This window comes from Neisseria weixii (assembly GCF_002327085.1).
Classification (GTDB): domain Bacteria; phylum Pseudomonadota; class Gammaproteobacteria; order Burkholderiales; family Neisseriaceae; genus Neisseria; species Neisseria weixii.
The window spans coordinates 1782130-1839213 of record NZ_CP023429.1 but is presented as its reverse complement, the minus strand read 5'-3'; the positions used below and the strand labels follow the sequence as shown (position 1 = coordinate 1839213).

The window sequence follows — 57084 nt, the reverse complement described above, 5'->3', positions numbered from 1 at the left end:
TGATTTTGGGCATGAGTTTGGGCGGTTTGCTGTTTGCTTTGGGTGTGATTCCGGCTCTGCTCGACATCATCCGTAATTTCTTGACCAATGCCAGCCGCGCGACTTTCAGCGTGGCCGCCACTTCTTTGGGTGTCAACATTCTGATCGGCGAACAATATTTGAGTATTTTACTCGCCGGCGAAACCTTTAAGCCGGTGTACGACAAACTGGGCTTGCACCAGCGCAATCTGTCGCGCACGTTGGAAGACGCAGGCACGGTGATTAATCCTTTGGTACCTTGGAGCGTATGCGGTGTGTTTATCAGTCAGACCTTGAATGTTCCGGTGTGGGAATATCTGCCGTTTGCTTTCTTCTGTTATTTGAGTCTGATTTTGACGTTGGTTTTCGGCTGGTCAGGTTTGACGCTGACTAAAAAATAACTGGCGCAACAAGGCCGTCTGAAATGAACTGCACCCCAAAAGTTGGGCACCATCCCCAACTTTTGGGTTGCAGTTCATTTCAGACGGCCTTTTGATTGAAAAGAACCCGCAATGCAACCCAGTTTGGATGTCATTATTCCTTGTTACAACGCCGCTACTACCTTAGAAACAGCGGTGAAAATCGCATTGCTGCAAGCCGAAGTGCAAAATGTGTGGCTGGTCGATGATGCTTCTACCGACAATACGCGCGATGTGATGGCGGTTTTGGCGGCGCAATATCCGCAAGTGCGCACTGAATATTTGGCGCAAAACGGCGGGGCGGCTAAGGCGCGAAGCTGGGGGGCATGGCAAAGCCAAGCGGATTTGATTGCTTTTGTTAGATGCGGATGACGAATACGAACCGCAGATGTTAACCGCTGCCTACATGGCCTTGGCGCAATTTTCCTATCTCGGTATGGTGCGTCTGAAATGCCGCCCGATCAGTTTTCCTCCTCATTATCTGCAACACGCCGATTTTGCCCAAGCATGGCAGCGGCTTGAAATGACAGTGGGCGGCAATATGGTTTGCCGCCGCCGCATTTTTTGGCGGCCGGCGGTTTTCCGCAAGAAGCCTTGTTTCGTCAGTTTGGCGGCGAAGATGCTGCGGTGCGGCATATTTACCGGCAAGGCATTTATGCGGAAAGATTGCTGGATTCGGCGCTCTACGGCAAAAGCATTGAGGGTTTAACCGAAGCGAACCGCCAACAGGCCGAAGCCGTGACCGACAGTATTTGCCGCCGGTTGGCTGAAGTGAAGGCGCACGGTGCATTTGAACAAAGCGGCATCATGGCGTTCGCCACAACTTATCAAAATCAATGATGAAAGGCCGTCTGAAAGATATTTTTTCAGACGGCCTTTTATTATTTATTCCACCCAACCTTGCAAATTCTTTTTCACCAATTCAGCCAGCGCACTCACCCACACCGGACTATCGTTCAAACACGGAATAAACTGATATTGTTTGCCGCCGGCTTCATAGAATTGTTCGCGCCCCATCAGGGCGATTTCTTCCATGGTTTCTAAGCAGTCGGCCAAAAGCCCGGGCAGAATACGTCTAATTTGGTCACGCCTTGTTTCGGTAATTCATCGAATAAATCCTGCGTGCTTGGTTTTACCCATTTGGCTTTACCGAATTGGCTTTGGAAAGAGACGATGTATTCGCTTTCGTCCAAGCTCAAGGCTTCGGCCAGCAGTTTGGCGGTGTGGTGGCATTCTTTCGGGTAAGGATCGCCATCATCATGATTTTTTTGCGGAATGCCGTGGAAACTGAGCATCAGTTTTTCGCCACGGCCATGTTCCGCCCAATAGGCTTGGATATGCTGTTTCATCGCCTCAATATAGCCGGCATCATCATAAAAACGCGATAGGGTGCGCACACTCATTTGGTTGCGCTGTTGCAGCAATTCGGCAAACACCTTATCCAAGGCCGCGCCGGTACTCGAAGCGGCATATTGCGGATACAGCGGAATCACCAACACATTGCCCACGCCTTGATTTTTTAAATCTTGCAACACTTCCGGCACGCCCGGATTGCCGTAAGTCATGGCATGGCGCACGATGACGTTGGGCAGCGCCGCCGCCAATGCCTTGGCTTGATGCTCGGTATAAACCGCCAAAGGCGAGCCTTCTTTAAACCAGATTTTTTCATAGCCATGCGCGCTTTTTTTCGGGCGTAAAGTCAACACCAACCCGTGCAGAATCGGCTGCCAAACCAGTTTCGGCAATTCCACCACACGCTGGTCGGATAAAAAATCTTTCAAATACGGGCGTACGGCTTGCGCGGTCGGTGCAGCAGGAGTACCCAAATTCATCAAGACCACGGCGGTTTTGTTTTGCTGCTCGTAAGCAAGGGTAGGTTCGGTTAAGAAATGCGGCATGGCTGGCCTTCACGGAAAACAAGAAATGAGAAATTATAGCAATAAAAAAGCCGTCTGAAAGCGGAATTGGGTGTTCAGACCGCCTTTTTAGGTTTGGCTATCATGTTGTTTGTCGATGGAGTAATAATGAGTCGGATAAATATGGCGGATTAACTTAATTTTCGTTACGGCGTTGCTGCGCCTTGCCGTACTACTTGTATTGTCTTCGGCTTCTCTGGTATCGAAAATTAATTAAATCCGCTATAAATCAATAATTAAGGCTGTCTGAAAAACAACGCTTTCAGACGGCCTTACTGTTATATTCAATCATTTAAAACTGATTAATCCACACCCCGCACACGGTTCTCATGGAATTGTGCTTGCCAGTCGCTGAACCTGCCTTGCTCGATGACTTCGCGCATTTCAGCCATGATGACTTGGTAGAAATGCAGATTGTGGATGGTGTTCAGCTGCGCGCCTAAGATTTCGCCGACTTTGTGCAGGTGATGCAGGTATGAACGGCTGAAGTTTTGGCAGGCATAGCAGGTGCAGGATTCGTCGATCGGACGGTTGTCGAGGCGGTGTTTGGCGTTTTTGATTTTCAAATCGCCAAAGCGGGTAAACAGCCAGCCGTTGCGGGCATTGCGGGTCGGCATCACGCAGTCGAACATGTCCACGCCGTGCGCCACGCCGTACACCAAGTCTTCCGGCGTGCCGACACCCATCAGATAATGCGGTTTGTGTTCGGGCAGAGCCGGGCCCACGGCACGCAGCATGCGGTACATTTCGGGCTTGGGTTCGCCCACGGATAAGCCGCCGATGGCCAAGCCGGAGAAGTCGAATTGTTCCAAGCCACGCAGTGATTCTTCGCGCAAGCCTTCATACATCGCGCCTTGCACAATGCCGAAGAGGGCGTTGGGGTTGTTTAAGTCTTCAAACGCTTTTTTGCTGCGCTCTGCCCAGCGCAGGCTCATTTGCAGCGATTTTCGCGCCTGCTCGTGGCTGGCTTCACCGGGGGTACATTCGTCAAGCTGCATCACAATGTCGGAATTCAACACCGTTTGAATTTTCATGGAGATTTCAGGCGAGAGGAATAATTTGTCGCCGTTAATCGGGCTTTTGAAGGTGCAACCTTCTTCGGTGAGTTTGCGCATATCGGAAAGGGAAAACACTTGGAATCCGCCCGAATCGGTGAGAATCGGTTTGTCCCAGCCGATAAATTGGTGCAGGCCGCCGAATTGTTCAATCACTTCCAAGCCGGGGCGCAGCCATAAGTGGTAAGTGTTGCCCAAGATGATTTGAGCGTTGATATCATGCAGGTTTTGCGGTGTCATGGCTTTAACCGAGCCGTAAGTGCCGACCGGCATGAATACGGGGGTTTCGATTTTGCCGTGGTTCAGCTCAAGAGTACCGCGGCGGGCTAGGCCGTCTTTTTTGTGCAGGGTAAATTTCAGCATGGGTGAAGCGTGTTCGGATAAATAAATAATTATAACCTGATAAGCGTTTGTTAGGGGGGCTTAAATAGCCTATCGGGAATAGAAGGTGCGGAAAGTCAGGTTAATGCGCGGCTCGGTGATGTTGATGCTTTTCATCACGGCGTGACGCCAATGTTGCTGGGTTTTCCCGCGCATCACGATTAATTGGCCGTGTTGCAGCATGAGTTCGCACTTTTTGGCGGTGTATTTGTGTTTGAAAGCGAATTTCGGGTAGCGCCCAAACTGAGCGAGGCAATGATGGGCTCATTGCCTAATTCTTTCTCGTCATCACTGTGCCAGCCCATGCCTTCAATGCCGTCTGAATATAAATTCAATAAACAGGAATTAAACACTGTCGGGCTGATGGATTGAAGGTGTTGCTTGATGGTGTGTTTGAGTGAAAGTAAAATCGGATGCCAAGGTAGGGCAGTGCGGCGGATACGGGAATAGGTGTAGTCAAAAGCATGGTCGCCATACCAAGCTACTTGGCGGGCGGTGGTAATGTGTTTGCCGTAAATGATGGCTTCATCGTGTTGCCAAGGAATATTGTGCAATAATTCTTCAAACAAATTATCAGCTTCTTGAGATTTTAGGATGAGGCCGAAATCGTTGACAATGCCGTTATAAGGCAGCAGATTATGTTCGGGTGAGACGGAATGGAATAGGTCAAATTGGCTCATAAAGAAATTTGAATGGTTAATGAATGATTGCGGTGGTTTTTCATACGGCAGAGAGATGATTTGTACCCTTGCTGCAACAGGCGTACGTGATACGGCCTGCATTGGGTCGGCGGCTTGCTAATTAATTGGCAGACATTATATAATTTATAAGATTAGCTTTATGATTGTGTATCGAATAAAAACGCGGCCGCAATCATCATAAAATTAAATTAAACCAGCTTTCAGGCAGTTTGCGTTGTTGGATAAATATAATGAATCATGCCGTCTGAAAAATTACTTACCATTCGGAGTTTTTTTTAATGTTGAACATTACCTTGCCTGACGGTTCCGTCCGCCAATATGAATCACCTGTAACCGTTGCCCAGATTGCGGCATCAATTGGCGCAGGCTTGGCGAAGGCAACAGTGGCCGGTAAAGTCGACGGCAAATTGGTGGACGCTTGCGATCCGATTACCGAAGATTCAAATGTGCAAATCATTACCCCTAAAGATAAAGAAGGCGTGGAAATTATCCGCCACTCGTGTGCCCACTTAATCGGCCATGCAGTGAAGCAGCTTTATCCTAATGCCAAAATGGTGATTGGCCCGGTCATCGAAGACGGTTTCTATTATGACATTGCGACTGAAAAACCGTTCACGCCGGAAGACGTGGCTGCCATCGAAAATCGCATGAAAGAATTGATTGCGCAAGATTATGATGTGGTAAAAATCATGACGCCGCGTGAAGAAACGGTCAAAATCTTTGCCGATCGCGGTGAAGAATACAAATTGCGTCTGATTGAAGATATGCCTGAAGTGGAAGCAATGGGCATGTACCATCATCAAGAATATGTGGATATGTGTCGCGGCCCACACGTGCCGAACACCCGTTTCCTGAAAAATTTCAAGCTGACCAAATTGGCCGGTGCCTATTGGCGCGGCGACAGCAACAACGAAATGCTGCAGCGCATCTACGGCACTGCATGGGCGAGCAAAGAAGAATTAAAAGCCTACATCCAGCGCATTGAGGAAGCGGAAAAACGCGACCACCGTAAACTGGGTAAACAATTGGATTTGTTCCATTTGCAAGATGAAGCGCCGGGCATGGTGTTTTGGCATCCGAAAGGCTGGGCATTGTGGCAGGCAATTGAGCAGCATATGCGCAAAGAGTTGGATGCAGCAGGCTATCAAGAAGTAAAAACCCCGCAGATTATGGATAAAACCTTCTGGGAACAATCCGGCCACTGGGACAACTACAAAGACAATATGTTTCTGACCAACTCGGAAAAACGTGAATACGCCGTGAAACCGATGAACTGCCCGGGACATGTGCAGATTTTCAATAACGGTTTGCGTTCTTACCGCGATTTGCCCATGCGTTTGGCTGAATTCGGTTCGTGTCACCGCAATGAACCAAGCGGTGCCTTGCATGGTCTGATGCGAGTACGCGGTTTCGTGCAAGATGATGCGCATATTTTCTGTACCGAAGATCAAATCGTAGAAGAAGCGCGCGCGTTTAATGAATTGTTGGTGCGTATTTACAAGCAATTCGGCTTCCACGATGTGGCGGTGAAACTGTCTTTGCGTCCTGAAAAGCGCGCCGGTTCCGATGAGATTTGGGATAAGGCCGAGCAAGGCTTGCGCGATGCGTTGACTGCTTGCAGCGTGGAATGGGAAGAGTTGCCGGGCGAGGGTGCATTCTATGGTCCGAAAATCGAATACCATGTGAAAGACGCTTTGGGCCGTTCATGGCAGTGTGGTACCTTGCAGCTTGACTTTGTCTTGCCGGAGCGCTTGGATGCCGAATACGTAACCGAAAACAACGACCGTGCCCGCCCTGTGATGCTGCACCGTGCGATTTTGGGTTCGCTGGAGCGCTTTATCGGTATTTTGATTGAAAACCACGCCGGTTCGTTCCCGTTGTGGCTGGCGCCGGTGCAAATGGTGATTATGAACATCACCGAAAAACAAGCCGATTATTGCCGTGAAGTGGCGGCCAAGTTGCAAGCGGCCGGTTTGCGTGTTGAGTTGGATTTGCGCAACGAGAAAATCGGCTACAAAATCCGCGACAACAGCCAATACCGTTTCCCATACCAAATCGTGGTGGGCGACAAAGAAATGCAAGAAGGCAAAGTGGCCGTACGCCGTAAGGCAGAAGATTTAGGTTCGTTGAAATTGGATGATTTTATTGCGCAATTGCAGCAAGAAATTGCCGAATCAGTGGCATAATTGATTTTTTAAACAAGAGCCCGCTTGCAAAGCCGGTGGGCAACAATACTAATTTTTAGAAGGAGTATTATCATCGCTCAAGAACGCGAAGCACGAATTAACGGCGAAATCACCGCCAAAGAAGTGCGATTAATCAGTGATTCAGGCGAACAGCTTGGTGTGGTGTCTGTTCGTGAAGCTTTGGCTATGGCCGAAGAGCAGGATGTGGATTTGGTAGAGATTTCTCCTACCGCCAAGCCGCCTGTGTGCAAACTCATGGATTTTGGTAAATATAAATACCAACAAGCCAAGAAACGCGACGAAGCTAAGAAAAACCAGAAGCAGGTGCAGATTAAAGAAATCAAGTTCCGTCCGGGCACCGATGAAGGTGATTATCAAATCAAAATGCGCAACATCAACCGCTTCTTGGAAGATGGCGACAAGGTAAAAGTGACCTTGCGTTTCCGCGGTCGCGAAATGGCGCACCAACAATTAGGCGCACAACTTCTCGAGCGCGTGAAAGAAGATTTGGCCGAAGTGGCGCAAATCGAATCTTTCCCGAAAATGGAAGGTCGCCAAATGGTCATGATGATTGCGCCAAAGAAAAAATAAAGTTATAATGTTTAGCTTATTTCGGTTGCTGCCCGAAGTAAGCTGATATTTGGCAGCAAAAACCGTGGTGTTTGGGATACAAGTGTTTGAAATCCATGATTTCAAAGCCCCTCATGCCTTATCTAAAAACAAATGGAGTTTTCCCCATGCCTAAAATGAAAACCAAGTCTAGCGCGAAAAAACGCTTTAAAGTACTGGGTAACGGTGGTGTAAAACGCGGTCATGCGTTTAAAAGTCACATCCTGACCAAAAAAACCACTAAAACGAAACGCCAATTGCGCGGCACCTCTATGGTGAATGAGCGTGATTTGGCTGCTGTTGCTAAAATGTTGCCTTACGCTTAAGGAGTTTAAAGTATGCCACGCGTAAAACGCGGTGTTACCGCTCGTGTCCGCCACCAAAAAATCTTCGCTTTAGCCAAAGGCTATCGCGGTCGTCGTAAAAATGTATACCGTGTTGCCAAGCAAGCGGTAATGAAAGCCGGTCAATACGCTTACCGTGACCGTCGCCAACGCAAACGTCAATTCCGTCAATTGTGGATCGTGCGTATTAACGCCGGTGCCCGTGAAAACGGTTTGTCTTACAGCAAATTCATGAATGGCCTGAAACGCGCGTCTATCGAAATCGACCGCAAAGTATTGGCTGATCTGGCTGTGTTCGACAAAGCTGCATTCGCACAATTGGTTGAAAAAGCCAAAGGCGCTTTGGCCGCTTAATGCGACAAGCTTGAAAAAGGAAACTTCGGTTTCCTTTTTTTATTGTTTAAAGAGGTTCTATGTAATTGATTTTTCTTCTTTAAAGCCTGTTTTTTTGGTGTGATTTGCGTTAAAATATGTGGCGTTTCAGCCGGTTTGGGCATAAGCCTTTTTAGCCGGTCACATTAAAACGGATTGGCCGTTGCAAGATTTACAGGCCGTCTGAAAAAGGTAGCAGGAATCACGATTCTTCATCCTTTCAGACGGCCTTATTATTTCAAAACTTCAATCATCAACTTCTAGACGATAGACAAAAGATTATTATGGAAAATGTAAACCGCATTGTTGCCGAAGGCATTGCCGCCGTAGAAGCCGCGGCAGATTTCAACGCCTTGGAACAAGTGAAAGCCCGCTACATGGGCAAAACCGGTGAATTGACCGGCCTGTTGAAAACCTTGGGACAAATGTCACCGGAAGAGCGCAAAACCATCGGCGCCCATATCAACGAATGCAAAAACCAGTTTCAGACGGCCTATAATGTAAAACGTGATGCTTTAAACGAAGCCAAATTGCAGGCACAGTTGACAGCCGAATCGCTGGACGTGACTTTACCCGGTCGCGGTCAAGCCCTTGGTGGTTTGCACCCTGTAACCCTGACTTTGCAGCGTATTGTCGAGTTGTTTGAAGGTATTGGTTTTGAAGTGGCCGATGGCCCTGAAATTGAGGATGATTTCCATAATTTCCAAGCTTTGAATATTCCGCAAAACCACCCGCGCGTGCCATGCAGGATACGTTTTATGTCGAAAACGGCGATGTGTTGCGCACCCACACGTCACCGATTCAAATCCGCTACATGCTGGATAAGAAAAATCCGCCAATCCGCATTATCGCGCCGGGTCGTGTTTACCGCGTTGACAGCGATGCGACACACTCACCGATGTTCCATCAGGCTGAAGGCTTGTGGGTGGAAGAAGGCGTTACCTTTGCCGATTTGAAAGCCGTGTTTACCGATTTTATCCGCCGTTTCTTTGAACGCGACGATATGCAAGTGCGTTTCCGCCCATCGTTCTTCCCGTTTACCGAGCCTTCTGCCGAAATCGATATCATGGCAGAAAACGGCAAATGGCTGGAAGTCGGCGGCTGCGGTATGGTGCATCCGAATGTGTTGAAAAACGTCAACATCGACCCGGAAAAATATACCGGTTTTGCTTTCGGTATCGGCTTAGACCGTTTTGCGATGTTGCGTTACAACGTCAACGATTTGCGTTTGTTCTTCGACAACGATTTGAACTTCTTGAAACAGTTTAAATAATGTTCAGATGGCTTGAAAAATAAGCAGGCCGTCTGAAAAAAACTTTCCATTCATTTATTGCCGTTTGAAGCATTTTATTTTCAGATGGCCTGAAAAAAGTTAGAGAAAACATCATGCAATTTTCTTATTCTTGGCTCAAAACACAAGCCAATCCTAATTTGTCGGCCGATGAGCTGGCGCATTTATTGACCATGGCCGGTTTGGAGGTAGAAGAAACCGAAAAAGCCGCTCCTGCATTTAGCGGTGTGGTTGTGGCCGAAGTGAAATCAGTAGAAAAACACCCCGATGCCGACCGCTTGAATGTGACCAAAGTCGATGCCGGTGCCGGCGAATTGATTCAAATTGTGTGTGGTGCGCCGAATGTGAAACCGGGTATTAAAGTACCGTGTTCTTTACCGGGGGCGGTGTTGCCGGGTAATTTCAAAATTAAGCCGACCAAAATGCGTGGCGTAGAATCCAACGGTATGCTGTGTTCAACCGATGAATTGGGCTTACCGGATGACGGCGTTGACGGTTTGCATATTTTGCCGGCCGATGCTCCTGTCGGTACCGATATCCGCGAATATTTTGATTTGGACGACACGGTTTTCACCCTGAAAATCACGCCTAACCGCACTGACTGCTTGAGCATTAAAGGCATCGCGCGCGAAGTGTCTGCGTTGACGCAATGCGCATTTAATCCGGTGACGATTCAGACGGCCTCTGTGCAACACGATAAAAAACAAGCCGTGCGCATTGATGCGCCTGAAGATTGTGGCCGCTTTATCAGCCGTGCGATTGAAAACGTAAATGCCAAAGCAGAAACGCCTGCTTGGATGAAACACCGCTTGGAACGCAGCGGTGTGCGCTCGGTATCGGCTTTGGTGGATATCGGCAATTATGTGATGCTGGAAATCGGCCAACCTATGCATGTGTTTGATGCCGATAAAATCAATGGCAGCATCATTGTGCGCCGTGCTCAAAACGGTGAAACGCTGGAATGCTTGAACGAAAAAAACGTAACCTTGTCTGACAATACTTTGGTGATTGCCGATGAAAAAGGCGCGTTAAGCATGGCCGGTTTGATGGGCGGCGAGGGCAGCGCGGTTTCGGATGAGACCACCCGCATTGTGCTGGAAGCGGCGTACTTTAATCCGGTCACCATTTCCGGTAAATCACGCCAATATGGTTTTGGCTCGGATTCTTCGTTCCGCTTTGAGCGCGGTGTTGATTGGCAATTGCAAGCCGATGCGATTGAGCGTGCGACTGAATTGGTGCAGCAAATCTGTGGCGGTGAAGCCGGTGAAATGGTGGAAGCAGAAGGCCAATTGCCGCAAGCCAAACAGGTGGAAATCCGTTTGGAGCGCTTGGAAAAAATGCTCGGCGTGAGCGTACCTGCCCAACAGGTTGAAACCATTTTGCAACACTTGGGCTTAAATCCGGTGAAGTCGGCCGAAGGCTTCACAGTCACCGCACCAAGCTTCCGTTTCGATATTGAAATCGAAGCCGATTTGGTTGAAGAAATCGGCCGCGTGTACGGCTATGAAAACATTCCTGACAACCATACTTCAGGCCGTCTGAAAATGTTAGAGTTGCCGGAAACCAAGCGTCCACGTTTTGCCGTTTATAATGAAATGGCGGCGCGCGGTTATCAGGAAGTGGTCAGCTATGCGTTCGTTGATGGGCAATGGGAACAAGATTTCGCCGCTAACACTAATCCGATTCGCTTGCAGAATCCGTTGGCAGCACAATATGCGGTCATGCGTTCAACTTTAGTCGGCGGCTTGGTGGAAATTCTGCAAAACAATTTAAACCGCAAGCAAAGCCGTGTGCGTGTGTTTGAAATTGCCCGTGTGTTCAGCAAAGATTCAGACGGCCAATTCCAACAAAAAGAACGCATCGGCGGCTTGTGGTATGGCTCGGTTGCGCCGGAACAATGGGGCGAAAAAGCGCGCCCTGTGGATTTTTACGATGTTAAGGCCGATGTGGAAAATCTGCTCAAAGATAAAGCCGTGACCTTTGTTAAAGCCCAGCATCCGGCTCTGCATCCGGGGCGTACCGCCAATATTGTTTCAGACGGCGTGGTGATTGGTTTTGTCGGCGAATTGCATCCGAAATGGTTGCAAAAATACGACTTGCCGCAAGCCGCTTTGGTGTTTGAAATCGACATGGATGCGGTATTGGGACGTGATAAAACACGCTACCAAGCAGTTTCTAAATTCCAAGCCGTGCGCCGAGATTTGGCGTTTGTTGTGCCGGAGAGCATGAGCCACGATGAATTGTTGGCCGCATTGAATACCAAAGCCAATGCTTTGGTGCAGGAAATCAGCCTGTTTGACGTGTATCGCGGTGCCGGTTTGCCGGAAGGTACGAAGAGTCTGGCCGTGAAAGTGATTCTGCAAGACATGGAAAGCACCTTAACCGATGAAGTGGTCGGGCCTTTGATGACGAAGCTGGTAGAATCGGCAACAGCCATCGGCGCACAATTGCGCAGCTAATCCGATTTGCATCACTAAAATGACAAATGCTGGAAAATCCAACGGTAAATTCTGTTTGATTTTTCAGTTTGGTACTTGAATTTTAAGAGAAAATTAGTAATAATCTGCTCCTATTAAAAAGGAAGGTAAGAACATGACATTAACTAAAGCTGAGTTGGCCGACATTTTGGTAGACAAAGTCAGCAATGTGACCAAAAACGATGCCAAAGAAATCGTCGAGCTCTTTTTTGAAGAAATCCGCAGCACTTTGGCGCGCGGTGAAGAAATTAAAATTTCCGGTTTCGGTAACTTTCAATTGCGCGACAAGCCGCAACGTCCGGGCCGTAACCCGAAAACCGGCGAAGAAGTGCCGATTACTGCGCGTCGAGTAGTGACGTTCCATGCCAGCCAAAAACTTAAAGGCATGGTGGAGCATTACTATGACAAACGCTAATCTGTCGATTCCTGCAAAACGTTATTTTACGTTGGACGAAGTGTGCCAATTGGTGCAAATCAGCCCGGAAGAGTTTACCCAATGGCAATATGAAAACGGTGTGGTTATCGGCTATGGCGGTAATCGTTATACCCGTTCTGATGTGGTGAAATTGTTGAAATTAAAAGACACTTTTTCGCCTTATGCAGAAGAGCAGCCGCAAGAAGCACTGGATGCCAATGGTCAGCCTGCAGCCGATACCGATGAAATCCGACAAGGATTGAAAAATGTGTTGGCCGGTTTGGAAACTGTTTTGGTAAAATAATCAATAAAACCGAGAAATTAAGATTTCTCGGTTTTATTTTGAACAAAGAAAAAAAGGCCGTCTGAAAAATATTTCAGACGGCCTGAGACCTTTGCAAAAAAAACCCAAAACTCCCCTAAATTCCCCCTAAAGAATTCAGAGGAGTTTTTTTTATGAGCAGCTTCTTCCACCAACAAGCCCGAATCATGACGGGTAAACATACCGACAGCTGCCCGTTGCTCAAAATTAACCGGCTGCCCGATTGGCAGCCCGTCGGACAACTGCCCAACCGGCAAAAGACCCGTTACATCCGCGGTCACCGCGGCCGCCCCGCCTATCCGCTGCCGCCCATGCTCAAAGCCGTATTGCCCGGCCAATGGCACAGCCTTTCCGATCCGGAATCGGAACGCTGTCTGGCTACCCGTCCGGATTTCTGCTTCTTCTGCGGCTTTGATAAACCCGCCTTACCCGGCCACAGCACCCCCTGCCGTTTCCGCAACCGGCCGTCACAGGATGACGCCTTAGCCCGGCTTCCCGAACCGGTTAACCGCCGGCTGACCGAAAAAGGCTTAAAAACAGAGAAAGCCCCGGCAGCAGTGATTGACGCCGCCATCATCCAAACTGCCGGCGGCAAACAGCGTCAGGCTGTCGAAACCGATGAAAACGGCATCACTGCCGAAACCCTGCCCGGCAAAGACAAGGATGCGCGCCGGGTGAAGAAAGAGGGCAGATTCACCTCGGGCTGCAAACAACACACCCGAACCGGTTTGGAAGGCTGTATCGGGAAACAGCACACCACCCGGCCGACGCCCGTGAGTGCAACCATTTCGGACCGCTGCCGGACGGCACCGCACCCGGAACAACCGTCTGTGCCGATAAGGGGTATGACAGTAAAGCCAACCGGGAGCATCTGCAAAGCAAACGGCTGTCCGGCGGCATGATGCGTAAGGCACAGCGGGGCAAACCTTTAACGGAGCAGGAGAAACAGCGCAATACGCAGCTGTCGGAAGTGCGCTGTGCGGCCGGGCAAACCTTCGGTACGCCGCACCGGAAATCCGGCTGTAAAAGAGCGCGTTATTTCGGTTTGCGGAAAGTACCGGCGCAAAGCCATTTGAAAGCGGTGTGCCTGAACCTGCCAAAGGCAGCCGGCAGGCTTCGTGTGCCTGCTGCTGCCTGAAAAGGGCAACGGGCACCCCGATAAAGGGGCTGATTGGGGGAAATACGGACGGGAAACACGTCTGAAAATGAAAAAACGGTTACCTGATTGTTCAGGTAACCGTTTGGATGGGGTGGCCGGTATTTTGCAAAGATCTCGGCTTTGTTATTATGAGCAAATCAGAATAAGGCTTCAAAGCGAACCAGGGCGCCAACGGTATGGTCGCGATCATCTTTTCGGTTGTTGAAATAGTTGACTTCAGTCTGCACAAACAACCATTTACGCCAAATCGGTTGGCGATAACCGATAAAAGGGCCATAGGTATTCAGATTGAATTTTTTGTCCTGAATATAACCGTGGGTGTGCAAGCCGTAATTGACGTAGCGGTTTTTACCTAAATCGTGTTGGCGATAAAGGTTGTCGCCCCAAGTCCATTCTTCTCTGGCACCTTCATGTTCATATTGAAGGTGGAGTTGGTTGGAAATAAAGGTTTTTTCATCTTCTTGGTATCGCGTATCCCAATTGGTACGGACATGGTGTTCGCTCTTAGAGCCGTAACGGTAAATCTGCTCTAAACCGGTAACCAATTGATCGTTGATTTGCCAATCTTTTTCTGCTTTCACGCGAGCATATAAATCGCTGCCGGAACGGATACCGATGTCAAAATCGGTATCGATGTCGCCACCGCCAAGCAATTCGTTCCAACGCAGAGCGATGGAAGAGTTTTGATCACGGTTGGTGCGGTAATCGTATTTTTTACCGTCGCGATAAGTGCGGTTGCGGTAGTTGCTGGCTTCATTGCGGAATTCGTCGTCTAAGGAATCGTCACCAAACACGACATTCAGCTTTTGTTGTAATACAGGCAGTTTGATGCGGCCGCGGATACGTGGCGTTACCGAAAATTCATCGTATTTGTTCCATTCTGTATCAACCATCACACGCAAATTGGCGCTGGCCGGATTATTGGGATCCGTTTCGCCAAACCAACCATCCATGCCGTGTGACCATTTTTGTAAAGTGCCTTGCACTTTACCGTGTTGGGTATCAATCCAAGTATCGCCGGTGGCCGGTACGGTTTCGTCTGCCATAACCATCGAAGACATACACGCAGCTAAAATAAATAAAATACTTTGATGTCTCTTTTGCATAATGATTCCCTCAGAATAGGACTGCTTAATTAATACCCATATTTTGAGCATACATTATTTTTCAAGGCATCACAAATTTTGCAAAATTTAGGGAAAGTCAGTGACAACATTATGAAAATTATCATTTCAAATGAATATTCATCAGAGGGTTGATATTGTGGTTTTATCATTTTGAAAAATAAAACAAAACAACATTGAGAATGAGTTGAAAATTTTGTTCAGGCTGACACAGTAAGGTTGAATGCTGCAATTAATGAATAAAGTTATTACTCTTTAAACGGGCTTGATGCCTTATTTTGCAAAGGGTTCAGGCCGTCTGAAAAGCTATGTTAAAATCGCATTATTTTCAGACGGCCTCTACTGTTATGCTAAATCCGAAACACAAACTTGCCGAATTGGTGCGTATTTTGGAAGAGCGGGATTATATTTTTCCTGCTGATCCGGCTCAGATTACGGAATCGCTGCGCTATGTTGATGGGCAGCCTGAAGCGAAAATTTTACGCCGCGCAGAAATGATCGACCGCAATCATCAGTTGCAAGATGCGTTGGAATACACCAAAAGCGCGGCGTTTTGGCTGTGGATTGTCGGCGTGTCGTTGATGTTTGCCAGCGGCTTTTCCGGCACTTATATCCTGATGGACAACCAAGGCTTGAATTTTTTTCTGATTTTGGCGAGTGTGTTGGGCATGAATACCATCATGCTGCTGATTTGGCTGGTGTCGGTGGTATTTCGTTTTAAATTCGGCAACGTCATCAGCCACCCGATGACGTTGATGCGCGGCAAAGATCCGGTCAATCAGGCCATGTTGCGTTTATATACTGAAGAATGGAAACAGCCTTCCACACGTTGGCTGATTGGCCGCACGTCACACAGCTTATGGTTGGCGACTTTGTTGGGGATGCTGATTTCCGTGTTGATGCTGTTGTTGGTGCGCCAATATACGTTCAACTGGGAAAGTACCTTACTGACCAATACCGCTTCGGTCAAAGCCATTGAATGGTTGGGGTGGTTGCCGTCGAAAGTCGGTTTTCTTGTACCGGATACCGATGCGGTGTGGCAAGGCCGTCTGAACAGCAATATCGCCGATGCGCGCGCGTGGTCGGGTTTGTTGGTTGGCAGCATTGTATGTTACGGTATTCTGCCGCGTTTCATTGCGTGGCTGGCCTGCAAAATCATGCTCAAAATCAGCCGTAACTCATTGCCGCTGGATAAACCGTACTATCAAAAAATCATTCAGCAATGGCAGACTAAAATCATCGATGCCGACACGCAAAGCGAAACCATTGCCACTGTGTCGCCGAAAATCAACATCAGCGATGCGCCGAAATGGGCGGTGATGTTAGAAACGCAATGGCCGGATGATTCTTGGTTTACCCACACACTCGGTCAAGAGTGGCTCGATAAAGGCGTGGCCGACAGCCGCGATGCTGTACATGCGCTGGCGAACGAATTGCAGCAGCAACCGGCGCAATTGCTGATTGGCGTGCGGGCGCATACCGTGCCCGACCGTGGCGTCTTACGCCAAATCACCCAATTGGCCGAAGCGGCAAAGGGCGGGACAGTGGTGCAACTGTTGGCCGAACAATATCTTTCAGACGGCCTGCAGGAAAACCTGCAATATTGGCATCAGGCTTTGAATGAGCGCAATTTAGCTTGGTTGAATCCGCCCAAGCTGAATCAGGAATTGCGTTTGCAGCAAAATCATCAGGCCGTCTGAAAAACTGAAAAGACAAAACCATGAAAACAAAACCTTTATCTCTGGCTGTGGTCGGCCATACCAACACCGGCAAAACGTCGCTGCTGCGTACTTTATTGCGCGACGGAACCTTCGGCGAAGTGAAAAACGCGCCATCCACCACGCGCCATGTCGAGCAGGCCGCCATTTCAGACGGCACCGATACACTGGTGTATTTATACGATACGCCCGGCTTGGAAGACGCCGGTGGTGTGTTGGACTGGTTGGAAGCCAATACCTCATCGCGTTCAGACGGTATTGAGCGACTACAGCAGTTCCTTGACAGCCCGGCTGCTGCAGGCGATTTCAATCAGGAAGCCAAAGTATTGCGCCAATTACTGCAAAGCGATATGGCTTTGTATGTGGTTGATGCGCGTGAGCCGGTGTTGAACAAATATAAAGAAGAGCTGACCGTGTTGTCGTGGTGCGCCAAGCCGGTGATGCCGGTGTTCAACTTTATCGGCGGACAAGATTTGACCGAATGGATCACCATGCTGGCACGCCGCACTTTGCACGTATACAGCGGTTTTGACACGGTTGCTTTTGATTTTGAAGGAGAAATCCTCCTGTGGGATAATTTGGCCACCATGTTGCCCGAACGCGACATCCTCGACCGCTTAATCGGTATGCGCCGCCGCGAATGGCAAAAATTAGATGAAGACGCCCGTCGTGAAATTGCCGATTTTTTACTCGATGTCGCGGCTTATAAACAAGAAATCGACGAAGCCGATAATCCCGAGCCGACATTGCAAACCATGCAGGCCGAAGTACGCCAATTAGAGCGCAAAATGCAGCAGCAATTATTCCAACTTTACCGTTTCTACCAAAATGACATTGAAAGCGGTGATTGGGCATTAAAAGCTTTCCGCCAAGATCCGTTTGACAGTGATTTGCTTGTGCAATATGGCATCCGCACCGGTACGGGGGCGGCCACCGGCGCATTAATCGGCTTTGGCCTCGATATTGCCACACTGGGCGGATCGCTCGGTTTGGGCACCGCCATCGGCGGCATTTTAGGCGGCGTGTTGCCGAATGTGCAGGATATTTCCGATAAGATTTCCGGCAAACAAACCTTGCATATTGATCCAGAAACCTTAACCCTGCTGGCTGCGCGTGCGCTGGATTTATTAAATGCCCTACAAAAACGCGGTCATGCGGCGCAATCGCAAGTGGCGTTGCAAAGCGGCCAAACGCCTTGGCAGCCGCATAAATTACCGTCTGAATTAAATAAAGCGCGTTCGCAATGGAAATGGTCGTCGCTGAATACTCATTTACCTGATCTTAGTCATCGCGAGCGGGCAGAAGCTGCGCACAATTTGCAACAAAAATTGAAGCGCGAATAGAGCGCCTAAAGCCTTAGGCGCGGATAAAAACATTTTTGTTCGTTTATTTTTCTTTTTTAATTATATGTGAAAATAAAATAATCATAAATAGCCGATAATGTCGGATTTTTGATATTAACCGCAATTTTTTTAGTAATAGATGTTGACGGGCGAAAAAGAAAAGCGCAGAATATGCCTTGTTGAGTTGCTTGATGCAGCTTGATTTTTCTCCTCTATTTCTCCTTTGTAGACTTGGCGCATATCTGAAAAGATGTGCGCGTTTTTTTTCGTTATTGATTGTCATCAAATTGCCATCATTGGAGTGGGTGACGGTTATCAGATACATGCATTTGAAATCAAGCTACATTTAAGGTGTATAGGTGCAACAATTAAGAAACTTTACAAGAAAAATGCTTGCATGTAGGCGCTGAGTTCGGTATGATACTCTCCATTAGCTGGTTCGAGTAGTCAGTTAATAGTTTCTCCTCTATTTCTCCTTTGTAGACTTGGCACACATTTGATTGAATGTGTGCATTTTTTTGTCTGTCGTTTGCGTGCATTGATATTTTTTTTCATATTGCCCGTTGAAATTGATTTTGATGTAATCAAATTGCGCGTAATAGGCGATTTGTTGCTGAATGCGTTATCTTGAGTTTGCTAAAGTATTTGAGGCCGTCTGAAAATATATTGGGTTCTTTGGGAACCTATAGATTTTCAAACGGCCTTTTTTGCGGTGTCGTTTTTTGAATTCTTGTTGTAATATGCTGAAAAATCTGTTGATTTAGTGATAAAAACAATCGTTCAATTTGGAGTGAACGGAAAAACAGGAGAAATAAAATGGAACGCTTTGATTTCAATTATCCGCCGTATCATGTATTAAGCGGCAGCGAACGTTTGTCGCTGCAAAACGTGGTGGATATTGCGTTTTACCGTGATGAAGAATTGATTATCGAGCCCAATACGCCGATTGAATTTTTATATGTAGTTATGAAAGGCGTGGTGAAGGAAGTCGGTTGCGATGGTGAAGTAGTGGCGGTTTATCGGGCGCATGATACGTTTGAAGCGCGTGCTTTGGTAGAAGGTACGAGCCAAAACAGTTTTGTCGTGGCTGAAGAAGCCTTGGTGTACAAGCTGCCGAAAGCTTGTGTACTGCACTTGATGGAAGGCAACAGTCGTTTTGGTTCGTATTTTTATGCTTCTGTAGCGGAGAAACTGGCCAACCGCTCCGAGTCGCCTGGCGAAGACGAATTTGAAAGCCTGTTTACGGCCAAAGTGCGCGATGCCTACCGCGATAATGCGGTGTGGCTGGATGGTAAGGCAACGGTTTTGGAAGCGGCGCATCTGATGAAGGAGCGCAAAACTAAAACGCTTTTACTGCATCATGAAGGGCAGACCGGTTTGTTCACCGAATCAGCCTTCCGCGACATTGTGATGGAAGGCGCTTCGTTTGATGAACCGGTGTATAAATGGTCGCCTCTGCAATTGATTACCGCCGATATCGATGATTTTGTGTTTAATGCTTTACTGCGCATGATGGAATCGCGTATTCAGCGTGTGGTTGTGACTGAAAACGGTAAAGCCATCGGTGCTTTAGAGCAGCTGGATATCTTGGCCTATTTTTCCAACCACACCCACGTGGTGGTACAGCGTATTGAAAAGGCTGAAACCATTGACGATTTGGCCGAACTGGCCACACAGATGAACGGTTCGATTCAAGCCTTACAGAAAAACGGCGTGCGGGCTAAGCAGTTGGCACAGTTGATGCAGGTATCGAACAGCGCTTTGTTTGAAAAAACATGGCGCCTGCTGGCTTCGGAGTATTTATACGAACATTCTTGCTTATTGGTGATGGGTTCGGAAGGGCGTGGTGAGCAGATTTTGAAGACTGACCAAGACAATGCGCTTATTTTGGCTGAGGGCGTGGATTTGGCAGAAGCGCAAGCAACGGCGGAAAAGTTCTCTTCTGCGTTGGAGCGTTTCGGCTATCCGCCGTGCAAAGGCGGGATTATGGTGTGCAATCCGATGTGGCGCAAACCGATTGGAGAGTTTAAAAAGATGATCGGTAACTGGCTGAGTTCGGCCACACCAACCAACATGATGAATTTGGCGATTTTTATCGATGCCAAAGCAGTGGCGGGCGATGTGTCTCTATTAGATGAGCTGAATAACTATCTTTACCGCCGTATGGATAAAGATGTCGGCATTTTGATGAATTTCGCCCGTGAAGTGGATTTGTTTGAAGACCACAGTCGCCGCTTTATGCCGCGCTTGCTGCAACGCAACAACAAGAAAATGGATGTGAAAAAAATCGGTATTTTCCCGATTGTGCACGGCGTACGCGCGTTGGCTTTGGAAACGCATTTGGAGGCGAATAATTCATTTGAGCGCATTAATATCTTAGTGGCACGCAATGTTTTGGAGCATCAAGCCGGGCGCGATCTTGCCGAAGCTTTGGGCTATTTGATGGATTTGCGTCTGAAAGGCGGTTTGATGGCTTTAAACGATCCCATGCAGAAGCTCAATAATCAGGTCGATACCGATAAGCTTTCCACGCTTGAACGCGATTTGTTGAAAGATTCGCTGAATGTGGTGAAACGCTTTAAACAAACGGTACGCCATCATTTCCATTTGGGAGGGTGAGCCATGTTCGAGAAACTGAAACGCGCGTATTACCGACGCCATCTGAAAGATTCAAAATACACTTTTCTTTATGAGGAACACGTCAATGAAATGGTGAGCATTGATTGTGAAACCACCAGTCTGAATGTGAAAGAGGCGGAAATCATTTCCATCGGCGCAGTGAAAATCCGCGGCAATACTATTTTGACCAGTGAGCCGTTTTATGTGCTGGTGAAACCGGAGGGTATGATGGAAGCCACCAATGTGACGGTACACGGTTTGCGCCCGAAAGACCTTTCAGACTGCATTTCGATTGAAAAGGCTTTGTATCAACTGCTGGATTTTATCGGCGGAAGGCCGTTGGTGGGCTATTATTTGGAATATGATGTGGCGATGATTGATAAGTTTCTGAAGCCCTTAATCGGTATTCCTTTGCCTAACCGTCAGATTGAAGTATCGGCCGTGTATTTTAAACAAGAGGTCAAGAAAAATTTTTATTATAACGATTACGTTGATTTACGTATGGCCAGTATGATTAAAACTTTGCGTATTCCGGATTTACCCCGACATAATGCGCTTAACGATGCCATTAATGTGGCGATGATGTGGCAGGCGATACAGGCCAGAAAATAAAATGGAAGGTAACAAACGGTTTGGATTAGAAAAATTGATGTCTATCATCAGTTAAACTGATAATAAAAGGCCGTCTGAAGGCGTTTCAGACGGCCTTTTTGCGGTTTTTTGAACGGTATTTTGAGCCATTTTTTAGAAAAGTTCCCAAATTTTTGAATTTTGCAAATCAAAAAGAAAGGATTTTATGTAAAAAAGTTAATTATAGTGCGGTTTTAATTTATGTAACATCTTAATATTAATATTTTTACTTCATGAAATCGGCTTGGGTTAAATTGGATTAATTTTTTTAACTGCTTGTTGCATAAAATTTTTTAGGAAAAAACTTATCAATTTTATTGATAAATTATTAATTCGGATTCATACGACGCATTTTCATTTCGGGTGGCTGAACCTAGTTCAAAAGATGATATTGAAAGCATAATGAATTGTGCTATTCTGACTTCAAGGCAGTTTTGCCTGTTGCAGTAACACCAATCAAGAAACAAAAAATTCTGGCGCGGGGCGCAGCAGTTTGCTCTGATCACTGGAGTATTCTCTACAATAATAAATTAATAAATAAGGAGATCATCATGTCCGACAACAAACAAAACATGACGGCCTATTGGAAAGCCAATTCGGTCATCGGAATGCGCGCGTTTTGCTGCAATAATTTTAAGATTTTCAAATCAGTTTTATCCAATTCCCTCATGGTTAAAATCACTTTCTAAAAATTAATTTTCAGGATAATAATTTATAAAATTAAAAAAATAAAGTGAAATATCCTGATAAAAATAAATTACACTAAACTACATTCATTTCCAGTAAAACAATGGTGAAATATGAACGTAGTGGTTTTGGGCGCAGGCGTAACCGGCATCGCAACGGCTTGGTATCTATTGGAAAAAGGCCATCAGGTGACGGTGATTGACCGGGCGGAAGCGGCGGGAATGGAGACCAGTTTTGCCAATGCCGGCCAGCTTTCCTACGGCTACACTACGCCTTGGGCAGCACCCGGCATTCCCGCCAAAGCGGCCAAATGGCTGTTTCGCCCACATTCGCCTTTGATTTTAAAACCTGACGGCAGCCGCTTTCAATGGCAATGGCTGATGAGTATGCTGCAAAACTGCACTACCGAGCGTTACCAAGCCAATAAAGAACGTATGGTACGCATTTCCGAATACAGCCGCGAGATGTTCCGCCGTTTTGAAGCCGGAACCAGTTTGGATTTTGAAGGCCGCCACAAAGGCACGTTACAGATTTTCCGCACGCAAAAAGAAGTAGCCGCCGCAGCAAAAGATATTGAAGTTTTGGCGGAATATGGCGTACCGTACCAGCGTTTGCAGCCGGAAGAATGCCTGCAATTCGAGCCGGCTTTGCGTCATGCGTTAGACAAAATTGCCGGTGCGCTACATCTGCCCAACGACAGCACGGGCGATTGCCATCTGTTTACCCAACGTTTGCAAGCTTTATGCGAAGCCAAAGGCGCGGTGTTTAAATTTGAACACAACATCGGGCGTGTGGAGCATCAAGGCCCGAACATCACCGCTGTTATCGCCAACGGCCAACGCTTTGAAGCCGACCGTTTTGTGTGCTGCTTAGGCAGCTTCAGCCGCACGGTGATGGCGCAATTAGGCTTGGATTTGCCGATTTATCCGGTAAAAGGCTACTCGCTCACCGTGCCGATTAGTAATGGAGATGAAGCGCCGGTATCGACGATTTTAGACGAAACCTACAAAGTCGCCATTACCCGCTTCAATGACCGCATCCGCGCCGGCGGCATGGCCGAATTGTCCGGATACGAAATCAAGTTGCCGCAAGAGCGGCGCGACACTTTGGCCTTGGTGGTGCAGGATTTGTATCCACAAGGTGGTGATGTGGCCAAAGCCACGTTCTGGAGCGGTTTGCGCCCGATGACGCCTGACAGCACGCCTATTATCGGCGCAACGCGATACGCCAACTTGTTTTTAAACACAGGCCACGGTACTTTGGGCTGGACGATGTCGCTCGGTTCAGGGCGCATTACCGCAGATTTGGTGAGTGACGTTGTACCCGAAATCCGCACCGATGATTTAGGCATGGCACGTTACGTCTGAATCAAGGCCGTCTGAAATATTCAATTGATTTTCAGACGGCCTTAATCGGTTTTCCCATATTTGAAAAACAACACAATCGGCCTATAATAAACAGCATATAGGTTGAGGCCTTTGCAAAATCTTCATCTTTAGTCTTTAGTACATTTTTCGTCATGCGCTGCTCGAAAACTTGTCTGTCTTTATGATCATGATATGTTTGCGTTTCTGTGCTGCTTTAATTCGAACCGTGCTCGAATCTGATTTTGCAAAGGTTTCAGGCCGTCTGAAAAGGCCGCCGGCTGGGAAATTTAGGTTTATTTTTCCCGGCTAAACCGACTCAAACAAAGGATAAAACATGCGCCCCTTACAAGCCGAAATCCGTTTGGATCATCTGCGCCACAATTACCAAACCTTAAAAAATATCCACGGCAACAAACTCTTAGCGGTGATTAAAGCCAATGCCTACGGCCATGGCGCAGTGCGGTGCGCCCACGCTTTATCCGATTTGGCCGATGGTTTCGCCGTGGCGACGTTGGAAGAAGCCATCGAATTGCGTCAAAGCGGCATCGATAATCCGATTGTATTGCTGGAAGGCGTGTTTGATGTGGCCGAATATGCCCGCATCGATGAATACAAACTCTGGCCGGCGGTGGGCAACCAATGGCAATTGGAAGGCTTGGTGCATCACGAATGGCAAAATCCTGTGACCGTGTGGCTGAAAATGGATTCCGGTATGCACCGTACCGGCTTTTTTCCGCATAATTATGCTGCCGCCTACACTGCGTTGAAACAATGCAAACACGTTGATGAAATCGTTAAATTCAGCCATTTTGCCTGCGCCGACGAGCCGGAAAACGGCATGACCGAAATGCAGATTGAAGCCTTCGATTTGGGCTGCGAAGGCTTGGCAGGCGAAGAAAGCTTGGCCAATTCGCCGGCGATTTTGAATGTACCTGAAGCGCGGCGCGATTGGGCAGGGCGGGCCTGGCTTTGTATGGGGTGTCGCCGTTCGGCGGTGCCGATGAGCGTTTGAAACCGGTAATGCGCCTGACTTCGCGCGTGTTCGGCGAACGCGTGTTGCCGCCGCATTCGCCGATTGGTTATGGCGCGACGTTTTACACATCCAAATCCACCCGTGTCGGCCTGATTGCCTGTGGTTATGCCGACGGCTATCCGCGTCGAGCATCAACCGGTTCGCCAATCGCCGTTGAAGGTCAGCGCAGCCGCATTATCGGGCGCGTGTCGATGGACATGATTACTGTCGAATTGGATGCTTCCAAAGAAGGTTTGGGTTGCGAAGTCGAATTATGGGGCGATGTGGTCAACATCAACGAAGTGGCCGAAGCCGCCGGCACGATTGCGTATGAATTGTTGTGTAACATCAAGCGCGCGAAATTTACTTATTCCGAGTAACGGATTGAGCAAGGCCGTCTGAAACATCAGGCGGCTTTTTATCGGCTTGAATAAATATTGCGATTCAACCATATCATTGTTAACAATTGAATCTCAGGCCGTCTGAAGAATGTTATAATGCGCACATTCGCAAAGATTCAGACGGCCTGATGTCTGGCTGCTTAAGCCACTGAATTAACGTTGACATTTTCTACCATCATCAAAGGAATCCCCATGAGCAATTCTGTTGTGACCGTCATCGGCAAAGACCGCGTCGGTATCGTTTACGATGTTTCTAAAATTCTGGCTGAAAACCAACTCAATATTCTCAACATCAGCCAGCAGCTGATGGATGATTTCTTTACCATGATTATTTTGGTCGATACCGCCAAATGCCCGAAATCGCGCCAAGAAATGTTGGATTTGTTTGCCGAAGAAAGCAAAAAGCTCGCGCTCGACATCCGCATGCAAAACGAAGAAATCTTCCAAGCCATGCACCGCATTTAATCGGAAGTATTAACATGAGCATTCAGTCTAACGAGATTTTAGAAACCGTCAAAATGGTCGCCGACCAGAATTTTGACGTGCGTACCATTACCATCGGCATCGATTTGCACGATTGCATCAGCAGCGATATTGATGAGTTAAACCAAAATATCTACAACAAAATCACCACCATCGGCAAAGATTTGGTGGCCACAGCCAAACATTTGTCGGCCAAATACGGCGTACCGATTGTAAACCAGCGCATTTCGGTGACACCAATCGCCCAAATTGCGGCGGCCACCAAAGCCGATTCGTATGTCAGCGTGGCGCAAACTTTGGATAAAGCCGCCAAAGCCATTGGCGTATCGTTTATCGGCGGTTTCTCTGCTTTGGTGCAAAAAGGCATGTCGCCGTCGGACAAAGTGTTAATCCGCTCGATTCCGGAAGCGATGAAGACCACCGACATTGTGTGCGCTTCGATTAACATCGGCTCCACCCGTGCCGGCATCAATATGGATGCGGTGAAATTGGCGGGCGAAACCATCAAACACACCGCCGAGATTACGCCGGAAGGTTTCGGTTGCGCTAAAATCGTGGTGTTCTGCAATGCGGTGGAAGACAATCCGTTTATGGCGGGCGCGTTTCATGGCTCGGGCGAAGCGGATGCGATCATCAATGTCGGCGTTTCCGGCCCGGGCGTAGTAAAAGCCGCTTTGGAAAATTCAAACGCAACCACTTTGACCGAAGTGGCCGAAGTAGTGAAAAAAACCGCCTTTAAAATCACCCGTGTGGGCGAATTGATTGGCCACGAAGCGTCTAAAATGCTGAATATTCCGTTTGGTATTTTGGATTTGTCTTTGGCACCGACCCCGGCTGTCGGCGATTCCGTTGCCCGCATTCTCGAAGAAATGGGCTTAAGCGTGTGCGGCACACACGGCACCACCGCTGCATTGGCTTTATTGAATGATGCCGTGAAAAAAGGCGGCATGATGGCATCGAGCGCCGTCGGCGGCTTGAGTGGCGCATTTATTCCGGTTTCAGAAGACGAAGGCATGATTGCCGCTGCCGAAGCGGGTGTATTGACCTTAGACAAACTCGAAGCCATGACCGCCGTGTGTTCGGTCGGTCTCGACATGATTGCCGTGCCGGGCGATACCCCTGCGCACACCATTTGCGGCATCATCGCCGACGAAGCCGTCATCGGTATGATCAACAGCAAAACCACCGCCGTGCGCATCATTCCTGTTACCGGTAAAGGCGTGGGTGAAAGCGTTGAATTCGGCGGATTATTGGGTTACGCGCCGATTATGCCGGTTAAAGACGGCTCATGCGAAGTGTTTGTCAATCGTGGCGGCCGCATTCCTGCGCCGGTACAATCGATGAAAAACTAATCGTAATGTAAGCGTATGATTAAAAGGCCGTCTGAAACATTAAGTTTCAGACGGCCTTTTAATAGGAAAAGGTTTTTAACTCAACCAAAATTTAAACACAAAATACAAAACGGCAATCACCACAATCGCCCACACGATGCTCATGAAAATCACCACGGCTCGGCCGGCTTTATAAACGGGGTTGTTGCGTTCGTCTTCGATAGAAGGCTTGTGTGCGTTTGGAGAAGGGTTTTTATCGGTCATTATGCAAACTCGCGCTTGGAATATTCATAGGCTGAAGCGTACGCCGTTTGGTAAGAAGATTCAAGCAAAATGAATCAATATAGTCGTTTCAAATAAAAATAATGCAGCGTTGCCGGTTCTTTTATTTCTATTTGAAACGAGCTATAAAAATTCATCATCTGCTGACCAATCGCTTTTTAAGGCCGCTTGAATTGTGCCCATGTCGAAACCGCGGTAGGCGAGAAAGCGCACCTGTTTTTGTTTTTCTTTTAAATCGCCGCCTGCCGGCTGCTTGAATTTTTTGCGTAAAACCTGAATCGCGGTTTGCAGCTCGCTTTCTTTATCAGGCATTAATTCACGGCTGATGTCGGTATCAATGCCTTGTTGCGCCAAAGCCTGTTGTAAGCGCAATTTGCCGTGTTGGCGGCTTTTGCTGTGGATGTAGGCTTCAGTGTAGCGCTCGTCCGATTGCCAATTGCGTTCGGCAAATTCATCCAACACTTTTTCCAATTCTTCCTCGCTCTCGGCATGCGGCGCGAGCTTGCGCTTCAGTCCGACACGGCTGATTTCTTGGCGCGATAAAATATCCATAGCGCGCGCCCGCAAAGATTTTTGCGGTTTGCCCGAGCGTTTGGGTTGGCCATCAGCATCGCCAAAGTGGATAAAGCCGTTGCTTTCGGACTCGTACATTTCAGACGGCCTTATGCTTCATCGTCGTCTTTGGTTTTTTGCGGTTGCAGGTTTTCATAAATCTCCGGCAGCGAACCAATCAGCCAATCGGGCTTGGTGGCTTTGTCTTGCGACAACAAAGCCATATCACCATAGCCGAAAGTTACGCCCACACTGAAGCAGCCGGCGGCTTTGGCGGCGAGAATATCGTTGTGCGAATCGCCGACCATCATCATGTTGGCAATATCGATGCCCAATACTTCGGCGCAATGTTGCAAAGGCAGCGGGCTGGGTTTCTTTTCGGGCAAGCTGTCTCCGCCGAGAATCAGGCTGAAATCGTCGGCGATACCCAATTGTTTCAATAATTCAACGGCTAAGATTTCGGTTTTGTTGGTGATGACGGCCAAGGGGATGCCCAAGGTTTTTAAGAGACCCAAACCGGCTTCGGTTTCGGGATAAAGGCGTGTAAAGTCGCTCAAATGATCGCGATAATATTGCATGTAAAACACGAAACCTTTTTCCCAAATCTCAGGCGCGGCATCGGTTTCGCGTTCGCGCGTGATGACACGGTGCACTAAACGGCCGATGCCGTCGCCGATGTAGCTTTCAATTTCCGAATCCGGCAGCGTCTCCATGCCCAAATAAGTGCGCATGGCGTTGCCGGCGGCAATCAAATCAGGTGCGGAGTGGCATAGCGTACCGTCTAAATCAAAGGCTACAGCTTGAACGTGTTCGATGGTGGGTGTGGTCATCAGCTTCTCCAAGGTTTATGTTCGGTAAGTAATTTTACCTGAAATAGGCCGTCTGAAAAGGGGCCGCGGTATTTTTAGGCATATTTCCGGCTAGGTTGGCGGTTTTTTATTTCTGTATAAATTAAAAAAATCTTTCAGGTAAAACGGTGCTTTCAATATTCTGACGGCCTGTGTCTGGATAAGGAATGTTTAAAATTCAATCAAATACAATCCTAAAAAATATTTATTAAAATTTTATTTTTATTTTATTACTTTAATAATGTTGACAAAGTAGATTTACTACATTGATTTTAAAATATTTTATTTAAACAAAGCACCAAAATTTGATATAGTCGCATGCATGACACTCGTCTTAACAAACCCTTGTGAAAGGACTTACTGATGTCGAATGCTGCAAAAGAAACGCTGAATCCTTTTGAAATTGCCCAAAAACAAGTCAAAGCTGCGTGCGATCGTTTGAATACCGATCCGGCGGTGTATGAAATTTTGAAAAACCCGTTACGCGTATTGGAAGTGACTTTCCCGGTGAAACTGGATAACGGTACGGTGAAAACCTTTACCGGCTACCGCGCGCAACACAACAACGCCGTTGGCCCTTATAAAGGCGGTATCCGTTTCCATCCGCATGTCAACATGGATGAAGTGAAAGCTTTATCGACTTGGATGACGTTTAAATGCTGTGTGGCAGGTTTGCCTTATGGCGGCGGCAAAGGCGGTATTACGCTTGACCCGAAAGATTATTCCGAAGCCGAATTGGAGCGCATTGCCCGCGGCTACGCCAACGCCATTGCGCCATTGATTGGCGAGAAAATTGATATTCCGGCACCGGATGTGAACACCAACGGCAAAGTGATGTCGTGGATGGTAGACGAATACGAAAGTATTGTGAAATATTCTGCTCCGGGTGTGTTTACCGGCAAACCGGTTGAGTTCGGCGGCTCGTTGGCGCGTAATGAAGCCACCGGTTACGGCGTGAATTTTGCAGCTGTTCAAGCCTTGGAGAAAATCGGTAAAGACGTGAAAGGCGCGACTTATGCGATTCAAGGTTTCGGCAATGTAGGCTACCATACCGGTTTGTACGCGCATGATGCCGGTGCGAAAGTGGTGGCCGTTTCGACTGTGGATGTGGCCATCTATAATGAAAACGGCCTCGACATGGACGCGGTATTGAAAGAATACCAAACCAATGGTTTCATCACCAATGAAGCGGGCTACGGCCGGGAAATCACCAATGCCGAATTGCTGGCCTTAGATGTGGACGTGTTGGCACCGTGTGCGCTGGAAAACCAAATCACGTCTGAAAATGCCGGTGATGTGAAAGCCAAAATCGTGGTGGAAGGTGCCAACGGCCCGACCACCCCGGAAGCAGATGCGATTTTGCAGGCCAACGGTGTGTTGGTGGTGCCGGATATTTTGGCTAACTGCGGCGGCGTGGTGGTGTCGTATTTTGAGTGGGTGCAAAACCTGCAAGGCTATTACTGGGAATTTAATGAAGTGCAGCAAAAACAAACCGTGGTGCTGCGCCGCGCGTTCCAAGATATTTGGAATCTGGCGCAGGAATACGGCGTTGACTTACGTACCGCTTCGTATATGATGAGTATCCGCCGCATTGAAAAAGCCATGAAAGCGCGCGGTTGGTATTGATGAAGGTAGGTCAGAAAGGCCGTCTGAAAGGTTCATGCTTTCAGACGGCCTTTTAATTAGGGGCTGTACTAGATAACTAGGGAAATCTAATTTCAGGTTAGAATAATCCCTATGAGAAGAAGCCGTTTAAGTCAGTACAAGCAAAACAAACTGATTGAACTGTTTATTGCGGGTGTTACTGCCCGTACTGCAGCTCAATTAGCCGGTGTTAATAAAAACACGGCAGCCTATTGCTTTCATCGTTTGCGCGTACTGATTTTCCATAACAGCCCGCATCCGGAAATGTCTGATGGCGGAGTAGAAGTTGATGAAACCTGTTTTGGCGGACAGCGCAAAGGCAAACGTAGTCGCGGTGCAGCCGGCAAAGTCGCTGTATTCGGGCTTCTGAAGCGCAACGGCAAGGTTTGCACCGTTGCCGTGCCCAATACACAAACTGCCACTTTATTGCCGGTAATACGTGAGCAAGTAAAGCCTGACAGTATTGTTTACACTGATTGTTACAAAAGCTATGACGTACTTGATGTGAGTGAGTTTAGCCACTTTCGCATCAATCACAGCACTCACTTTGCTGATCGGCAAAATCACATCAACGGAATTGAGAACTTTTGGAATCAGGCAAAACGCCGCTTACGTAAGTTTAACGGCATTCCCAAAGAGTATTTTGAGCTGTATTTGAAGGAATGTGAATGGCGTTTTAACCACAGTGAGATAAAGTCTCTTGTTCTATTTTAAAACAATTAGTAAAGCAGAATTTATTCTAGTTGTCTAGTACAGCCCCTTTAATTTAATAGGGTTTATTGCTTATCTGCTTCAGGCTCGGGAATTTCGAAAACTTGACGCAAATAGGCTAAAAAGGTGTCGTTGGTGGTCATGGTTTTACCCGGTGAGTCGGAAAGCTTGGCGACGGATTGACCGTTGCACTCGACCAGCTTCAGCACGATATTGAGCGGTGTGTGGCCCATGTCGTTGGTAAGGTTGGTACCGATGCCGAAGCTGGTTTTAAAACGGTCTTTGAAATATTGGTGCAATGCCCAAGATTTTTCGATGTCGAGGCCGTCTGAAAAAGTCAGCATTTTGGTGTGGCTGTCAATTTTGAGCTTTTTATAGTGGGCATAGGCTTTGTCGCCCCACACATACGGGTCACCGCTGTCGTGGCGCAAACCGTCGAACAGTTTGGCAAAGTAAAGGTCGAAATCACGCAGGAAGGCATCCATACCGACCACATCGGTGAGCGCAATGCCTAAGTCGCCGCGGTATTCGTGTACCCATGCTTCAAGAGCGGCTTTTTGGGAATTGCGCAGGCGCACGTCTAAGGCTTGGAAGGCTTGCAGGAATTCGTGCGCCATGGTACCGATGGGCGTGATATTGAGTTTTTTTGCCAAGTAAACGTTGCTGGTGCCGCGCACAATGTGCGGTGCAGCATCGTTTAAGGTACGGACTACGTGTTCCTGCCAGGCCAGATTGTAGCGGCGGCGGGTGCCGAAATCAGAAATCAAAAACGGCGGATCGGAAGGGTCTTGCTGGGCGGCAATTTGTTTTAAAGCCTCGACTTTGGTTTGCAAGCGGCGCTCGCCTTCGGCCAGCACTTCCGGCGTTTCCAAGCGGCGGAAGAAGAGTTCGTTTACAATCGCCAAGATGAAAATTTCGAAGAACATCGCCTGAATCATCGGGCCTTCGATGCGGATGTGCAAGCGGCCTTGTTCGTCGGCATCCACTTTGACGAAGCGGCGCTTGAGTTGGAAAAGTTCGAGATAATCGACAAAGTCGCTTTTGATAAAACGCAGGCGGCGCAGGTAATCCAATTCGTCGTCGGTAAAGCGCAGTTGGCAGAGCGCATCCAATTCGCGCTCGAATTCTTCCTGAATATCGGCCAGCGGATAAACCATTTCTTTGTTGCGGCAACGGAATTCATACAGGCTGTGGGTTTGCGGGAATTGGTGCAAAATCACCTGCAGCATGGTGAATTTGTATAAATCGGTGTCGAGTAGCGATTTGATGATGGGGTCGTGTGAGGTCATAAAAATGTTCTCATTAACGGGGAGAAAAAGTATTAAAACACGTTTGGCCGCAAAGATGACGGAAAGTTTACAAATTTTTATGGGTTTGGGGCAATAAGGCCGTCTGAAAGCGATTCGAGCAACTCGATTTCCTCGGTTTCGGCCTGTTTCAAATGGATTTCGATTTCGTCAAAACTGCTTTCCTGCACAATGCGCACCAAGCCTTCTTTGGCCAATTCCAGCAGTGCGATGAAATTCACCACCACATAAGCCGCACCTTGTTCGGGCTTGAATAAAGTAGAAAAACGGCTGAAACCGTGTTCGTTCAGACGGCGTAAAATCGAGGTCATCTGCGCACGCACGGAAATGGCTTCGCGCACCACTTCATGACTGCGCGTGTGTTTGGCGCGCGATAAAATGCCGAGCCAGGCCTGCGTTAAATCGGCCACGGCCACATTGGGCAGCTTGACTTCGGCGGCAATTTCCAAAGGCAGATACACCCATGCGAAATCGCGGCCGGCACGGGGCAGGGCATCCAAGCCTTGGGCGGCCAGCTTCATTTGTTCGTAAGCCAGCAGGCGGCGCACCAATTCAGCGCGCGGATCGGCTTCTTCGTCTTCGATTTCTTCGGGGCGCGCAGCAGCAGGCGGGATTTGATTTCAATCAGCATGGCTGCCATCAGTAAATATTCCGCTGCCAAATCAAATTGATAAGCTTCCATTTGCGCGATGTAGTGCAGATATTGCTCGGTGATTTTCACCATCGGAATATCGAGTACATCAATATTCTGCTTGCGGATTAAATACAGCAGCAAATCCAGCGGCCCTTGAAAGCTCGACAACACCACTTCCAGCGCATCAGGCGGGATAAACAAATCCTGCGGGATATCGGTAACGGGTTGGCCGAACACATATGCCACCGCGCTTTCAGACGGCCTCATCATCTCGGCAGTGTTCATTTGCCACCTGCAATATGGTCAATCGCCGCCTGCGCACAATACAGGCCGAAGCTGGCGGTGACCAGCATGCTCGCGCCATAACCGGCGCACGACAAGCCTTGCAGTGCGGCATCCGCGGCGCAGGCTTCGCCCGATTGCGGCGGGGTAATGTTTTCGGTGGAATACACGCACGGTACGCGCATTTTGTCGGCGGTGTTGCGGCTGAAGCCGTGGCGTTTGCGCAAGGTGTAGCGCAGATTGGCCAGCAAAGGGTCGTGGGTAACTTTGCTTAAATCGGCTGTCTGAATCAAGGCGGGATTTTTTTGTCCGCCCGCGCCGCCGCTTAAGATAAAGGGCTGCTTGTGTTGCACAAAATATGCCGCCATTGCTGCTTTCACGCGCACTTGGTCGATGGCGTCAATCACAAAATCAAAGCCGTCTGAAAACAAATCGGGCAAATTTTCTTCGGTGGCAAAATCTTCGATTTCAACCACTTGGCAAGCCGGATTGATTTGCAAAATGCGCTCGTGCAAAGCACTGGCTTTGGCCTTGCCGAAATCGCCGGTCAGGGCATGAAGCTGGCGGTTGACATTGGATTCGGCGACATTGTCCAAATCAATCAAAGTTAAACGACCGATGCCGCTGCGTGCCAATGCTTCTACCGCCCACGAGCCGACACCGCCGACCCCGACCACGCATACATGCGCCTGATGAAAGCGTTGCAATGCTGAATCGCCATACAATCGGGCAATGCCGCCGAAACGGCGTGACGACAGGGAATTAATCTCGGACATGGTCAACCTTGTGATAAATCAAAAAATAAATGAAAAGGCGGCCGCGCGAAGTAAAAATTAATCGCAAAAAGCCAAAGGCGTATTATACTTGAACCGTCAAGGCTGTTGTGTAAAGCCGAGAGAACAGTCTATAATCCCATCACTTGAAAAATATCGTGCCGCAAAAAGGCCTTGGAAGGAGATGACAATGTATAAGCATTTAGTGGTTGCCGTTGATGGTAGTGAAACTTCTTTAAACGCGTTGAAACATGCTGCTGATTTGGCCAGTGTCAACGAAGCCCGCCTGACTTTGGTACACGTGGCCAATCCGGCCGAATACATGGCTCTGGCACCTGAATTTTTACAACACGAAAGCTATGAAGCCGCTGCTGTGGCGCAGGGTAACGAAGTGTTGGAATTTGCCGAAAAATCAGCACGTGAATACGGTGTGGCCAACATTGTGAAACATTTGCTGGTTGCCAACAAAGGCGCGCGTGAAATGGCGCAAGAGTTGGTGGATTACGCTGATGCCAACGGTGCCGATTTGCTGGTGTTGGGCACGCACGGCCGCACCGGTCTCATGCATTTGCTGATGGGCAGCTTTGCTGAAACTGTGATGCGCCAAAGCCACTTGCCATTGTTGGTGATTCGCAGCAAAGCCGAAGAAGAATAACGCTTCTTGTAAGCTAAATTAACCCCACGCCGTCTGAATATTTCAGACGGCTTTTTTGTTATGATTTAGCCACCGTGTATATTCATATATCATTATTTTCAAAATGGCGCCAAATAATTTTTCAAAATACCGAAAAAATCCTTATCCTGACATCAATTGGTTTTATAATCGCGTTTTGAGTTTAGCGTAATCATCCTATTTGAAGGGAAGCAAAAATGGCTGCACCGACCATCAGCGAGGTCTGCAATATCCGTTATTGGGGCATTAATTATTATGATGCCGATGAAAAGGGCGAGGTGATTGTGCGTCCGAATCCGGCCGAGCCGGAGAAAACCGTGTCGCTGCAAAAGCTGGCCGAGTCGGTACAGAAAAAGCAGGGCGCGCGGCTGCCGATTTTGTTTTGCTTTCCGCAAATTCTGCAACACCGCCTGCACTCGATTAATCAGGCGTTTCAGACGGCCAGAACCGGTTTTGGTTATGAAGGTGATTATTGCTTGGTGTATCCGATTAAGGTCAACCAGCACCGCCGTGTGATTGAAACGCTGATCCACAGCCGGCAGCCGCATGGTTTGGAAGCAGGCTCGAAAGCGGAGCTGATGGCCGTGTTGGCGCATGCGGGCACCACGCAGACGTTGATTGTCTGCAACGGCTATAAAGACCGCGAATACATCCGCTTTGCTTTGATGGGCGAGAAGCTCGGCCATCAGGTTTATTTGGTGATTGAGAAAATTTCCGAAATCGAAATGGTGCTGGAAGAAGCAGAAAAACTGGGCGTGAAGCCACGCTTGGGCGTGCGTGCGCGTTTGGCTTCGCAAGGTTCGGGAAAATGGCAGGCGTCGGGCGGCGACAAATCGAAATTCGGCTTATCGGCTTCGCAAGTGCTGCATTTGGTGGAGGTGTTGAAGCAGAGCAACCGCTTGGATTGTCTGCAATTGCTGCATTTCCATCTCGGTTCGCAATTGGGCAATATCCGCGATGTGGCCACCGGTGTGCGCGAGTCGGCGCGGTTTTATGTCGAATTGCACAGGCTCGGTGTGAATATCCAATGTTTCGATGTGGGCGGCGGCTTGGGCGTGGACTACGAAGGCAACCGCACGCAATCGGACTGCTCGGTCAATTACAGCCTGACCGAATACGCCGAAACGGTGGTATGGGGTATAGGCCAGTCCTGTCGCGAGCACAATCTGCCGCACCCGACCATCATCACCGAAAGCGGGCGCGGCATTACTGCGCATCACGCCGTGTTGGTGGCGAACGTGATTGGTGCGGAACGCTATACGCCGCAAGAATTGAGTGCGCCGTCTGAAGACGATCCGCGCGTGTTGCACAGCATGTGGGAAACGTGGACGGATATTTTCGATTCGCGTGAAAAGCGTTCGCTCAGAAGCTGGATACACGAAAGCCAGTTTGATTTGTCGGATGTGCACAATCAATACAACGTGGGCCTGCTGAGCCTTGAGCAACGTGCTTGGGCAGAGCAGCTTTATTTGAATATCTGCCACGAGGTCGGCGAATTGTTCAACGAAAAACACCGCTCGCACCGCACCATCATCGACGAATTGCAAGAGCGTTTTGCCGATAAACTGTATGTGAATTTTTCGCTGTTCCAATCGTTGCCCGATGTGTGGGGCATTGACCAATTGTTCCCCGTTTGCCCGATTACCGGTCTGAATGAGAAAGTCGCCCGCCGCGCTGTGTTGCTGGATATTACCTGCGATTCAGACGGCACCATCGACCACTACATCGACGGCGACGGTATTGCCACCACCATGCCGATGCCTGATTATCCGGCAGACAATCCGCCGCTGTTGGGCTTTTTCATGGTCGGCGCGTATCAGGAAATTTTGGGCAATATGCATAATTTGTTCGGCGATACAACCACCATCGACGTGATGGTACAAGGTCAAGACCAATTTGACGTGGCCGATTACGACGAAGGCAACACTGTCGCCGATATGCTCGAATATGTGTACCAAGACCCGAAAGAGCTGATGCGCCGCTACCGCGAACAAATCGAACATTCCGATTTGCCGGCTTCGCAAGCGATGGCGTTTTTGAAAGAGCTGGAAATCGGGCTGAATGGTTATACTTATTTGGAAGAAGAATAATGTTCAGACGGCCTCATGGATGAAAAGGTCTCGAGGCCGTCTGAAAACAGTTACATATAATTAAAGGAAAAAAATGAACCCTTACACCACCCTTGCCGGACAAACCGACAATTCACTGGTTTCCAACAATTTCGGCTTCCTGCGTCTGCCGCTTGATTTCAACCCTTACGAAGGCGATGCCGAGTGGGTGATTACCGGCATTCCTTACGACATCGCCGTATCCGGCCGCTCCGGTGCACGCTTCGGCCCCGAATCCATCCGTCGGGCTTCGATGAACCTGACGTGGGAACACAAGCGTTTTCCGTGGACATTCGACGTGCGCGAACGCTTAAACATTGTCGATTGCGGCGACTTGGTTTATTCCTTTGGCGACAGCCGCGATTTTGTCGAAAAACTCGAAGCCCACGCGACACAATTGCTGCAAGCCGGTAAAAAATGCTTGAGTTTGGGTGGCGACCATTTTGTGACCCTGCCCTTATTGCGTGCCCACGCCAAACATTTCAGCAAGCTTGCCTTGGTGCATTTCGATGCCCATACCGACACTTACGCCAACGGCAGCGAATTCGATCACGGCACCATGTTTTATACCGCGCCGAAAGAAGGCTTAATCGACCCGTCGCGCTCGGTGCAAATCGGCATCCGCACCGAATACAACAAATCATTGCCGTTTACCGTTTTGAGCGCACCGCAAGTCAATGACGACAGCGTCGAAACCACCGTGGCCAAAATCAAAGAAACCGTCGGTGATATGCCGGTATACCTGACTTTCGACATCGACTGCATCGACCCCGCCTTTGCACCCGGCACCGGCACGCCTGTGTGCGGCGGCCTGACCACCGACCGCGCCCTGAAAATCCTGCGCGGCCTGACTGATTTAAACATCGTCGGTATGGATGTGGTCGAAGTTGCCCCGTCTTACGACCAAGCCGACATCACCGCCTTGGCCGGCGCAACCATTGCGCTGGAAATGTTGTATTTGCAAGGGGCAAAAAAGCTGGTTGATGTAATTTAAATTGTTGGATAATCAGTGTTTGGCTAAATCAATATGCCGTCTGAAACTATTAGGATTGATACAGCATATGCTTTGGTCAACTACTCGAAAAGTTGCGAATAATACTTTCGTGTGAATCTGAAAATAACTTGCCTCTCCAGCATAGTTGAAAGTCTGGTATCACTAAAAAGCAGCTTTTAAAATAGTGGAATCCATTACCATGAATAGGATATTTTATGAAAAATAAACTGAGTTTTGTTGTTTTGAGCCTGTTGCTCGTTGCGTGTCAAAAAACGGATATTCAACAGGAAAACGTGAATTTGCAGGAGAAAACAGCGCCGGTATCTGTCGTTGGGCATTCTTCTTCATATCCAACATCTGCTCAAAAAAGATTAAAAGAGCAACTGACGGTTAACCGTGATGCTAACTGTGGCTGCTGCCATCAATGGATAGAACATGCCAAAGCGGATAGCTGGGTGATAAAGGATGTGGTGCTTTCAAGTAATGCCAAAGTGGCTGAAATCAAAGATCAGTATGCGATTGCACCGGAAATGCGCTCATGCCATACCACAGTCAGCAGCTCCGGTTATGTATTTGAAGGGCATGTCCCCATGAAGGCAATGATTACCTTTTTAGAAAATCCCCTGAAAATGCGATTGGTCTTGCTGTACCGGGCATGCCCGTAGGCAGTGTGGGTATGGAGGATGGGGGACATTTTATGCCTTATGAAGTTATGCAGCTGAATCATGATGGCACTTATCAGGTTTTTGCTAAAATCGACCAGCCATCCGATCAGTATTAATTATTCCAATAGCCATGATTATATTGGCGATGGTACCAAACAAAGGCCGTCTGAAAGACTAGACTTTCAGACGGCCTGAGACCTTTGCAAAAACCCCAAAACTCCCCTAAATTCCCCCTAAAGAATTCAGAGGAGTTTTTTATGAGCAGCTTCTTCCACCAACAAGCCCGAATCATGACGGGCAAACATACCGGCAGCTGCCCGTTGCTCAAAATTAACCGGCTGCCCGATTGGCAGCCCGCCGGACAACTGCCCAACCGGCAAAAGACCCGTTACATCCGCGGTCACCGCGGCCGCCCCGCCTATCCGCTGCCGCCCATGCTCAAAGCCGTATTGCCCGGCCAATGGCACAGCCTTTCCGATCCGGAATCGGAACGCTGTTCAGCCGCCCGTCCGGATTTCTGCTTCTTCTGCGGCTTTGATGAAGCCGCCTTACCCGGCCGCAGCACCCCCTGCCGTTTCCGCAACCGGCCGGCACAGGATGACGCCTTAGCCCGGCTTCCCGAACCGGTTAACCGCCGGCTGACCGAAAAAGGCTTAAAAACAGAGAAAGCCCCGGCAGCAGTGATTGACGCCGCCATCATCCAAACTGCCGGCGGCAAACAGCGTCAGGCTGTCGAAACCGATGAAAACGGCATCACTGCCGAAACCCTGCCCGGCAAAGACAAGGATGCGCGCCGGGTGAAGAAAGAGGGCAGATTCACCTTGGGCTGCAAACAACACACCCGCACCGGTTCGGAAGGCTGTATCGGGAAACTGCACACCACCCCGGCCGACGCCCGTGAGTGCAACCATTTCGGACCGCTGCCGGACGGCACCGCACCCGGAACAACCGTCTGTGCCGATAAGGGGTATGACAGTAAAGCCAACCGGGAGCATCTGCAAAGCAAACGGCTGTCCGGCGGCATGATGCGTAAGGCACAGCGGGGCAAACCTTTAACGGAGCAGGAGAAACAGCGCAATACGCAGCTGTCGGAAGTGCGCTGTGCGGCCGGGCAAACCTTCGGTACGCCGCACCGGAAATCCGGCTGTAAAAGAGCGCGTTATTTCGGTTTACGGAAAGTACCGGCGCAAAGCCATTTGAAAGCGGTGTGCCTGAACCTGCCAAAGGCAGCCGGCAGGCTTCGTGTGCCTGCTGCTGCCTGAAAAGGGCAACGGGCACCCCGATAAAGGGGCTGATTGGGGGAAATACGGACGGGAAACACGTCTGAAAATGAAAAAACGGTTACCTGATTGTTCAGGTAACCGTTTGGATGGGGTGGCCGGTATTTTGCAAAGGTCTCGGCCTTATTGCAGCTATTTAATATTTAATCAAAACGACTCAATCATTGTGCGGCAGAAGCAGCAGATGCTTCTGAAGCGGCTTGTTGGGCTTCAGCAGCGACAACTTTGGCTTCGTCAGCAGCTTGACCACCCCATACGGCAGGATATTTGTAACCGGCAAAGCGTTGTTTAGCGTAAGATTTGAATTCTTCCGAATTATAGGCGGCTTCTACGTCTTTCAACCATTGCGCGTCTTTGTCGGCGGTTTTCACGGCTGCCCAGTTGACGTAGGCAAAGCTAGGCTCTTGGAACAGGGTTTCGGTCAGTTTCATGCCGCTGCTCATGGCGTAGTTGCCGTTTACCACGGCAAAGTCAACATCGGCGCGACTACGCGGCAATTGCGCGGCTTCCAGCTCGACAATTTTGATTTTTTTCAGGTTTTCGGCGATGTCGTTTTTAGAGGCGGTCAATGGGTTGATGCCGTCTTTCAGTTTGACCCAGCCCAATTCGTTCAACATCACCAAAGCACGGGCGAAGTTGGATGGGTCGTTTGGCGCGGAAACGCTGCTGCCTTCTTTCACGTCATCCAATGAGGCCAATTTGCCCGGATACAAACCCAATGGCGCGGTCGGCACTTGGAAGGCTTCCACGATGTCTAATTTGTGTTCTTTGCGGAAATCTTCCAAGTATGGTTTGTGTTGGAAGACGTTGATGTCGATTTCACCTTCGGCCAAAGCCAGGTTAGGTCGCACATAATCGGTAAATTCGATTAATTTCACGGTGTAGCCTTGCTTTTCCAAGGCCGGTTGGATTTGTTCTTTCACCATGTCGCCGAAGTCGCCGACGGTGGTACCGAAGACGATTTCTTTTTTGGCACCGGTGCTGTCGGCAGCCGGTGAGGCGGCAGAAGCGGCCGGAGCGGCTTCTTGTTTTTGCCCGCCGCAAGCGGCCAAAGCCAAGGCCAAAGCGGCGGCTGAGAAGGTTTTCAATACGCTGTTTACGTTCATAACGATACTCCTTAAATGTGTGTAGCAGAAATCATAACATGCCGTCTGAAAAAAGATGAATGATTTTTCAGACGGCCTTTATAAACAATTCTTCTATCGTTTGTCGAGGCGGCGCGAAATCCAGTTGCCCAAGCCCTGCATGGCAATCACCATCAGCACCAAAATCGCCACGATGAAGATAATGACCTCGGTTTGATAGCGGTAATAGCCGTAGCGGATGGCCAAGTCGCCCAAGCCGCCGCCGCCGATCATACCGGCCGCCGCGCTGTAAGAGAGCAGGCCGATGGCCAATACGGTAATACTGGACACCATGCCGGCGCGCGCTTCATTGAGCAGCACTTTGCGGATGATGGTGAGCGGTGTCGCCCCCATGCTGATCGACGCTTCAATCACACCGCGCGGCACTTCGCGCAGGTTTTGCTCGACCAAGCGGGCAAAATAAAACAGGCCGGAAACGCTCAACACCAGGGAAGCCGCGTAAGGGCCGATGGTGCTGCCGATGATGGCGCGGGTGGCCGGGATCAGCGCAATCATCAAAATCACAAACGGAAACGCGCGCATTAAATTGACCAAGTTGTCCAACACAAAATTCAGCGGCTTGTTGTAGTGCAATTGGCGGTTGGAAGTGACAAACAGCAACACGCCCAATAAAGTGCCGAACACCACGGCAAACAAGGTGGATAAACCGACCATGATAAAGGTTTCGCCCAAGGCTTGGTAAATCTCACCTTTCATGCCGCTGATGGTGGCGAGGGCTTTGGAAAAAGTCAAATCCGCCATCTCAATCCTCCCGAATCAGTTCGCGCCCGATTTCCGATTGGGCATGAATTTGGTTGTTGTTCACTTCTACCACTTCCAACAGGCGGCCGTTGTCCAGCAGGGCGGCACGGTCGCACAAGCGGCGGATGACGCTCATTTCGTGGGTCACGATGACGATGGTGACGTTGAAGCGTTTGTTGATGTCTTCCAAGCACTCCAACACGCTGCGGGTCGTGGCCGGATCGAGCGCGGAAGTCGGCTCGTCGGCCAGAATCACTTGCGGATTAGGTGCTAACGCGCGGGCAATGCCGACACGCTGCTTTTGTCCGCCCGAAAGCTGGGCAGGGAAGTGACCGGCGCGCTCCTGCAAACCGACAATTTCCAAACATTCCGCCACGCGCGCACGGATTTTTTCAGACGGCCATCCGGCAATTTCCAACGGAAAAGCCACATTATCCGCCACCGTGCGGTTGCTCAACAGATTAAACTGCTGGAACACCATACCGATATTTTGCCGTGCCTGACGCAACTGCGCGCCATTTAGCGTCATCAAATCCTGATTGCCGACCAAAACACGTCCCGAATCCGGCCGCTCGAGCAGATTAATCAACCGCAATAAGGTCGATTTGCCCGCGCCGGAATAGCCCATCAAACCGAAAATTTCACCGTCTTTAATTTCCAAACTGGTCGGCCCCACTGCTGTAAACCACGATTTATCGCGCGTTTGGTAGCGTTTGGAAACTTTGTCTAAAATAATCATAATGTTCTCAAATACAACAAAGCCCGATGTCTGACACAACGGGCTGGTTTTGCAGTCGAAATAAATGTCATCTGCAAACGCTTTAGCTGTTTGTGCCCGCAAGCTGTGTCAAATCGGCATAAAAGTGTGAATGGGAAATAGTAACGAAAACGTGAAATAGTGTCAAGAATCAAGGCCGTCTGAATGTTTGGGGCGGGTTTGTTTTGAAAAATACCGAGTGTTGTGATAGAAAGCCGTCTGAAGTCGGCAGGCAAGTTTTTAGACGGCCTGTTGAGTGTTCTATATCTTATGATTAATCGATAAAAAATGAAAACCATCAAAATTTTAGCCAGCCTAGGCGGGGTAATGGCGGCGGTTCCTGTATGGGCGGCAACCTGCACACCAGCGCAATTAGACGAAATTTTAGCACCGGCAACCGCTCAGCATAACAGCGTAGAAGTTGCCTGCTCGGCCACGTTGCCGAAAAACCGTACCATTAGCAAACGTTTGTATTTTACGGGCGCGGGGCAAGCAATCAGGTGTTTGATTGTAATGGCAATACGGTTGCACCTACCCATATTACGGGTGGAGACAGCATAGTAATTCGCTCAAAAAACAGCAAAACCAATGGCTGCGTCCGGAAAACTTTACCATTCGCGGCTGCAAAGTGGCCGGTTCGGTACGTGTGATGGGTATGGGGACGAATGGGGAAGCGGAAGCATTGCGCTTGTCTTCGCTTGAAGCCGGCCATACGGAGCGTGCGCAGGCAGCTGCGCCAAGCCGTATTCGTTTGGAAAACATGAATATCAGCGGAAATGGCCGTATTCCTTTGTATCTGGCGCCGGGTGTGAATCATGTGACTGTTGCCAACAGCCGCATTACAGGGCATAGCAAAAGTGTGGCTGTTTATCTGGATGCAGAGAGTGGCCACAATACCTTTACCCGTAATAATATTGACGCCAAAACATCAAAGCGGGAATTGATTACCATTGACGGCTCGGCACATAATACGTTCAGCCATAACCGTTTTTCCGCGCTTAATCATGGCGGTATTTATTTTTACCGCAATTGCGGCGAAGGCGGCACCATCCGTCACCAAACGCCATCTTACAATACTTTAAGCCAAAATGTGTTTTACTATCATAAATATAGAGGACACTTGCCGGCAGTATGGCTGGGTGCACGTCATGGCAACCGCAATTATTGTGAAGCAGATGCGGGCTATGCGTTTGGCAGTAGTTTGGATAACCGCGACTTTGCCGATTTTAATGTGGTTGAGAACAACCAAATCTATCGCTTACCCATCCGTAGAATAATTCGTGATGAGGGTAGCCATAATCGAATTAGTGAGAATCGCACGATAAAATAATTTAACTTACTATTTGATTAAATTGATAAAAGGCCGTCTGAAAATGTTTCATACCTTTTCAGACGGCCTTTTTCTTTTCATTCACTTAAGGATTCATAATCCGCGCCACTAAGGCTTTTTCTTTGCCCTGCATATTTGGAATTTTCACCTGAATACCGTTGCCAGGGGCGACATCAACTGCTTCGCCTTTGCGGGTCATATGCTCAAGCGTGATGGTTTGGTTGCCGCTCGGGTGGATGATTTCGATGGTGTCGCCCACGGCAAAGCGGTTTTTCACTTCAACGGTTGCCCAGCCTTCGTTGTCGATGTCGGTCACATGGCCGACGTATTGGCTTTGTTTCGCTACGGAATGGCCGTTGAGGTAGTTTTGGTAATCTTGCGTTTTGTGGCGCTCCAAGAAGCCGGAGGTGTAGCCGCGGTTGGCCAAGCCTTCGAGTTCGCTCAACAGGCTCAAGTCAAACGGGCGGCCGGCGACGGCATCGTCAATCGCTTTGCGGTAGCTTTGCGCCACGCGGGCAACGTAATACAGCGATTTGGTGCGGCCTTCGACTTTGAGGCTGTCCACGCCGATTCGGGTGAGTTTGTCGACCACTTCAATGCCACGTAAGTCTTTGGAATTCATGATATAAGTGCCGTGTTCGTCTTCCATTATCGGCATGAATTCGCCCGGGCGGTTGCTTTCTTCAATCAGGAATACTTTGTTGGCGGCAGGATGGCGCTGCTGGCCGTTGATGCCTTCGAAGTTTTGGTTGGCTTCTTCCTGTGCTTTTTCAAAGTTGAAACCTTGCAGCAGTTTGGCATCACCCATGTCGTCGGTTTCTGCATCGTGTACTTTGTAATCCCAGCGGCAAGAGTTGGTGCAGGTGCCTTGGTTGGGGTCGCGGTGGTTGAAGTAACCTGATAATAAACAACGGCCTGAGTAAGCAATACACAATGCGCCGTGAATAAACACTTCCAATTCGGTGTCGGGCATTCCTGGCGGATTTCGGCGATTTCGTCCATACTTAATTCGCGTGACAAGATGATGCGCTCCACGCCGATTTTTTCCCAGAATTTTACACCCCAATAGTTGGTGGTGTTGGCTTGCACCGACAAGTGAATCGGCATATCCGGCCATTTTTCGCGCACAGTCATAATCAGACCGGGGTCGGCCATAATCAGCGCGTCGGGCTTCATGGCAATTAAAGGTTCCATATCGGCCACAAAGGTTTTCAGCTTGGAATTGTGCGGCAAGGTGTTGACGGTCAGGAAGAATTTTTTATTGCGCTCGTGCGCTTCTTTAATGCCTTGTTCCAACACGTCGAGTTTGGCAAATTCGTTGTTGCGCGCGCGCAGCGAGTAGCGCGGCGAACCGGCATACACGGCATCCGCGCCGAAATCGTAAGCGGCGCGCATGCGTTCCAAACCGCCGGCGGGTAGGAGTAATTCAGGCGCTTTCATCTTGTGTTCTTTGTTTTATAAATGTTTTCAGACGGCCTTGAGATACGTGGAGGCCGTCTGAAATAAAATTAATCGGAATGGGCGGATTATCCGCTTTTTTGCTAGGGGGGTCAATTTTTATCGGCCGATTCAGCATTGTTTTTCTTGGTTTTTACATATGAAACATGGCTTGTGTCATTAAATGGTTGGGTGCGGTAGATGTGGAAGTCAACGGTTTCAGACGGCCTATATTAAGTGTAAAAAGGCCGTCTGAAATCAAATTTGTGTGATAAAAGGCATTCAAAGTTTGTATTTTCTTGTAAAATGTCTCGTTTATTTGCCACGATTTGCCGTCATGCGCTTCAGGCATGGCGGAAACTTCTGATAAGAGCGGGATATGGATTTTCGTTTTGACATTATTTATGAATATCGCTGGATGTTCTTCTACGGCGCGTTGACCACGCTGGGTTTGACTTTGGTGGCAACTTTAGGCGGCACGGTATTGGGTTTGTTCGGCGCGCTGGCGCGGTTGGTGTATTTTGAAAAAGGCGGCGTGTTGCTCAAAGCGGTGGCATGGCTGTTGCGCACGTTGTCGCTGGTGTATGTGACGCTGTTTCGCGGTACGCCTTTGTTTGTACAGATTTTTATTTGGTACTTTATTTGGGTGGTTGCGCTGATTCACCCGACCGACGGTTGGTTGGTGAGCGGTGATGCGGCGGTGGAGCTGCGTCGCGGTTATGGTGCGCTGATTGCCGGTACGCTGGCTTTGATGGTGAACGCGGGGGCGTACATTACGGAAATTTTCCGCGCAGGTATCCAGTCGATTGACAAAGGCCAAATCGAAGCGGCGCGCTCCTTAGGTTTAACTTATCCGCAAGCGATGCGCTATGTGATTTTGCCGCAGGCGTTGCGCCGTATGTTGCCGCCGTTGGCAAATGAATTCATTACCTTGCTGAAAGACAGCTCGCTGCTCTCGGCGATTGCGGTAGCCGAGTTGGCTTATGTGCAAAACACGATTTCCGGCCGCTATTCGGTGTATGAAGAGCCGCTGTATGCCGTGGCACTGATTTATCTGCTGATGACGACTTGCCTGGGCTGGATCTTCCTGCGTTTGGAAAAGCGTTATAATGTGGTACATCGTTGATTAAATGAATAGAAAAGGCCGTCTGAAACTTAATGTTTCAGACGGCCTTTGATTTTGTGCGTTCAAATATAACGTGTCCGCTTGGCGGGTGCAACCGGAGGCCGTCTGAAAGGGGTTAAGCTTGATATTCTTCCGGCCAGTATAAACGCATCGGATTATCAACCAACAGGTTTTGGCGTTCGGCTTCGGTCGGGGCGATTTGCGCAACCCAGTCAACCAGCAACCCGTCGTCCGGCATGTGGTCTTTTAAGTTTGGGTGCGGCCAGTCGGTGCCGAACAATACGCGGTCGGGAAATTCCTGCATCAGGCGGCGGGCAAACGGCACGACATCGGTGTAGGCGCATTGTTCTCCGTCGAGGGCTTTCGGGCCGGTGTTGCTCAGGCGTTCCGGGCAAGAGAGTTTGCTCCAGAAATTTTCGTTTTCGCGCATGAGTTTGACAAACAGCTCAAAATCGCCGCCGTGGGCAGGTTGGGCAACGTCAGGCCGGCCCATGTGGTCAACCACCACGGTGGTCGGCAGCGAGGTGAAGAAATCATAGTATTCGGCCAAATCGGCGGCTTCGAAATAAATCGCGATGTGCCAGCCCAAAGGCGCGATTTTGTCGGCGATGGTGCGCAAAGCTTCGACCGGCGCGGTATCGACCAAGCGTTTCACAAAGTTGAAGCGTACGCCGCGCATACCGGCGGCATGCAAGTGCTGCAATTCTTCTTCCGTCACACCGGCTTTCACCGTAGCCACGCCGCGTGCTTTGTTGCCGGCGGTTTCGAGGGCATCGACTAAGGCGCGGTTGCCGGTGCCGTGACAGGTGGCCTGCACAATCACGTTGCTCAAAGCCGAGCAAGTCGCGCAGGGCAAACAGCTTTTCTTTGCCCGCATCGCAAGGGGTGTATTTGCGATCGGGGGCGTAGGGAAATGTGTCGCCCGGGCCGAACACGTGGCAATGGGCATCGATTGCGCCTTGAGGTAAGGGCAGTTTAGGCTTGGACGGGTTAGGGTGGAAATCCAACCAGCCCGGTGTTTTTTCAAATGCGCTCATGAAGTTCTCCTATGAGGCCGTCTGAACTGTTTCAGACGGCCTTTTTCTTTTAGTAAGGCAGTCCGACGTAGTTTTCCGCCAGCGTTTTGGCTGCGTTTTCGGTCAGATTCAATTGGTTGAACTCGGTTTCCTGCATTTTGCGTTCGAAATCGTCGCTGTCGGGAAGGTGTGCAGCAGCTTGGTCCTGTACCAAGAAAAACGCTCGGCCACCCACACGCGTTTCAAACAACGCTCGGAGTAGCCGTCGATTCCCGCCCTGCTTTGGTTGCGGTAGTAATCGTCAAAGGCATCGGCCAGACATTGCACGTCGCCCGCGGCCAGATTCAAGCCTTTGGCGCCGGTCGGCGGCACAATGTGCGCCGCATCGCCTGCCAAGAACAAAGATTTGTAGCGCATCGGTTCGCTCACGAAGCTGCGCAATGGCGCAATGCTTTTTTCCAAACTCGGGCCGGTGACCAATTTGACGGCGGTTTCGGCCGGTAAACGGTTTTTCAATTCTGCCAGAAGCGTTCGTCTGACCAATCTTCCACTTTGTCGGCCAGCGGCACTTGCAGGTAATAGCGGCTGCGGGTGGTCGAGCGTTGGCTGCACAACACGAAACCGTTGTCGTGTTTGGCATAAATCAATTCGTCGGAAACCGGCGGCGTGTCGGACAACAAGCCCAACCAGCCGAACGGATACACGCGTTCGTAAGATTTCAACACATCCGCCGGAATACTTTGGCGCGATACGCCGTGGAAGCCGTCGCAACCGGCGATGAAGCCGCAATCCAAACGGTGTGCTTCACCGTCTTTGGTGTAGGTCACATAAGGCGCGGCGGTATCGATGTCGTGCAGGGCAACGTTGTCGGCTTCGTAAACGGTCACGCCGCCGGTGGCTGGGCGCGCGTCCATCAAGTCGCGGGTGACTTCGGTTTGGCCGTATACAACCACGTTTTTGCCGACTTCTTTTTCAAAATCGATGCGCACATGCTGGTCGTTGAACAACAACTCCACGCCGGTATACACCAAGCCTTCTTTGTGCATGCGCTCGGCGGCGCCGGCTTTTTCCAAACCTTGCACGGTGGTGTGTTCCAACACGCCGGCACGAATGCGGCTCAACACATATTCGCCGCTTTTGCGCTCTAAAATCACATTGCCGATGCCGTTTTGATACAGCAACTGGCCGAGCAGTAACCCCGACGGGCCTGCGCCGATGATGGCAACTTGGGTTTTCATGGTTTTCTCCTAAACTTGATTCAGTAACTCAATCCCAATGTATGTTCAGACGGCCTTAGGAAAAGATGTGTATAGCTTGGCCGCTTTTTATAGTTGATGTGAAGATGCGGGTGTTCGGGTGTTTCAGACGGCCTGTTTTGATTCAGGCCGTCTGAAAACGTCGGCGGTTTAGTCAATATATTTCAAACCGGCTTTTTCCAAGCCTTCGCGCATTTTGTAGTAATCCAAGCCTAAGGTGCCGTTGGCGAAGATTTGGCGTTTGTCGCCTTCGTTGGCTTCGCGTTTTTCCGCGGCATCAGCAATTCCCATGGCGTGCCCGGCCGGAACCACAACCACACCGTCGATGTCGGCCACAATCACGTCGCCCGGGTTGACCAGCGCACCGGCGCACACCACAGGCACATTCACGGAACCCAAAGTCGCTTTAATCGTGCCCTTGGCGTGGATGGCTTTGGAAAACGCCGGAAATTCCATTTCGGTCAAATCCGCCACATCACGTACGCCGCCGTCGATAATCAGACCTTTGCAGCCTTGTGCTTTGAACGAAGTGGCCAGCAGGCCGCCGAAAAAGCCGTCGGCATTGTCGGAAGTGCAGGCGGCCACGGCTACGCCGCCCGGCTGCAATTGTTCGGCGGCAACGTGCATCATCCAATTGTCGCCCGGTTGTAAGAGAATGGTCACGGCGGTGCCGCAGATTTTTGCGCTCGGGTTAAATCGGGCGTATGTAAGGTTTCATCAGGCCGATGCGACCCATGGCTTCGTGAATGGTGGCGCTGCCGAAGCGCGACAGTTTTTCTACGGCGGCAGGGGCGGCGCGTTTGATGTTGCGTTTCACCACGCCCAATTGGTTCAGATATACGTCGGTCATGATTACAGTCCTTTCGCTTTCAGGCGGGCATCCAAGCGTGGGAACACGCGGCGGGCGTTGCCTTCGTAAATTTGGTGTTTGTCTTCCGCTGAAATGTCGGCCGCTTCGATGTAGCGTTTGGTGTCATCGAAGTAGAAGCCGGTGCGCGGGTCGATATCGTGTACGGCGCCAATCATCTCGGAGGCGAACAAGATGTTTTTGTTCGGCACCACGTCGAGCAGCAAATTAATGCCCGGTTGGTGGTATACGCAGGTGTCGAAGAAAATGTTGTTCAACAAATGCTCTTCCAACTCCGGCTTTTTCAGCACCATCGCCAAGCCGCGGAAACGGCCCAGTGGTAAGGCACTGCGCCGCCGCCGTGCGGAATCAGGAAGCGCAGGGTCGGGAAGTCTTTAAACAAATCTCCTTGCAGCAATTGCATGAATGCGGTGGTGTCGGCGTTCAGGTAATGCGCACCGGTGGTGTGGAAACAGTTGTTGCACGAAGTGGAAACGTGAATTATGGCCGGAATATCGTATTCCACCATTTCTCGTAAATCGGATACCAGTATTTATCGGTCAGCGCGGCGAAGTCCAATGGCCGCCCGATGGGTCGGGATTCAGGTTGATGCCGACGTTGCCGAATTCATTGACGCAGCGTTCCAATTCGGCGATACAGGTTTCAATCGGTACGCCCGGGCTTTGCGGCAGCATAGCTACCGGCACGAAATTGTCGGGGAAGAGTTGCGATACGCGGTAGCACAATTCGTTACAAATCGCCGCCTAAGCGGAAGACACTTCAAAATCGCCGATGTGGTGCGCCATAAAGCTGGCACGCGGTGAGAACAGGGTCATGTCGGCGCCGCGCTCTTTCATCAGGCGCAATTGGTTTTTTTCGATGGTTTCGCGCAATTCGTCATCGCTGATTTTCAATTCGCCGGCTTTCGGCATTTGCGAAGGGTTACCGATGGCGGCGATTTGTTTGTTGCGCCATGCTTCGAGCGAAGGCGGGCGGTGGTGTAGTGGCCGTGGCAGTCGATAATCAGGCTCATGGGTTGCTCCTTGATGATTTTTTATGGGGTAAACAGGCCGTCTGAATTAAACACAAGGGATTTGCCCTTAAGGCAGAATAATTGGAGTAAATTCAAACCGAATGGAATAAATATTTAATAAAAACAGTATCTTATTCTATTTAAAATTTATTGAATAGAATTTTTTTCTTTTTCATTGTCTCCTGTGTTGGAATTAAGATTAGTTTTTTTTTTCCAAATTCTTTTCAATTCTTTTTCATTAAGGAGAATCACAATGAAAGTTTTAACTTACCAAGATTTAGAAAATATACAAGGTGGATTTGGTCCTATTGGTGCCGTAGTAGGCGCTGCTGGCGGAGCAGCTGGCTACTTGGTAGAACAGCAGATCAGTGGAAGCAAATTTTCACCTACCGCGCTAGGGACTTATGTATTGGGCGGCGCGGCTGCGGGCGGAACCGCAGGCCCAATGGGGTTATTTGGGGTTTAACGGTGCATTGGCCGGAGGCAGTGTACGTGGAGTTGCTGCACGTCAAGGCTGGTAATGTATAGTTCTATTAAAATCAAGATATTGCTGAATATCTTATTAATAGCAGGATGGCTGGTTTTACAGTACTTCAACAGTAAGATCAGCAAGGCAGCCTCGGGGGATCTGATTTTGTTGTTCGCAACCATTGCACTCTGGTCTGCAAATACTCCTCAAACAAGTAAGCAGAAAACCTTTCTTATACTGGCTTATTGCTCTGCCTTTATATGTTATCTCCTAATCTATTTAGCAGGACGATACGGCATATAAATCCTACTCATAACCAACGGTGGAACGAAAGTTCCGCCGTTACTGATTAAAAATAGTGCATCTATTTTCAGACGGCCTTGAATCAAATAGGCCGTCTGAAAGTAGGGTTTAGCTGTCGCCGTAGATTTTTTGTTTCAACAGCAGGCAGACAGTCATCACCAGCGAAGGAATCGCCAGAATCACGAAAATGGTGACGAAATCCAGTTTCCAAGCAATCAATTGGCCGGTGAGGAAAGTGCCGGCAATCGCGCCGAAGCGGCCGATACCCAACATCCACGACACGCCGGTGGCGCGGCATTCGGTGGGGTAAAACTTGGCGGCCAATGCAGGCAGCGAGCTTTGCGCCGTGTTTTGCACCACACCGGCAAACAGCACCACCGCAATCAACATGCCCAAGCCTTGGCCGAGTGCCCAGCCGATACAGGCCACCGACAAAGCGGTAAGGAAAGACAATAATGCAATCAATCGGTTGCCATTGAATTTGTCCATCAGCCAGCCGCTGGCAATTGCGCCCAAACCTCCCAAGGCAAACAAGCCGGAAATGCGCGGGCCGAGTTCAGGCGGCATATTCACTTCTTTAAACAACACCGGCATCCAGTTGATCATGGCATAGAAAATAATCAAGCCCATGAAATAGGCCACCCAGAGCAAAATCGAACCGGCGCGGAAGTGGCTGCCCATTATCATCGCCATCGGATTGCTGGTTTGCTGCGCGGCCTTGTTTTCCGGCAGCACAAACACGGCGTTATCCAAATCAGCTTTCGGGTTAATGCGCTTGAGGATTTTGCGAACTTTTTCGGCAGGCTGTTTTTTCGATACCAAAAACGAAGCCGAACGCGGCATGATGAAAATCATCAATACGCCCAAAATCAAAGGCAGCAAACCGCACCACAGCATCGTCGTGCGCCAGCCGTATTCCGGAATGATAAACGACGCAAAGAAACCGCCTGCCGCCGCACCCACCGGGAAGCCGCAATACATGGTATTCAGGATTAACGAGCGTTTGTGGTCGGGGCAGTATTCAGACAGCATCGCCACCGCATTGGGCATGGCCGCGCCTAAGCCTAATCCGGTGATGAAGCGCAAAATGGTCATCTGTGTCAAATCTTGGACAAAAGCAGAAGCCACGCAAAAGCCGGAAAAGACCAAAACCGAAGCCGTCAACACGATTTTGCGGCCGAATTTATCCGCAATCGGTCCTGAAGTCATCGCGCCGATGGCCAAGCCGAACAGCGCCGCGCTTAATACCGGTGCCAACTGGCTTTTTTCAATGCCCCATTCTTCCAGTAAGCTTGGGGCGGCATAGCCGATGGCTGCCGTGTCCATACCGTCAAAAAAGGCAATCAGCAGACAGATGATAAAAATCATCCATTGATAACCGGAAAATTTATTTTCATTTAAAAAATTTTGCACATTAATCGTGCGGCCGGTGGTTTCCATGAGTTTCTCCAAATGTTATTGAATCACCATGTAATCATTAGAAACCTAATGATTTATAGGTATGTTTTTTTGGTTTCATTATTGTAGATAAAACTGTTAAGTTAAAGTGTGTAACCTTTCTAAGAGTTATAACAAAAATGCATAACAAAAAGGCCGTCTGAAAGCGAATCCGCTGCTCTGGAGCAGATTTGATAGCAAAAACGGATAGATAAAACATAAGGGCTATAATCAAAATGATATGGTTCATATGAATGAATTCACTAAAATAGCAGTATGCTACAAATGATTATAAGGGTGGAAACCATGAAGCAGCCAGTACGCGAGAGCATTGCCGATTGGCAGTGCGATATATTGATTGCCGGAAGTGGGGCAGGCGGATTGTCGGCAGCAGTGACGGCCGCGCATCACGGTTTGAACGTTTTAGTGGCCGAGCGTGCGGCAACTTGCGGCGGCGCGACGGCACGTTCGGGCGGCTGGGCCTGGACGCCGGGCAACGCTTTTGCCAAGGCAGACGGCGTCAACGAACCGCGCGATGATTTCCGCAGCTATCTCAAAGCTGTGATTGGTGGGCAGGATTATGATCACGAGCGCATTGAAATGTTTTTGGAAAACGTGCCCCACATGATCGGCTTTTTTGAGCAGAAAACGCCGCTGAAATTCACACCAGGCGCGAAAATTTGTGATATTTACGGCAATCTGCCCGGCGCCGGCACCGGTCACCGTTCGGTGGCGGCTATGCCGTTTTACGCCAAATCGCTGCCGAAACACCTGCTGGACATTCTGCCCGACCAATACAAAATGACTTCGTTTTGGGCATCGGCATCATGGCGGGGCATTTCCTTAATGCCATGAAAAAGCCGCAGAGTTTTCTTCATGCGGCCAAACGGTTTTCGATTCACTTGTGGGACAAAGCCGTATACAAACGCAATATGCAGATGGTCAACGGCTTGGCGCTGATTGCGAAGCTGGTGCAGGCTGCCGATGAAAAAGGCGTGCGTATTGAAGTGAATACCGCCGTCAAAGAACTGATCGAAAATGAAAACGGCCGCATTATCGGTGCGTATCTCGAGACAAGGCAAGGCTTGGTGCGCGTATCGGCAGCCAAAGGCGTGATTTTGGCCACCGGCGGCTATCCGGCCAATGTCGAGCGGCGCAAGAATTTCCCGCGCAATCCGAGTGGTGAAGAACATTGGACGCTCACCCCGCCTGAAGCCGATGGTGCCGGGTTGGCATTGGCCGAAAGTGCAGGCGGTTATTTGGACGATTCCGGCCGCTCGCCGGCGGCGTGGTGCCCCGTTTCACTGGTGAAATTTAAAGACGGCAGCGAAGGCGTGTTCCCGCATATTTCCGACCACGCCAAGCCGGGCATTATCGGCGTATTGAAAAACGGCAAACGCTTTGTCAACGAAGCCAACGGCTATTACGACTATGTGGCCGGTATGCTCAAGGCCGTGCCGGAAGGCGAAAAAGTCGAATCATGGCTGATCGGCGACAAACGCGCAGTGCGCAGCTATATGTTCGGCTATGCCAAACTGCGCCCGATTCCGCTGCGGATTTACACCGATTACCTGCGCTGCATTACCCAGGCCGACACTTTGGATCAATTGGCGGAAAAGTGCGGCATCGATCCGGTGGGTTTGATGACCACGGTGGCCGAGTTTAACCAACTGGCCAAAGCGGGCAAAGACCCGGATTTCGGCCGTGGCGACACGCCGTTTAACCGTTCCGGCGGCGATGGCTCGACCGGTTTTCCCAATCTGTCTTTAGCGCCGTTGGGCAAAGGCCCTTATTACGCGGTAAAAGTGTAGGTCGGCTCGTTCGGCACATTTGCCGGTATTGCGGTGGATGCGCGGTCGCGTGTGTTGCGTTCAGACAGCCTGACAACTATTTTTTACCAAGGAGCAAACAATGAGTAAACGCCTGATCGGTATGGCGCCTTTGAGTGTATTGGGCACCGAACCGGTGGATTTTATCCAAGCTGCGGCGAAAACCGGTTTCGATTTCATCGGTCTGCGCACCCGTCCGGTAACCACTACCGAAAAAGATTTAAACCTGCTGCACCATAATCCGCGCATGAAAGAAGTGTTGGCAGCCTTGAAAGACACCGGCATGAAAGTGGCCGATACCGAATTTTTAGTCATCGACGAACACGTCACGCCCGATGTTTGGCTGCCTATGCTGGATGCCGCGGCGCAATTGGGCGCGCAAAGCCTGACGGCAACCATCACCGACCCTGATTTGGCGCGCGCGACGGATGTGATGGCGAGCTTGGTTGAAGATGCCAAACAATCCGGCATCATCATTACCTTGGAGCCGATTTCTTATCAAACCGTCAAGCTTTTAACCGAAGCGGCGGATGTGGCCGAACAGACCGGCTGTCAGGTATTGTTCGACACGCTGCATTTCCACCGCGCATTCGGCGAGCCGGAACACATCATTCCCGCTTTACCGTATTTGGCCAATATGATTCAATTGTGCGACGGTATTCTGGCCGAACGCGCCGATACGCGTGAAGGCTTGATTGAAGAGTCGTGTGCCAAACGCGGCGTGCCGGGCGAAGGCGACTTCAAACTGGCCGAATGCGTGGCTTTGTTACCGGAAAACATGCCGGTGAGCATTGAAGCACCGAACCCGAAATTTGCCGAATTAGGCTTGGAAGGCTATTTGCGCTATTTGAAAGCGGCCACCGAACAGGTATTGGAAAAGGCGGCGGCTTTGCGTGTGTAAGTCGGCATTTTTTTTAGGCCGATATCAAAGCGGCATTATTCATGATGCTGTTTCCAATACAAATCCTGCGCCACCAAGCGCACAGGAGCGTTGGCTGCGCCGTATTGGTCGTAGCCGCCGCGGCGTTCGCAGATTTCAAAGAAAAATTGGTTTTCGATCAATTGTGAATAAGCATGCAGGAATTCGCCGCCGTTGCCGTCGGCATCGTAGAGCAGATGATGTTCGCGCAGACAGTTGATGAAATCGTCGGCAAAACCGAATCGCGCCTGCAAATCGTCGTAATAATTCTGCGGGATGTCGAGCAGGTTGGCGCCGTTTTGACGCAGGAAGGCCACAGTTTCAAAAATATCGTCGCTGGCAAAGGCGATGTGTTGCAGGCCGGCGCCTTTGTAGTTGGCCATTGAGCGTGAAACCAAAGTATTTTGGTTGTCGGAAATATTCAACGGCAGGCGGATTTGGCCGTTTTGGCTGCGCAACACGCGGCTTTTCATCAGGCCGTAAGGGTCGGGCAGGGTCAAGTCGTTTTCAATATTGAAGCCGAATAATGCGGCGAAATGCAGTGTCCACCGATCCATCATGTCGTTGGGCACGCCATAAGCGGTGTGGTCGATGTGGCTGAGTTTCGGCTCGCCTTGGAATTTGGTTTTGTGGAAATCGACGCTGTAAATGTCGCTGTCGACAAAATACTGCAAGCCGCCATTGGGCAAACGGATGGCGTGCACATGGCGCTCATTCGGGCCGACTTTGCCTTGATAGAAAATATTGCCGTATTCGATGGCGCGCTGATACATGGCTTCGGCATCGCTGACTTTATACGCCGCCGCGCACACCGATGTGCCGTGTACGTTGAAAAAGGCATCGGCCAAAGAATCCGGCTCGGCATTGAGAATCAGGTTGACACCGCCGTGTTGGTAGAGCGAAACGTTTTTGCTTTTGTGCAAACCGGTTTTTTGGAAGCCGAATTGGCGCAAAATATTATCCAAACGCTGGGCGCTGGCATCGTTGACGGCAAATTCGACGAAATCGGTGTCTTGAAATTCAGGCGCGGCAGGCGGGGTGAACAATTCGGCCGATACGGTCAGGTTTTGCTGTTTCAGACGGCCGGCGATTTGTTCTTCCAGATACAGCAGCGAGCGGATGGCATCGGATGTGGTTGATACGCCCGGTGCGGCGTGGAATTTGTCGTTGAACACTTCCAGCGACAAGGGGCCGGTGTAGCCGTTGGCGATAATCGGCGTGAGAAACGCGGCCACGTCCAAATCGCCTTGGCCGGGGAAATTGCGGTAATGGCGGCTCCATTCGAGTACGTCCATTTTCATCAGCAGCGCATCGGCCAATTGCAGGAAGACAATTTTTTCCGGCGGAATCTCGTTCAGACGGCTTAAATCATCGTTAATGGAAAGGGTATGGAAGCTGTCGAGGATAATGCCCAAATTCGGGTGACCGGCTATCCCACGCGTGGCGGTAAGAGGAAACGTGTTTGCCCCAAGCCAAGGCTTCGTAGCCGACCTGCATGTTGTGTTTGGCGGCGATTTCGGCCAGTTTGTGCAAATCATCGGCAATCAGGGCATCGTCGGTGCTGGTGTTGGGTAGGACATTGCTGCACACGAGCAGGCGGTCAGTGCCCAGTTCTGCCATCAATTCGAATTTGCGCTCGGCGCGGTTGAGCTGCTGCGCCAATCTGTCGCGTGCGCCGCCTTCAAAATCGCGAAACGGCTGAAACAGCATGATTTCGAGGTTCAGGTCTTCACACATTTTGCGGATGTCGCCGGGCGGGCCGTTGAAATACAGCAAATCGTTTTCAAAAATTTCCACGCCTTCAAAGCCGGCTGCGGCGATGGCTTGCAGCTTTTCGGGCAGGGTGCCGCTTAAAGATACGGTGGCGATACAGTGTTTCATGAGGTGGCTCCGTTGGCCGTATGGGCGGCGCGGGTGATTAGGAAAAATATGCCGGGCTTGCTGTTTTGATATAACCTTGTCGAAAGGCCGTCTGAAAATCTGATTTCAGACGGCCTATTTTAACGGCTTATTTCAACGCACTCAAACTTCAGCGCCCGGTTGGTTGCGGTACAGGAGGTATTTGATGGCCAACGACACGGCAATCAACAAAGCCGGTATGGTCAAAGCCATTGCCACGGTGGAGAAGTTCCAGCCTGCATTGAGCATCCATGCGCCGGCAAATGCGGAAATAATCGCACCGGTGCGGCCGATACCGTGCATCCAGCTGTTGCCGGTCGCGCGGGCGCTCAACGGGAAGAAGTTGCTCGACAGGGCGTTCATGCCGGTGCCGCCGCCGTTAAACGCCGCGCCGATGTAGAATGATG

At 49.7% G+C, this 57084-nt stretch carries 52 protein-coding genes and 10 pseudogenes (2 of these 62 cut by a window edge); 34 read left to right on the top strand and 28 right to left on the bottom strand.

Annotation, left to right across the window (positions count from 1 at the left end; translation table 11 throughout):
• From nhaC to CGZ65_RS14240, 3 genes are all read left to right on the top strand, one after another.
• Positions 1-419 carry the final stretch of a Na+/H+ antiporter NhaC gene (gene nhaC, locus CGZ65_RS09400; RefSeq protein ID WP_096295632.1) on the top strand. 961 nt of this gene lie to the left of the window's left edge, so only the last 419 of its 1380 coding nucleotides appear in the window; its start codon lies beyond the left edge, outside the window; its stop codon occupies positions 417-419.
• 111 nt (positions 420-530) lie between these two features.
• Positions 531-809: a glycosyltransferase family 2 protein gene (locus tag CGZ65_RS14245; protein WP_232507424.1), complete on the top strand. Its 279-nt coding sequence runs from the start codon at positions 531-533 to the stop codon at positions 807-809.
• A gap of 174 nt (positions 810-983) precedes the next feature.
• Positions 984-1277, top strand: a complete 294-nt coding sequence (locus CGZ65_RS14240; protein WP_232507423.1) for a hypothetical protein — start codon at positions 984-986, stop codon at positions 1275-1277.
• Between the two features lie 45 nt (positions 1278-1322).
• On the opposite strand, the pseudogene hemH reads toward CGZ65_RS14240, so the two are convergent.
• The 3 genes and pseudogenes from hemH to CGZ65_RS09380 form a co-directional block, all read right to left on the bottom strand.
• Positions 1323-2269: pseudogene (gene hemH, locus CGZ65_RS09390) on the bottom strand (ferrochelatase).
• 386 nt (positions 2270-2655) lie between these two features.
• On the bottom strand, positions 2656-3771 hold the full coding sequence (gene tgt / locus CGZ65_RS09385; protein WP_096295631.1) for a tRNA guanosine(34) transglycosylase Tgt: 1116 nt from the start codon (positions 3769-3771) through the stop codon (positions 2656-2658).
• A gap of 69 nt (positions 3772-3840) precedes the next feature.
• Positions 3841-4469, bottom strand: a pseudogene (locus CGZ65_RS09380) (alpha-ketoglutarate-dependent dioxygenase AlkB family protein).
• A gap of 299 nt (positions 4470-4768) precedes the next feature.
• Between CGZ65_RS09380 and thrS the strand changes: the two are divergent.
• From thrS to CGZ65_RS09335, 10 genes and pseudogenes are all read left to right on the top strand, one after another.
• Complete coding sequence (thrS, locus tag CGZ65_RS09375) at positions 4769-6676, top strand: threonine--tRNA ligase (protein WP_096295630.1); 1908 nt, start codon at positions 4769-4771, stop codon at positions 6674-6676.
• A 69-nt stretch (positions 6677-6745) separates the two neighbouring features.
• Entirely contained in the window at positions 6746-7267 is a 522-nt protein-coding gene (infC, locus tag CGZ65_RS09370) for a translation initiation factor IF-3 (protein ID WP_096296160.1), read from the top strand.
• A gap of 146 nt (positions 7268-7413) precedes the next feature.
• The gene (gene rpmI / locus CGZ65_RS09365) at positions 7414-7611 is read left to right on the top strand and encodes a 50S ribosomal protein L35 (protein ID WP_095502651.1); all 198 of its coding nucleotides are present in this window, start codon (positions 7414-7416) and stop codon (positions 7609-7611) included.
• 12 nt (positions 7612-7623) lie between these two features.
• Positions 7624-7983 (top strand): 50S ribosomal protein L20, encoded by a 360-nt coding sequence (rplT, locus tag CGZ65_RS09360; RefSeq protein WP_096295629.1) that lies wholly within the window; start codon positions 7624-7626, stop codon positions 7981-7983.
• Positions 7984-8285: 302 nt separating this feature from the next.
• Positions 8286-8774: pseudogene (locus tag CGZ65_RS14235) on the top strand (tRNA ligase subunit PheS family protein); the annotation flags it as partial.
• Positions 8744-9274 carry a phenylalanine--tRNA ligase subunit alpha gene (gene pheS / locus CGZ65_RS14230; protein WP_232507421.1) on the top strand — a complete coding sequence of 177 codons (531 nt, stop codon included), beginning with the start codon at positions 8744-8746 and terminating at the stop codon, positions 9272-9274. The pseudogene CGZ65_RS14235 and the gene pheS, both read left to right, overlap by 31 nt.
• Before the next feature lie 113 nt (positions 9275-9387).
• On the top strand, positions 9388-11751 hold the full coding sequence (gene pheT, locus CGZ65_RS09350; protein ID WP_096295628.1) for a phenylalanine--tRNA ligase subunit beta: 2364 nt from the start codon (positions 9388-9390) through the stop codon (positions 11749-11751).
• Between the two features lie 133 nt (positions 11752-11884).
• Entirely contained in the window at positions 11885-12184 is a 300-nt protein-coding gene (locus tag CGZ65_RS09345; protein WP_096295627.1) for an integration host factor subunit alpha, read from the top strand.
• Positions 12171-12488, top strand: coding sequence for a hypothetical protein (locus CGZ65_RS09340; protein WP_096295626.1), 318 nt, complete (start codon positions 12171-12173; stop codon positions 12486-12488). Before CGZ65_RS09345 ends, CGZ65_RS09340 begins: the two co-directional genes overlap by 14 nt.
• A gap of 152 nt (positions 12489-12640) precedes the next feature.
• A pseudogene (locus CGZ65_RS09335) lies at positions 12641-13644 on the top strand (IS5 family transposase).
• 158 nt (positions 13645-13802) lie between these two features.
• Here CGZ65_RS09335 and CGZ65_RS09330 read toward each other — a convergent pair.
• Entirely contained in the window at positions 13803-14771 is a 969-nt protein-coding gene (locus CGZ65_RS09330; RefSeq protein WP_232507420.1) for a hypothetical protein, read from the bottom strand.
• A 365-nt stretch (positions 14772-15136) separates the two neighbouring features.
• Between CGZ65_RS09330 and CGZ65_RS09325 the strand changes: the two genes are divergently transcribed.
• The 4 genes from CGZ65_RS09325 to CGZ65_RS09310 all read left to right on the top strand — a co-directional run bounded on the left by CGZ65_RS09325 (position 15137) and on the right by CGZ65_RS09310 (position 21081).
• Positions 15137-16489, top strand: a complete 1353-nt coding sequence (locus CGZ65_RS09325) for a DUF2868 domain-containing protein (RefSeq protein ID WP_096295625.1) — start codon at positions 15137-15139, stop codon at positions 16487-16489.
• Positions 16490-16509: 20 nt separating this feature from the next.
• A complete protein-coding gene (locus CGZ65_RS09320; RefSeq protein WP_096295624.1) occupies positions 16510-17850 on the top strand; it encodes a DUF3482 domain-containing protein in 1341 nt (446 codons plus the stop codon).
• A gap of 816 nt (positions 17851-18666) precedes the next feature.
• Positions 18667-20469, top strand: coding sequence for a DUF294 nucleotidyltransferase-like domain-containing protein (locus CGZ65_RS09315; protein ID WP_096295623.1), 1803 nt, complete (start codon positions 18667-18669; stop codon positions 20467-20469).
• A 3-nt stretch (positions 20470-20472) separates the two neighbouring features.
• The gene (locus CGZ65_RS09310; protein ID WP_096295622.1) at positions 20473-21081 is read left to right on the top strand and encodes a 3'-5' exonuclease; all 609 of its coding nucleotides are present in this window, start codon (positions 20473-20475) and stop codon (positions 21079-21081) included.
• Positions 21082-21688: 607 nt separating this feature from the next.
• Here CGZ65_RS09310 and CGZ65_RS09305 read toward each other — a convergent pair.
• A pseudogene (locus CGZ65_RS09305) lies at positions 21689-21769 on the bottom strand (AsnC family transcriptional regulator); the annotation flags it as partial.
• A gap of 130 nt (positions 21770-21899) precedes the next feature.
• Here CGZ65_RS09305 and CGZ65_RS09300 point away from each other — a divergent pair.
• From CGZ65_RS09300 to CGZ65_RS09285, 4 genes and pseudogenes are all read left to right on the top strand, one after another.
• Complete coding sequence (locus CGZ65_RS09300) at positions 21900-23153, top strand: D-amino acid dehydrogenase (RefSeq protein WP_096295621.1); 1254 nt, start codon at positions 21900-21902, stop codon at positions 23151-23153.
• A 334-nt stretch (positions 23154-23487) separates the two neighbouring features.
• Positions 23488-24545 (top strand): annotated as a pseudogene (gene alr, locus CGZ65_RS09295) (alanine racemase).
• A 213-nt stretch (positions 24546-24758) separates the two neighbouring features.
• Positions 24759-25031: an ACT domain-containing protein gene (locus tag CGZ65_RS09290; protein ID WP_095502667.1), complete on the top strand. Its 273-nt coding sequence runs from the start codon at positions 24759-24761 to the stop codon at positions 25029-25031.
• A 14-nt stretch (positions 25032-25045) separates the two neighbouring features.
• Positions 25046-26401, top strand: coding sequence for a PFL family protein (locus CGZ65_RS09285; protein ID WP_096295620.1), 1356 nt, complete (start codon positions 25046-25048; stop codon positions 26399-26401).
• 75 nt (positions 26402-26476) lie between these two features.
• On the opposite strand, the gene CGZ65_RS13440 is transcribed toward CGZ65_RS09285, so the two are convergent.
• The 3 genes from CGZ65_RS13440 to CGZ65_RS09270 all read right to left on the bottom strand — a co-directional run bounded on the left by CGZ65_RS13440 (position 26477) and on the right by CGZ65_RS09270 (position 28044).
• Positions 26477-26644, bottom strand: coding sequence for a hypothetical protein (locus tag CGZ65_RS13440; RefSeq protein WP_096295619.1), 168 nt, complete (start codon positions 26642-26644; stop codon positions 26477-26479).
• A 141-nt stretch (positions 26645-26785) separates the two neighbouring features.
• On the bottom strand, positions 26786-27313 hold the full coding sequence (gene recX, locus CGZ65_RS09275; RefSeq protein ID WP_096295618.1) for a recombination regulator RecX: 528 nt from the start codon (positions 27311-27313) through the stop codon (positions 26786-26788).
• An 11-nt stretch (positions 27314-27324) separates the two neighbouring features.
• Positions 27325-28044 (bottom strand): phosphoglycolate phosphatase, encoded by a 720-nt coding sequence (locus tag CGZ65_RS09270; RefSeq protein WP_096296158.1) that lies wholly within the window; start codon positions 28042-28044, stop codon positions 27325-27327.
• Positions 28045-28425: 381 nt separating this feature from the next.
• On the opposite strand from CGZ65_RS09270, the gene CGZ65_RS09265 reads away from it, so the two are divergent.
• Positions 28426-29688 carry a Glu/Leu/Phe/Val family dehydrogenase gene (locus CGZ65_RS09265; RefSeq protein WP_096295617.1) on the top strand — a complete coding sequence of 421 codons (1263 nt, stop codon included), beginning with the start codon at positions 28426-28428 and terminating at the stop codon, positions 29686-29688.
• Positions 29689-29799: 111 nt separating this feature from the next.
• A pseudogene (locus CGZ65_RS09260) lies at positions 29800-30449 on the top strand (IS1595 family transposase).
• 33 nt (positions 30450-30482) lie between these two features.
• Here the strand turns inward: CGZ65_RS09260 and pncB are convergent.
• From pncB to CGZ65_RS09245, 3 genes and pseudogenes are all read right to left on the bottom strand, one after another.
• On the bottom strand, positions 30483-31706 hold the full coding sequence (gene pncB / locus CGZ65_RS09255; protein ID WP_096295616.1) for a nicotinate phosphoribosyltransferase: 1224 nt from the start codon (positions 31704-31706) through the stop codon (positions 30483-30485).
• Positions 31707-31783: 77 nt separating this feature from the next.
• A pseudogene (locus tag CGZ65_RS09250) lies at positions 31784-32643 on the bottom strand (segregation and condensation protein A).
• Entirely contained in the window at positions 32640-33416 is a 777-nt protein-coding gene (locus tag CGZ65_RS09245; RefSeq protein WP_096296157.1) for a tRNA threonylcarbamoyladenosine dehydratase, read from the bottom strand. Before CGZ65_RS09245 ends, CGZ65_RS09250 begins: the two are co-directional and overlap by 4 nt.
• A gap of 187 nt (positions 33417-33603) precedes the next feature.
• On the opposite strand from CGZ65_RS09245, the gene CGZ65_RS09240 reads away from it, so the two are divergent.
• From CGZ65_RS09240 to CGZ65_RS09220, 5 genes are all read left to right on the top strand, one after another.
• Positions 33604-34068: a universal stress protein gene (locus CGZ65_RS09240; protein ID WP_096295615.1), complete on the top strand. Its 465-nt coding sequence runs from the start codon at positions 33604-33606 to the stop codon at positions 34066-34068.
• Between the two features lie 215 nt (positions 34069-34283).
• Positions 34284-36176, top strand: coding sequence for a biosynthetic arginine decarboxylase (gene speA, locus CGZ65_RS09235; protein ID WP_096295614.1), 1893 nt, complete (start codon positions 34284-34286; stop codon positions 36174-36176).
• A 73-nt stretch (positions 36177-36249) separates the two neighbouring features.
• The gene (gene speB / locus CGZ65_RS09230; protein WP_096295613.1) at positions 36250-37188 is read left to right on the top strand and encodes an agmatinase; all 939 of its coding nucleotides are present in this window, start codon (positions 36250-36252) and stop codon (positions 37186-37188) included.
• Positions 37189-37403: 215 nt separating this feature from the next.
• Positions 37404-37853: a DUF411 domain-containing protein gene (locus tag CGZ65_RS09225; protein ID WP_198345272.1), complete on the top strand. Its 450-nt coding sequence runs from the start codon at positions 37404-37406 to the stop codon at positions 37851-37853.
• Positions 37854-38110: 257 nt separating this feature from the next.
• Positions 38111-39115, top strand: a complete 1005-nt coding sequence (locus CGZ65_RS09220) for an IS5 family transposase (protein ID WP_096295612.1) — start codon at positions 38111-38113, stop codon at positions 39113-39115.
• A gap of 179 nt (positions 39116-39294) precedes the next feature.
• Here CGZ65_RS09220 and CGZ65_RS09215 read toward each other — a convergent pair whose 3' ends face one another.
• The 3 genes from CGZ65_RS09215 to CGZ65_RS09205 all read right to left on the bottom strand — a co-directional run bounded on the left by CGZ65_RS09215 (position 39295) and on the right by CGZ65_RS09205 (position 41758).
• A complete protein-coding gene (locus CGZ65_RS09215; RefSeq protein WP_096295611.1) occupies positions 39295-40239 on the bottom strand; it encodes a MetQ/NlpA family ABC transporter substrate-binding protein in 945 nt (314 codons plus the stop codon).
• Between the two features lie 93 nt (positions 40240-40332).
• On the bottom strand, positions 40333-41019 hold the full coding sequence (locus CGZ65_RS09210; protein WP_096295610.1) for a methionine ABC transporter permease: 687 nt from the start codon (positions 41017-41019) through the stop codon (positions 40333-40335).
• A 1-nt stretch (position 41020) separates the two neighbouring features.
• Positions 41021-41758 (bottom strand): methionine ABC transporter ATP-binding protein, encoded by a 738-nt coding sequence (locus CGZ65_RS09205; RefSeq protein ID WP_096296156.1) that lies wholly within the window; start codon positions 41756-41758, stop codon positions 41021-41023.
• A gap of 646 nt (positions 41759-42404) precedes the next feature.
• Between CGZ65_RS09205 and CGZ65_RS09200 the strand changes: the two genes are divergently transcribed.
• Positions 42405-43106 carry a right-handed parallel beta-helix repeat-containing protein gene (locus tag CGZ65_RS09200; protein ID WP_096295609.1) on the top strand — a complete coding sequence of 234 codons (702 nt, stop codon included), beginning with the start codon at positions 42405-42407 and terminating at the stop codon, positions 43104-43106.
• An 85-nt stretch (positions 43107-43191) separates the two neighbouring features.
• Here CGZ65_RS09200 and trhP read toward each other — a convergent pair.
• Positions 43192-44546 (bottom strand): annotated as a pseudogene (trhP, locus tag CGZ65_RS09195) (prephenate-dependent tRNA uridine(34) hydroxylase TrhP).
• A gap of 376 nt (positions 44547-44922) precedes the next feature.
• Between trhP and CGZ65_RS09185 the strand changes: the two are divergent.
• The gene (locus tag CGZ65_RS09185; RefSeq protein ID WP_096295607.1) at positions 44923-45669 is read left to right on the top strand and encodes an amino acid ABC transporter permease; all 747 of its coding nucleotides are present in this window, start codon (positions 44923-44925) and stop codon (positions 45667-45669) included.
• A 115-nt stretch (positions 45670-45784) separates the two neighbouring features.
• On the opposite strand, the gene CGZ65_RS09180 is transcribed toward CGZ65_RS09185, so the two are convergent.
• The 9 genes and pseudogenes from CGZ65_RS09180 to CGZ65_RS14725 all read right to left on the bottom strand — a co-directional run bounded on the left by CGZ65_RS09180 (position 45785) and on the right by CGZ65_RS14725 (position 49821).
• Positions 45785-46525 (bottom strand): amidohydrolase family protein, encoded by a 741-nt coding sequence (locus CGZ65_RS09180; RefSeq protein ID WP_232507419.1) that lies wholly within the window; start codon positions 46523-46525, stop codon positions 45785-45787.
• A 289-nt stretch (positions 46526-46814) separates the two neighbouring features.
• Positions 46815-47923, bottom strand: a pseudogene (gene pobA / locus CGZ65_RS09175) (4-hydroxybenzoate 3-monooxygenase).
• Positions 47924-48091: 168 nt separating this feature from the next.
• The gene (locus tag CGZ65_RS09170; protein ID WP_232507418.1) at positions 48092-48604 is read right to left on the bottom strand and encodes a 4-carboxy-4-hydroxy-2-oxoadipate aldolase/oxaloacetate decarboxylase; all 513 of its coding nucleotides are present in this window, start codon (positions 48602-48604) and stop codon (positions 48092-48094) included.
• 28 nt (positions 48605-48632) lie between these two features.
• Positions 48633-48791 carry a hypothetical protein gene (locus CGZ65_RS14225; RefSeq protein ID WP_232507417.1) on the bottom strand — a complete coding sequence of 53 codons (159 nt, stop codon included), beginning with the start codon at positions 48789-48791 and terminating at the stop codon, positions 48633-48635.
• 2 nt (positions 48792-48793) lie between these two features.
• On the bottom strand, positions 48794-49102 hold the full coding sequence (locus CGZ65_RS15190) for an amidohydrolase family protein (RefSeq protein ID WP_269768602.1): 309 nt from the start codon (positions 49100-49102) through the stop codon (positions 48794-48796).
• Complete coding sequence (locus CGZ65_RS15185; protein WP_269768601.1) at positions 49093-49317, bottom strand: amidohydrolase family protein; 225 nt, start codon at positions 49315-49317, stop codon at positions 49093-49095. The genes CGZ65_RS15190 and CGZ65_RS15185 overlap by 10 nt, the downstream gene beginning before the upstream one ends.
• 31 nt (positions 49318-49348) lie before the next feature.
• Entirely contained in the window at positions 49349-49534 is a 186-nt protein-coding gene (locus CGZ65_RS14730) for an amidohydrolase family protein (RefSeq protein ID WP_269768600.1), read from the bottom strand.
• Between the two features lie 18 nt (positions 49535-49552).
• A complete protein-coding gene (locus CGZ65_RS14220; protein WP_232507416.1) occupies positions 49553-49720 on the bottom strand; it encodes a hypothetical protein in 168 nt (55 codons plus the stop codon).
• Positions 49699-49821, bottom strand: coding sequence for a hypothetical protein (locus tag CGZ65_RS14725; protein ID WP_269768599.1), 123 nt, complete (start codon positions 49819-49821; stop codon positions 49699-49701). Before CGZ65_RS14725 ends, CGZ65_RS14220 begins: the two co-directional genes overlap by 22 nt.
• 253 nt (positions 49822-50074) lie before the next feature.
• Here CGZ65_RS14725 and CGZ65_RS09160 point away from each other — a divergent pair, with 253 nt between their 5' ends.
• Positions 50075-50287: a class IIb bacteriocin, lactobin A/cerein 7B family gene (locus CGZ65_RS09160; RefSeq protein WP_096295606.1), complete on the top strand. Its 213-nt coding sequence runs from the start codon at positions 50075-50077 to the stop codon at positions 50285-50287.
• Between the two features lie 414 nt (positions 50288-50701).
• Here the strand turns inward: CGZ65_RS09160 and CGZ65_RS09150 are convergent, their stop codons facing one another.
• Positions 50702-52033, bottom strand: a complete 1332-nt coding sequence (locus CGZ65_RS09150; RefSeq protein WP_096295604.1) for an MFS transporter — start codon at positions 52031-52033, stop codon at positions 50702-50704.
• 303 nt (positions 52034-52336) lie between these two features.
• Here CGZ65_RS09150 and CGZ65_RS09145 point away from each other — a divergent pair, with 303 nt between their 5' ends.
• From CGZ65_RS09145 to CGZ65_RS09135, 3 genes are all read left to right on the top strand, one after another.
• A complete protein-coding gene (locus CGZ65_RS09145) occupies positions 52337-52885 on the top strand; it encodes an FAD-dependent oxidoreductase (protein WP_157742762.1) in 549 nt (182 codons plus the stop codon).
• The gene (locus tag CGZ65_RS09140) at positions 52843-53841 is read left to right on the top strand and encodes an FAD-dependent oxidoreductase (protein WP_096295602.1); all 999 of its coding nucleotides are present in this window, start codon (positions 52843-52845) and stop codon (positions 53839-53841) included. Before CGZ65_RS09145 ends, CGZ65_RS09140 begins: the two co-directional genes overlap by 43 nt.
• Positions 53842-53941: 100 nt before the next feature.
• On the top strand, positions 53942-54760 hold the full coding sequence (locus CGZ65_RS09135; protein WP_096295601.1) for a sugar phosphate isomerase/epimerase family protein: 819 nt from the start codon (positions 53942-53944) through the stop codon (positions 54758-54760).
• Positions 54761-54795: 35 nt separating this feature from the next.
• Here the strand turns inward: CGZ65_RS09135 and CGZ65_RS14720 are convergent, their stop codons facing one another.
• From CGZ65_RS14720 to CGZ65_RS09125, 3 genes are all read right to left on the bottom strand, one after another.
• A complete protein-coding gene (locus CGZ65_RS14720; protein WP_269768598.1) occupies positions 54796-56193 on the bottom strand; it encodes a bifunctional sugar phosphate isomerase/epimerase/4-hydroxyphenylpyruvate dioxygenase family protein in 1398 nt (465 codons plus the stop codon).
• Positions 56153-56659, bottom strand: coding sequence for a sugar phosphate isomerase/epimerase family protein (locus CGZ65_RS14715; protein WP_269768597.1), 507 nt, complete (start codon positions 56657-56659; stop codon positions 56153-56155). The genes CGZ65_RS14720 and CGZ65_RS14715 overlap by 41 nt, the downstream gene beginning before the upstream one ends.
• A 141-nt stretch (positions 56660-56800) precedes the next feature.
• Positions 56801-57084: the end of an MFS transporter gene (locus CGZ65_RS09125; RefSeq protein WP_096295600.1), read on the bottom strand. Its footprint extends 1060 nt past the window's final position; only the last 284 of its 1344 coding nucleotides appear in the window; its start codon lies off the right edge, out of view — the gene reads right to left on this strand; the stop codon is at positions 56801-56803.

What these genes read in the sequence shown, in the direction of transcription:
- pheT (WP_096295628.1), top strand. Translation starts at nt 9,388, where the DNA reads ATGCAATTTTCTTATTCTTGGCTCAAAACACAAGCCAATCCTAATTTG.
- CGZ65_RS14225 (WP_232507417.1), bottom strand. Translation starts at nt 48,791, where the DNA reads ATGACCGACGTATATCTGAACCAATTGGGCGTGGTGAAACGCAACATC.
- CGZ65_RS09205 (WP_096296156.1), bottom strand. Translation starts at nt 41,758, where the DNA reads ATGATTATTTTAGACAAAGTTTCCAAACGCTACCAAACGCGCGATAAA.
- CGZ65_RS14715 (WP_269768597.1), bottom strand. Translation starts at nt 56,659, where the DNA reads ATGAAACACTGTATCGCCACCGTATCTTTAAGCGGCACCCTGCCCGAA.
- CGZ65_RS15185 (WP_269768601.1), bottom strand. Translation starts at nt 49,317, where the DNA reads ATGGTGGAATACGATATTCCGGCCATAATTCACGTTTCCACTTCGTGC.
- rpmI (WP_095502651.1), top strand. Translation starts at nt 7,414, where the DNA reads ATGCCTAAAATGAAAACCAAGTCTAGCGCGAAAAAACGCTTTAAAGTA.
- CGZ65_RS13440 (WP_096295619.1), bottom strand. Translation starts at nt 26,644, where the DNA reads ATGACCGATAAAAACCCTTCTCCAAACGCACACAAGCCTTCTATCGAA.
- CGZ65_RS09150 (WP_096295604.1), bottom strand. Translation starts at nt 52,033, where the DNA reads ATGGAAACCACCGGCCGCACGATTAATGTGCAAAATTTTTTAAATGAA.
- CGZ65_RS14245 (WP_232507424.1), top strand. Translation starts at nt 531, where the DNA reads ATGCAACCCAGTTTGGATGTCATTATTCCTTGTTACAACGCCGCTACT.
- pncB (WP_096295616.1), bottom strand. Translation starts at nt 31,706, where the DNA reads ATGACCTCACACGACCCCATCATCAAATCGCTACTCGACACCGATTTA.
- CGZ65_RS14725 (WP_269768599.1), bottom strand. Translation starts at nt 49,821, where the DNA reads ATGAGCCTGATTATCGACTGCCACGGCCACTACACCACCGCCCGCCTT.
- CGZ65_RS09225 (WP_198345272.1), top strand. Translation starts at nt 37,404, where the DNA reads ATGAAAAATAAACTGAGTTTTGTTGTTTTGAGCCTGTTGCTCGTTGCG.
- CGZ65_RS09210 (WP_096295610.1), bottom strand. Translation starts at nt 41,019, where the DNA reads ATGGCGGATTTGACTTTTTCCAAAGCCCTCGCCACCATCAGCGGCATG.
- recX (WP_096295618.1), bottom strand. Translation starts at nt 27,313, where the DNA reads ATGTACGAGTCCGAAAGCAACGGCTTTATCCACTTTGGCGATGCTGAT.
- CGZ65_RS09245 (WP_096296157.1), bottom strand. Translation starts at nt 33,416, where the DNA reads ATGTCCGAGATTAATTCCCTGTCGTCACGCCGTTTCGGCGGCATTGCC.
- speA (WP_096295614.1), top strand. Translation starts at nt 34,284, where the DNA reads ATGGCTGCACCGACCATCAGCGAGGTCTGCAATATCCGTTATTGGGGC.
- CGZ65_RS09300 (WP_096295621.1), top strand. Translation starts at nt 21,900, where the DNA reads ATGAACGTAGTGGTTTTGGGCGCAGGCGTAACCGGCATCGCAACGGCT.
- CGZ65_RS09315 (WP_096295623.1), top strand. Translation starts at nt 18,667, where the DNA reads ATGGAACGCTTTGATTTCAATTATCCGCCGTATCATGTATTAAGCGGC.
- CGZ65_RS09290 (WP_095502667.1), top strand. Translation starts at nt 24,759, where the DNA reads ATGAGCAATTCTGTTGTGACCGTCATCGGCAAAGACCGCGTCGGTATC.
- speB (WP_096295613.1), top strand. Translation starts at nt 36,250, where the DNA reads ATGAACCCTTACACCACCCTTGCCGGACAAACCGACAATTCACTGGTT.
- CGZ65_RS09220 (WP_096295612.1), top strand. Translation starts at nt 38,111, where the DNA reads ATGAGCAGCTTCTTCCACCAACAAGCCCGAATCATGACGGGCAAACAT.
- CGZ65_RS09285 (WP_096295620.1), top strand. Translation starts at nt 25,046, where the DNA reads ATGAGCATTCAGTCTAACGAGATTTTAGAAACCGTCAAAATGGTCGCC.
- CGZ65_RS09320 (WP_096295624.1), top strand. Translation starts at nt 16,510, where the DNA reads ATGAAAACAAAACCTTTATCTCTGGCTGTGGTCGGCCATACCAACACC.
- CGZ65_RS09160 (WP_096295606.1), top strand. Translation starts at nt 50,075, where the DNA reads ATGAAAGTTTTAACTTACCAAGATTTAGAAAATATACAAGGTGGATTT.
- CGZ65_RS09345 (WP_096295627.1), top strand. Translation starts at nt 11,885, where the DNA reads ATGACATTAACTAAAGCTGAGTTGGCCGACATTTTGGTAGACAAAGTC.
- rplT (WP_096295629.1), top strand. Translation starts at nt 7,624, where the DNA reads ATGCCACGCGTAAAACGCGGTGTTACCGCTCGTGTCCGCCACCAAAAA.
- CGZ65_RS09185 (WP_096295607.1), top strand. Translation starts at nt 44,923, where the DNA reads ATGGATTTTCGTTTTGACATTATTTATGAATATCGCTGGATGTTCTTC.
- pheS (WP_232507421.1), top strand. Translation starts at nt 8,744, where the DNA reads ATGCAGGATACGTTTTATGTCGAAAACGGCGATGTGTTGCGCACCCAC.
- CGZ65_RS09240 (WP_096295615.1), top strand. Translation starts at nt 33,604, where the DNA reads ATGTATAAGCATTTAGTGGTTGCCGTTGATGGTAGTGAAACTTCTTTA.
- CGZ65_RS14220 (WP_232507416.1), bottom strand. Translation starts at nt 49,720, where the DNA reads ATGCCGAAAGCCGGCGAATTGAAAATCAGCGATGACGAATTGCGCGAA.
- tgt (WP_096295631.1), bottom strand. Translation starts at nt 3,771, where the DNA reads ATGCTGAAATTTACCCTGCACAAAAAAGACGGCCTAGCCCGCCGCGGT.
- CGZ65_RS09135 (WP_096295601.1), top strand. Translation starts at nt 53,942, where the DNA reads ATGAGTAAACGCCTGATCGGTATGGCGCCTTTGAGTGTATTGGGCACC.
- thrS (WP_096295630.1), top strand. Translation starts at nt 4,769, where the DNA reads ATGTTGAACATTACCTTGCCTGACGGTTCCGTCCGCCAATATGAATCA.
- CGZ65_RS15190 (WP_269768602.1), bottom strand. Translation starts at nt 49,102, where the DNA reads ATGGTGCTGAAAAAGCCGGAGTTGGAAGAGCATTTGTTGAACAACATT.
- CGZ65_RS09340 (WP_096295626.1), top strand. Translation starts at nt 12,171, where the DNA reads ATGACAAACGCTAATCTGTCGATTCCTGCAAAACGTTATTTTACGTTG.
- CGZ65_RS09330 (WP_232507420.1), bottom strand. Translation starts at nt 14,771, where the DNA reads ATGCAAAAGAGACATCAAAGTATTTTATTTATTTTAGCTGCGTGTATG.
- CGZ65_RS09325 (WP_096295625.1), top strand. Translation starts at nt 15,137, where the DNA reads ATGCTAAATCCGAAACACAAACTTGCCGAATTGGTGCGTATTTTGGAA.
- CGZ65_RS09270 (WP_096296158.1), bottom strand. Translation starts at nt 28,044, where the DNA reads ATGACCACACCCACCATCGAACACGTTCAAGCTGTAGCCTTTGATTTA.
- CGZ65_RS09145 (WP_157742762.1), top strand. Translation starts at nt 52,337, where the DNA reads ATGAAGCAGCCAGTACGCGAGAGCATTGCCGATTGGCAGTGCGATATA.
- CGZ65_RS09265 (WP_096295617.1), top strand. Translation starts at nt 28,426, where the DNA reads ATGTCGAATGCTGCAAAAGAAACGCTGAATCCTTTTGAAATTGCCCAA.
- CGZ65_RS09215 (WP_096295611.1), bottom strand. Translation starts at nt 40,239, where the DNA reads ATGAACGTAAACAGCGTATTGAAAACCTTCTCAGCCGCCGCTTTGGCC.
- CGZ65_RS09310 (WP_096295622.1), top strand. Translation starts at nt 20,473, where the DNA reads ATGTTCGAGAAACTGAAACGCGCGTATTACCGACGCCATCTGAAAGAT.